The sequence below is a fragment of the Vibrio sp. D417a genome, from assembly GCF_030248595.1.
Lineage (GTDB): Bacteria > Pseudomonadota > Gammaproteobacteria > Enterobacterales > Vibrionaceae > Vibrio > Vibrio alginolyticus.
Window position 1 is genome coordinate 230,686 of record NZ_JAHGAM010000011.1, and the last position, 57,671, is coordinate 288,356.

Genomic DNA, 57,671 nt, shown 5'->3' on the forward strand with positions numbered 1-57,671 from the left:
CGCCTTGAACAAGTGCTATATAACCTGATTGGCAATGCGATTAAATACACCTCAGAAGGTAAAATTGTTATCTCCGCTAATGTGGTAGATGATCATGTACGCGTACAAGTCGTGGATACTGGACAAGGAATTCCCGCAGAACAACTTGAACATATTTTTGAACCACTCATCCAAGCAGGGCAAGACGCGAGCCGTTATCGTCAAGGTGCAGGACTTGGGCTCTCCATTAGCCGTCAATTGATCGAATTAATGGGAGGCTCGTTATACGTCAGTAGCCAACCAATGGTCGGAACTACCTTCAGTTTCACTTTACCGCTCGCCAGTGAAGAAGAAATCCAAGCAACCCAGACTCTAGCTGCGCACGGGCACTTCCAAATTCCTGAAGTTAATGTAGAGAACAGCGAAGACTTATCACTTCCAGAGAACCCAGACGGCCCGTTACTGTATGTTGCTGACGATGAACCAGTAAACTTACGCGTGCTTGAAAGCTTTTTACGTTTAGAGGGCTATCGTGTGCGTACCGTCTCCGATGGGCCAGAAACGTTAGCGCTCGTCGAGCAAGAGAAGCCGGAACTTCTGTTATTGGATATCATGATGCCAGGCATGAGCGGCTACCAAGTTTGTAGTGAACTACGTGAAACCTATGATCATGCCGAGTTGCCAATCATTATGCTCACCGCACTCAGTCAAACAGAAGATCGTGTAAGAGGTTTTGAAGCAGGAGCCAACGACTATTTATCGAAACCATTTAATAAACAAGAGTTGGCGGCACGTATCCAAGCGCATTTAACGGCAAGTAAAGCAGAAATGCGCCATATGGAAAACAAAGTGTTAGAGTCTGAACTTAGACAGCGAGCAGTCGTTGAAGCAAGCTTACTTGAGACTCAAGGTCGTTTGTTGGAACAGCTAGAATCGGCTCCTGAAGCAATCATCTGTCTACGTGAAGACAAGCGTATTCGCTTTGCTAACGAAGCTGCTTGTAAGCTATTCAAGCGCAGCTTAGAACAGCTAAAGCGCTCATCTGCTGATGAGCTGATTGCCCCTAAATATCTAACCGTCAAACAACCTCATTACTGTGGCAAGATTGATATCTATATTGAAGATATTCGTCAGAACATCGAAGCAGACATTCTTAAGCTCCCTGAAGGTTCAGGGTTAGATATCATGTACATCTTTAATGTCGGCGGTGGAGCCAGTGCCGCTCGCATACATAATCTAGAAACCGCCGTAGAAGTGCTTTCAAGTTATGCATTTGATGGTGACAAAGACCAATTGCAAAAGCTAAAAGAGCTTGGCGGAGAATTTACGCGCCTTGCAGACAAAGCACTCGGTAATAAAAAGGACAAGCAAGAACTTATGCGAGAAGTTCTAGTAGACGCAATGACACATGCTTTAGAGTATTGGGAATCTGTAACGGGTGAAAGTAAGTTCGCATTTGCAGAGCAAAGTGGCTTGTGGCGCGTTTATCTAGACCGTAGTACTTTGCAAACACGCACTTTAGATAAATACATGCGTATAGAAACATTACCCAAAACACCACGTTGGAGAACGGTGCTAAGCTCGATAGAGTTCATTCTCGAACACTGCAAAGAACAGAGCCCCGAGAGAGCATACATAGAAGCACAACGAGATAAACTACAGCGACTATTGACCAGCTAATATTTATCAAAAAACTAGCCCAGCGTGCATGCTGGGCTTTTTTGTTATTCGAGTATTCCCTTCCTAGAGATAAAAGAGACCGCCTCTTCCTACCCCGTTAACATATTTCCAATAACGAACATTCGGTTAGACAACGCTATCTATTGTTGGTATTCAAAACGTACGACCTTATCCATTTAACTTGTCTTAACTAGGTAAGTTCGAGCAACCGAAAAACTTCATTCATACAACAAAAAAAGGACAACAAACGGAAGAAAACTGTCGATAAAAAAGGCCATTTTTCAGATAACAAGCGGATTTTGACGAACTATTGATAGAGATTGCGAACTTAATCACAACAGAACGGCAGATTAATTTTTAGCTGATTAATTAACACCATTTCTGCATGTGAGCGAGATCTCCGAACCTAGAAACCAAGCAGGAAACGTATATTTAAAAAGGACCAACAGGTTAGTAATCACCAACACTCATTATTAACAAGGATATAAACTGCGACGCATATCAACGTTTATTTTTTGGCCCAATGCTGGTTAAAATTAGCCAAAATAACGTTTATAACGGAGAGCTCAGAGATTTTAACGTTTTTAACGGGAATCAAGTTTGATTATTTTATGGATAAGGTGTTTTCTTACTCCTGCCTAAGGCCTACAGGCCACTCTTGGCGAAACTCAATGTTGTAATGAGTAAGGCATGTACAAGAGGTAGGTCTTAGAGAGTGTTTATCAATTGATGACATTCAATTCCATTTAGTGAAATGAAAGCAAATAGTAAGGAACAGCTATGCTTGCCAATATTAAAAAAACAGCACTAGCAACAGCAATTATTGCAACGGCTACTACAGGTTTTGCATCGGTAGCTACTGCGGCTGAACGCAGTGAACTGACTATCCACCCTAAAGAGTTTACAACTTTCGTTCGTAACTTTAACCCTTTCTTGGGTGCAACTAACCTGCACACAACAACCGACTTTATTTACGAGCCGCTCGTTGTTTTTAACGAAATGCACGGTAACACGCCTGTATTTCGTCTAGCAGAAAACTTTACCATGGCTGATGACCTGATGAGCGTAACCTTCGATATCCGTAAGGGCGTAAAATGGTCTGATGGCAAAGCGTTTACCGCTGATGACGTTGTTTATTCTTTCAACCTAGTGAAAGAGAAGCCAGAGCTAGACCAGTCTGGTATCAACTCTTGGGTGACTGGCGTAGAAAAAGTTAACGACTACCAAGTTAAATTCCGTCTAAGCGAAGCAAACTCAAACGTTCCTTACGAAATTGCGAAAGTACCCGTCGTACCTAAGCACGTATGGAGCAAAGTAAAAGATCCAGCTACATTCACAAACGAAAATCCAGTAGGAAGTGGTCCATTTACTGAAATCGACACTTTCACACCGCAGCTATATATCCAGTGTGAGAACCCGAATTATTGGGATGCTGACAACCTAGATGTAGATTGTCTGCGTGTGCCACAAATCGCGAACAACGACCAATTCTTGGGCAAGATCGTTAACGGCGAAATGGACTGGACGTCTTCATTCGTACCAGACATCGACCGTACGTACGCTGCAGCAAGTCCGAATCACCACTACTGGTACCCACCAGCGGGTACTCAAGCATTTGTAGTGAACTTCAAAAACCCAGACGCTGCGAAAAACGAAGCGCTAACTAACGTTGACTTCCGTCGTGCGTTCTCTATGGCGCTAGACCGTCAAACTATCATTGATATCGCTTTCTACGGCGGCGGTACAGTGAACGACTTCGCATCTGGCCTTGGCTACGCATTCGAAGCTTGGTCTGATGAAGAGACACACAACAAGTACAAAGGCTACAACACATACAACGCGGAAGGTGCGAAAAAGCTTCTAGCTAAAGCTGGCTTCAAAGATGTAAACAAAGATGGCTTTGTGGATACACCATCTGGCAAGTCTTTCGAGCTTCTAATTCAATCACCAAACGGTTGGACTGACTTCAACAACACAGTACAACTAGCCGTTGAGCAACTAGCAGAAGTGGGCATTAAAGCTCGTGCTCGTACACCGGACTTCTCGGTATACAACCAAGCAATGCTAGAAGGTACTTACGACGTTGCTTACACCAACTACTTCCACGGTGCAGATCCACACTTGTACTGGGATAGTGGCTACAACTCGAAGCTACAAGCTGGTGACGGCATGCCTCGCTTTGCAATGCACTTCTACAAGAACGATAAGCTAGACGGTCTTCTTAACAGCTTCTACAAGACAGCAGATAAGCAAGAACAACTAGAGATCGCTCATGGCATTCAGAAGATCATTGCTCAGGACCAAGTAACTATTCCTGTGCTATCTGGCGCGTACATGTACCAATACAACACAACTCGCTTCACTGGTTGGTGGAACGAAGAAAACCCTAAGGGCCGTCCAAACATTTGGGCAGGTATCCCAGAGCGTCTACTTCACGTACTGGACCTAAAACCAGTTAAATAAGTAGAAGTTCATTTCAAGCGGCATACATCCCGTGTGCCGCCTATAAAAATCCCTTGTTAACGAAACCAATATGTGGCGCTCGTCGTCAGGGGATTTTTCGCTCTAAATTTCGCTAGGAGCGACCTGAAACCAGAGACAGGGAAAAAATCTGGGTGAGTAAGGTGTGAGTTATGGGTTATTTTTTAAGACGTTTGTCGTTCTATCTTGTCGCGCTCTTAGTTGCAGCGACGTTAAACTTTATTATTCCGCGAGCAATGCCTGGTGACCCAGTTACCATGATGTTTGCTAATGCTTCAGTACAGGTGACTCCAGAACGAATCGCAGCAATGAAAGAACTGCTCGGTTTCGTTGATGGGCCAATTTACATTCAGTACTTCTCGTACATTAAAAACATTCTAAGTTGGGAATTGGGCACCTCAATCCAGTTCTACCCACTTTCAGTTAATTCTTTACTAGGTAGTGCATTTGGCTGGTCACTATTTCTAGCTGGTACTGCGGTTGTACTTTCTTTCTCCATCGCTTCTGTCCTTGGTATTTTTGCCGCCTGGAAGCGCGGTAGTAAGTACGATGCATTCGTAACGCCTGGCACATTAATCATTCAAGCTATTCCACAAATGGTTATCGCAATGTTAGCGCTGTTTACCTTTGCGATTGGCCTGAAATGGTTCCCATCTGGCTATGCTTACACGCCAGGTACTATTCCTGATTGGACAAGCTGGGAGTTCATCAAGAACGTGGGTTACCACGCTGTACTACCTCTATTCTGTGCAACCATCGTTCAAATTGGTGGCTTCCTAGTTAACATGCGTAACAACATGATCAACCTTCTCGCCGAAGACTATATCACGATGGCTAAAGGTAAAGGGCTGAGTGAAAACCGCGTCGTCTTTAATTACGCTGCACGTAACGCACTACTTCCAAGTGTTACCGCACTGTCTATGTCTCTAGGTATGGCCATCGGTGGTCAATTAATCATCGAGATGATTTTCAACTACCCAGGCCTAGGTACTGTTCTATTGAACGCAATTCACGCTCGTGACTACCAAGTACTTCAAGGTCAGTTAATTATCATGACGATGTTCATGCTGTGCTTCAACTTAATGGCTGACATGCTGTACATGATTCTAGACCCTCGCCTACGTACGGGAGGCAAATAATCATGAAAGAACTATTCAAACTTATTTTAGGTAACGCATTCGCTCGCATTGGTCTTGGCATTGTTACGCTGTTCGTGTTCGTTGCGATTGCCGCTCCTTTACTTACAAAGCATGCGCCAGACAAGCGAACCGGTAACCCGCACGAATACCCAAGCTTTGTTGTAAAACAGGCACAAAACAATCCTGATGGTTGGGTCGCTAAAAACCTAGCAGACGATCGTCGTACGCTGATTATGTCTAAAAAGGCCGACCACGTATTAGGTACTAGCCGAATGGGTCGCGATATCTGGTCGCAGGTGGCTTACGGTGCACGAGTATCACTGGGTGTAGGCTTTGGTGCTGGCATCATCGTGTGTTTCTTAGCAACAGTCATTGGTATATCGGCAGGTTACTTCGGCGGTAAAGTGGATGACATATTGAGTGCCGCAATGAACATCATGTTAGTAATTCCGCAGTATCCATTGCTATTCGTGCTGGCGGCCTTTATCGGTGAAGCAGGCCCACTCACCATTGCCTTGATTATCGCTGGTACTTCTTGGGCATGGGGTGCACGTGTTGTCCGCTCTCAAACTATGGCACTACGCGAGAAAGAGTTCGTTAAAGCTGCCGAAGTATTGGGAGAGTCTTCATTCCGCATCATCTTCGTTGAGATTTTACCAAACCTTATCCCGATTGTCGGTGCGAGCTTCATTGGCTCAGTAATGCTGGCGATCAACACTGAAGCGGTCATTTCGTTCCTAGGTTTGGGTGATGCCAACACGATCAGTTGGGGCATCATGCTTTACAACGTGCAAACCTCATCAGCCATGCTGATTGGCGCATGGTGGGAAGTCCTAGCACCGTGTATTGCCCTAACACTACTGGTTACTGGTCTTGCTCTGTTGAACTTTGCCGTTGACGAAATTGCGAACCCTCAACTTCGTTCTCACAAAGGCATGAAACGCTGGAAAAAACTAGCAGCAAAAGACAAGAAAGAGCGTGAGCCTGAACTGGCACCACAAAATGCACTATGGAGCGGAGATAAATAATCATGACTGCACCACTAATTTCCATCCGTAACCTATGCGTAGACTACATCACAGACGCGGGCGATGTCCGCGCCTGTAACAACGTGAGCTTCGACATTGCACCAGGTGAAGTATTCGGTCTGGCTGGTGAATCTGGCTGTGGTAAGTCCACTGTTGCCTTCTCACTAATGCGCCTTCATAAGCCACCAGCGTTTATCACAGGTGGTGAGGTTATCTTCAACGGTGAAGATATCCTTCAGTACAGCGATGATCGCATGCAAGCGTTCCGCTGGAGTGAAATGTCGATGGTATTCCAGAGTGCGATGAACGCTTTGAACCCTGTTCTAACCATGGAAGAGCAGTTCTGTGACGTCATCATGCGTCATACTAATATGACTCGCGCTCAAGCAAAAACACGCGCTGAAGGTCTGCTGGAAATCGTTGATATCCACCCTAGCCGATTGAGTGATTACCCGCACCAGTTCTCTGGTGGTATGCGTCAACGTCTAGTAATCGCAATCGCTTTGGCTCTGAACCCAAAAATGATCATCATGGACGAACCGACTACCGCATTGGATGTAGTGGTTCAACGTGAAATTCTACAAAAAATTTACGCGCTTAAAGAAGAGTTTGGTTTCTCAATTCTGTTCATCACACATGACTTGTCATTGATGGTCGAGTTCTCGGATCGTATCGGCATCATGTACTCAGGTGAGTTGATTGAAGTCGCGCCTTCTAAGCAAATTCTGGAAAGTCCTTACCACCCTTACACCAAAGGTTTGGGTAGCTCTTTCCCTCCACTAACTGGACCAAAGACCAAATTGACTGGTATTCCAGGTAACCCGTTGAACTTGCTAGAAGTACCACGGGGCTGCCGCTTCCAAGCTCGTTGCGATCGCGTACATGAAGCATGTACACGTGTACCAACCCAATTACGTCAAATTGAACCAGGTCGCCTCTCAAATTGCCATTTGTACGGCGACACCATTGCTCAAGCTAAGGTTTAACAACAAAAAAACGCTAGCTAAGAACAAAAATTACACTGGAGAGAATTATGAGCAAACAATTCGGCGAACTGCTGATTGAGGGTAAAAATGTCGTTAAGGACTTCCCTTTAAACAGTAACTCAATCAAACAATCTAAGATGCGCGCAATCAACGACGTCTCTTTCAAAATGTACAAGAGCCGCGGCTTGTCAGTGGTAGGTGAATCTGGTTCAGGTAAGTCTACTACTGCAAAAATGATTGCAAAAATGTACGCACCAACCGATGGCATCATTGAATACAAAGGTCGTGATATCCAAGACATCACCTCTCGTCACGATTTAATGACCTACCGTGAAGGTGTACAAATGGTGTGGCAAGACCCGTTTGGCTCGCTAAACCCAACGCACAATATCTTCCACCATATTGCGCGCCCGCTGCTGATTCATAAGAAAGTAGCACCGGGCAACAAGAAAGAACTGGAAGAGCGTGTGTACGACCTACTTGAACAAGTTGGTCTTATTCCACCAAAAGAAACGGCGCAAAAGTTCCCGCACCAGCTATCTGGCGGTCAGCGTCAACGTGTAAACCTAGCTCGTAACATCGCAGTTGGTGCAGAAGTGGTATTGGCGGATGAGCCAACATCGATGCTCGATGTATCAATCCGTGCCGGTGTTCTGAACTTGATGGAAGAGATGAAGTTCGAGAAACAAATGTCTCTGCTTTACATCACTCACGACATCGCAACAGCGCGTTACATTGCTGAAGATCTCGCGGTCATGTACGTAGGTCACATGGTTGAATGGGGCGATACTGAAGAAATCATTCACGATCCTCAACACCCATATACGCAACTGTTGGTATCTGCGGTTCCAGATCCATCGAAGTCTATTCACGAGAAACTGAAAGGCAACAAAGGGGAAATCCCACTTTGGACACCAGAATCTGTCGGCTGTCCATTTGCTGGACGTTGTGTACACGCTACCGACAAATGTCGCGAACGACTACCGGGCGTCACTCAACTGTCCGACAACCACTTTGTCCGCTGTTACTTATTTGAAGATTAATCATAACGAGGGTCAGGTTCAGCCTGGCCCATTCCTGTTTTTATCGTTTCCCGGAGACATTGAATGCTGCTACTGACTAACCACATTGGTTATGAACGTCTGGGCCCAAAGAAAGCCATTATCCAGACCGAACAACCACACTTGTCTTCTTACACTGCTCAATTGATTTGTGCCACTAGCGAGCAAACCGTGGCAACTTTTGCGGTTGAAGAACAAGGTAAAGTGGCGAACTGGCATCAGGGCTATTTCTACCTCATCGACTTTTCCTCTTTCACAACGTCAGGTGACTATTTCTTGCAAGTAGAAGATACGCGCTCTTCCTCTTTCATCGTTGGCGAACACATTCTGTTGGATCAAACTTTGTCAGATGTGATCCACTACTTCAAATCGCAACGTTGCGGCGGGATCTTCGATCAACAAGATCGACAACTTCCAGTACTAAACTCCAATAAAAAGGTTGATGTACACGGCGGCTGGTACGACGCATCAGGAGACGTTAGCAAGTATTTAAGTCACCTTTCATACGCGAATTATTTGAATCCTCAACAAACCCCAATGGTGGTTTGGAACATCCTAAAAGGGGTTTCATTGCTTGAAGGAAGCGAAGACATTGCAGCTTTCACACGTACACGTCTGATTGAAGAAGCCCTGTTCGGTGCAGACTTTCTTGTGCGTATGCAAAACGAAAAAGGCTTTTTCTACATGACGGTCTTTGACAAGTGGAGCAAAGATACTGCGCAACGCGAGATTTGCGCGTACGAAACTCAACTTGGTCACAAATTTGACGACTATCAAGCAGGCTTTCGACAAGGTGGCGGTGTCGCCATTGCAGCGCTAGCGGCAGCGTCGCGTTTAAGTGTTCACGGTGAATACGATCAACAAAAATACCGCAACGCTGCCGAAAATGGTTACTGGCACTTAAAAGAGCACAATACGCAGTACCTCAATGATGGGGAAGAAAACATTATCGACGAATACTGTGCGCTACTGGCTTGTGTAGAACTGTTTAAAGCAACCAAAGAAACTCGCTACTTGGAAGAGAGCCGTTTCTGGGCGCAACGTTTAGTTGCACGCCAAATGAGCGACGAACAGATTCAACACTTTTGGTCAGCAAACCAAGACGGCAGCCGTCCATATTTTCACGCAGCCGAAGCTGGCCTACCAGTTATTGCCCTATGCGAATATCTATTAATTGAAGACGACTCAGCACGAGCGGAATCGGTAAAACGTATCGTCAACCTAGCGTGTGAGTTTGAGATCACAATATCGAATAAAGTGATCAACCCATTCGGTTACCCTCGCCAATATGTTAAAGGCGTAAATGAGTCAAAACGCGAGGCATTTTTTGTCGCACAAAACAATGAATCTGGCTATTGGTGGCAAGGCGAGAATGCTCGACTGGGCTCACTCGCGACCATGGCGTACCTTGCTCAACCGCATATAGCGTCGCAAGAAGTACAGCAACAACTTTCTGTGTTTGCTCAAGATGCATTGAACTGGGTTGTAGGCTTAAACCCATACGACATGTGCATGCTAGATGGCCATGGTCGTAACAACCCTGATTACCTCCCTCAATATGGTTTCTTCAACGCAAAAGGTGGCGTGTGTAACGGAATCACTGGCGGCTTTGAAGACGAGGAAGACATTGCATTTAACCCACCAGCACAAAAAGAAGACGTGTTACAAAACTGGCGCTGGGGCGAACAATGGATCCCGCATGGCGCTTGGTACTTACTCGCGATAATGAGTCAAGCTCAGCATGTTTCTCAGTTGGCGACCTCTAAAAATATGAAGGAAGAATAATCATGGGAATGTATTTTGTCGGTATCGATGGTGGCGGCACGTCATGTCGAGCCAGGATTAAAGATTCACAAGGTAATTTTCTTGGCGAGGCCAAAAGCGGCAGTGCCAACATCATGCTAGGTGCTGAAATAGCAATGGCTTCGATTCTTGAATCCATCACTTCGGCTACCGAGCAAGGCGGTCTGACACAACAAGATTTCGCGTCGATGCACGTCGGCTTAGCCCTTGCTGGCGCAGAGCACAAAGCATCTTGGCAAGCCTTCATGTCTCTTCCTCATCCATTTGCCAGTATGACTCTGAATACCGATGCTTACGGTGCGTGCGTTGGTGCGCACAATGGCGAAGATGGCGCAATCATGATTGCGGGAACCGGTTCTTGTGGCATCTACCTTAACGGATTGGAGCAACATGTTGTCGGTGGTCGTGAGTTCCCTATTTCGGATCAAGGTGGCGGCGCAGTGATGGGGCTACGCCTAGTTCAGCAAGTTTTGTTAGCTGAAGATGGCATCAGAGAAAAAACGCCCCTAGCACAACACGTTATGACGCATTTCGAAAATGAGGTCGACAACGTGGTGGCGTGGTCAAAACAGGCGCTTCCTCGTGATTATGGGCAGTTTTCTCCGGCTATTTTCCAACATGCGGAACAAGGCGATGCACTGGCCATTGAAATGCTGAAGCAAACCGCAGCGGATATAGAAATGTTTCTCGTGGCATTAAACAAGCGCGGCGCAACACGTATTTGTTTAATGGGCAGCATAGCTGAACGCATTGTACGTTGGCTTTCACCACCAGTTCAGCAATGGATTGTTGAGCCACAGTTTGACGCGATTGAAGGCGCAATTATGTTTGCTGGCAAACCAGAACATAACCTTTACTCGCTCAGTGCGGCGTAGGAGTAGATATGGAATATCGTGTTGATCTCGTAGTCCTTTCTGAGCAGAAACAAAACTGCCGCTTTGGCCTCACCTTTCATAACTTGAGCGACCAAGACCTAAACAGCTGGAGCTTAACTTTCGCTTTCGATCGTTACATTCTTCCAAACAGCGTTTCAAATGGTCAACTGACTCAAATTGGTAGTTTTTGCACACTTAAACCAGAAGGGGTGGTACTGGCTGCCAACCATCACTATTACTGTGAATTCAGTATTGGTTCGAACCCATTCCGTTATTACTCGGATGGCTTTAACGAAGCGATGATCAACTTTGTCGTTGATGGAAACCCACAGCGCGCACAAGTGGATGTCACGCCTATCGTATTAGCTTCACCATACCGTGAACGCAGTGAGATTCCGGCAAGTTTAACCCATGCACAGCCCTTGCTGCCAAAACCAAACCATATTGAGGTCAGCGATCACTATTTTAGCTTTGATCATCATGCTGGCGTCGCGGTTTATTCAAGCCTGGCCAATTCAGCTAAAGAATGGCTACTTGAAGAGCTTAAGCGCATTCACCAATTTGAGTTCGCATCAGACAATGGCAGTCAGATCATCTTCAAAGGCAACCCAACCTTGGATGAAGGCGCTTACAAACTGAAAGTAGCCGAAGAGTCAATCAAAATTGAAGCAGGATCTTCGTCTGGTTTTACCCATGCTTGTGCAACGTTGTTACAACTAATCAAAGTTGGCGATCAACCTAACTCAATGGAAGTAGTTTGCTGTTCAATCAAGGACAGGCCACGTTTTCGTTACCGCGGTATGATGCTGGATTGTGCTCGTCATTTTCACTCCGTTGAGCAAGTCAAACGCTTGATCAACCAACTGGCTCATTACAAGTTCAATACGTTCCATTGGCATCTTACCGACGATGAGGGTTGGCGAATTGAAATCAAATCACTGCCTCAACTGACCGATATTGGTGCTTGGCGCGGATTGGATGAGATCAATGAACCACAGTACACGCACTTTGATGAACGTTACGGCGGCTTCTACACACAAGAAGACATCAAAGACGTTATCGAATTTGCATCGCAACGCGGCATCACCATCATTCCTGAAATTGATGTACCTGGTCATTGCCGAGCCGCCATCAAGTCGTTACCACACCTATTGGTAGAAGCGGAAGATACCACCGAATACCGCAGTATTCAGCATTACAACGACAACGTCATTAACCCTGCTCTGCCGGGGAGTTATGAATTTATCGACAAAGTGCTAGAAGAAGTCTCTGCGCTTTTTCCTGCGCCTTACGTTCATATTGGTGCCGACGAAGTACCTAACGGCGTATGGTCAAAAAGCCCAGCATGCCAAGCACTAATGGAACAACTGGGTTACAGCGACTACAAAGATTTGCAAGGACACTTCTTGCGTTATGCCGAAGACAAACTTCGTAAATTGGGCAAACGCATGCTGGGCTGGGAAGAGGCTCAACACGGCGACAAAGTCAGTAAAGATACGGTGATCTACTCATGGCTAAGCGAAAAAGCGGCATTGAACTGTGCTCGCCAAGGCTTTGATGTGGTGCTGCAACCAGCACAAACCACTTACCTAGATATGACCCAAGACTACGCACCTGAAGAACCGGGCGTGGACTGGGCAAACCCACTGCCACTAGAAAAAGCTTACAACTACGAGCCGCTCGCTGAAGTGCCTGCTGACGACCCAATACGTAAGCGCATTTGGGGCATTCAAACAGCATTATGGTGCGAAATTATCAATAACCAACCTCGCATGGACTACATGATCTTCCCTCGTTTAACTGCAATGGCAGAAGCATGTTGGACAGACAAACAACACCGAGATTGGACCGACTATTTATCACGCTTGAAAGGCCATCTACCTCTGCTTGATTTGCAGGGAGTGAATTACCGTAAACCGTGGAAGTAATACAAAACTGATGTCGAAACATCACGCTTGAAGAGTTTTTAAATTTTGGCTGCTGATGCAGCTTCGTAAAAAGGAAAGACACAAATGAAATACGGCTATTTCGATAACGAGAATCGCGAATACGTCATCACTCGCCCTGACGTACCAGCACCATGGACCAACTACCTAGGTACTGAGAAGTTCTGTACGGTTATCTCGCACAACGCGGGTGGCTACTCGTTCTACAACTCTCCAGAATACAACCGTGTTACTAAATTTCGTCCAAATGCGACATTCGATCGCCCAGGACACTACGTTTACTTGCGTGATGATGAGACAGGTGATTACTGGTCAATCTCTTGGCAACCAGTTGCGAAGAGCCTAGACGAAGCAAACTACGAAGTTCGTCACGGCTTGTCTTACTCTAAGTTCAAATGTGAATACAGCGGTATTACCGCAACAAAAACTCTGTTCGTGCCAAAAGGCGAAGACGCTGAAATCTGGGATGTAGTGATTAAAAACACCTCTGACAAACCACGTACGATCAGTGCATTCTCATTTGTTGAGTTCTCATTCAGCCACATTCAATCTGATAACCAAAACCATCAGATGTCTCTGTACTCAGCAGGTACGGCTTACAATGAAGGCGTGATTGAGTACGACCTGTACTACAACACCAACGATTTCGAAGGTTTCTACTACCTAGCTTCAACATTTGATCCAGATTCATACGACGGTCAACGTGACAGCTTCCTTGGCCTATACCGTGACGAAGCAAACCCGCTAGCGGTAGAACAAGGTAAGTGTTTCAACACAGCACAAACGTGTTACAACCACTGTGGCTCTCTGCACAAGCAATTCACTATCCAGCCGGGTGAAGAAGTTCGCTTTGCTTACATTCTAGGTATCGGTAAAGGCAATGGTGACCGTCTACGTGCTAAGTACCAAGACCTTGCAGAAGTCGACAATGCATTTGCGGGTATCAAAGCACACTGGGATGAGCGTTGTGGCAAGTTCCAAGTGAAATCACCAAACGAAGGTCTAGATACCATGATCAACGCTTGGACGTTATACCAAGCGGAAACGTGTGTGGTGTGGTCTCGCTTTGCTTCATTCATCGAGGTGGGAGGCCGTACTGGTCTTGGTTACCGCGATACAGCGCAAGATGCAATCTCAGTTCCTCACGCTAACCCAGCAATGACGCGCAAACGTATCGTTGACCTACTGCGCGGCCAAGTAAAAGCGGGCTACGGTCTACACCTATTCGATCCAGATTGGTTTGATCCAGAAAAAGCGGATGTTAAACCATCGAAATCCCCAACCGTAGTTCCAACACCTTCTGATGAAGACAAGATTCACGGCATCGAAGACACTTGTTCCGATGACCATCTATGGCTAGTTCCAACCATCTGTAAGTACGTGATGGAAACCGGTGAGCACAGCTTCTTCGACGAAGTGATCCCTTACGCCGACGGTGGCGATGCAACGGTTTATGACCACATGAAAGCCGCGCTAGACTTCTCGGCGGAGTACGTAGGTCAAACCGGTATCTGTAAAGGTCTGCGTGCAGACTGGAACGACTGTCTGAACCTAGGTGGTGGCGAATCTTCAATGGTGTCGTTCCTACATTTCTGGGCACTGCAGGAGTTCATCGACCTAGCGAAATACCTAGGCAAAGAAGCCGACGTAGAGAAATACACGGAAATGGCAGCAAACGTGCGTGAAGCTTGTGAAACCCACCTTTGGGATGACGAAGGCGGTTGGTACATCCGTGGTCTGACGAAGAATGGCGACAAGATCGGTACTGCGCAACAAGCGGAAGGCCGAGTACACCTCGAGTCAAACACGCTTGCGGTACTTTCCGGAGCGGTATCTCAAGAGCGCGGCGAAAAAGCGATGGACGCTGTCGATGAGAACCTATTCTCTGAATACGGCCTCCACCTAAACTCACCATCTTTTGCAACACCGAATGATGATATCGGCTTCGTAACTCGTGTTTACCAAGGCGTAAAAGAGAACGGTGCGATCTTCTCGCATCCAAATCCATGGGCTTGGGTAGCTGAAGCGAAACTGGGTCGTGGTGATCGTGCAATGAAGTTCTACGATGCACTTAACCCATACAACCAGAACGACATCATCGAAAAACGTATTGCAGAACCTTACTCATACGTACAGTTCATCATGGGTCGTGACCACCAAGACCACGGTCGTGCAAACCACCCATGGTTAACAGGTACGTCAGGCTGGGCTTACTTCGCTGTTACCAACTTTATCCTTGGTGTGCGTACAGGCTTCGATGGCCTAACTATCGATCCATGTATCCCAACGAACTGGCCTGGTTTCGAAGTGACTCGTCAATGGCTAGGTGCAACGTACAACATCAAAGTAGTTAACCCAGACTCAGTAAGCAAAGGCGTTAAGTCGATTACTGTGAACGGTGAAGCAGTGAATGGTGCCTCTGTCCCAGTTCAAGCGGAAGGTTCAGTAAACGAAGTTATCGTTACTCTAGGTTAATCATCTTTTGGGGGAGTCCTTCTCCCCTTTTGATTTATCCGGTGCATTTATGTTTTACAAGTGCATCGGTTCGCTAGCAAAGATTTAAGACGCGGTGGGATGCCGCTCTTATCGAGGATCGAATCATGATCAAATTTGGTACAGGCGGTTGGCGTGCATTTATTGGTGAGGAGTTCACCAAAGATAACGTACGCTTGGTTGCCCAAGCAGTTGCAAACATCACGAATAACGAATCGGTTGCTGATCGCGGTTTTGTGATTGGCTATGACCGTCGTTTTCTTTCCGATAAAGCAGGTCGTTGGTTCGCTGAAGTTTTAGCAGCAAACGGCATTGTTGTCAGCTTTATCGACAAATTTGTCCCAACACCTATCGTAATGTTTAAAGCGAAAGAAATGGGCTGCGCATACTCGGCATGTATTACCGCATCACACAACCCTGCCGATTACAACGGCATTAAAGTCTTCATTGAAGGCGGTCGTGACGCAGATGAAATCATCACCCAAAAAATCGAATCACAAATAGACGCGCTCACTGCGCACGATGTAAAAAGCGTCGACTTTGAACAAGCGGTTGAAGATAAGCTGATTGAAATCATCAATCCGATGAACGAATTCGTTGACTCAATCATCGACTTTATCGACATCGAAGCGATCAAGAAGGCGAATTTACGTGTTTTGATCGACCCAATGTTTGGTGTCGCGAAAAACGCACTGCAAACCGTATTAATCAACGGCCGCTGTGACGTTGATGTGATTAACGATGGCAAAAACCCAGATTTCGGTGGGTTAATGCCTTCGCCAAGCGCTGCAACACTCTACCGTTTGATGCACCTAGTGAAAGAGCAAGGTTACGATATTGGCATCGGTACTGATGGCGATGCGGACCGTCTTGGTATTATCGACGAAAAAGGTAACTTCATTCATCCAAATGAAGTGCTACTGCTGCTTTACTACTACCTACTTGAATACAAAGGCTGGAAAGGCTCCGTGGTACGTAACATCGCAACCACCCACCTTCTCGATAAAGTCGCCGAAGATCATGGCGAGAAATGCTTTGAGGTTCCTGTAGGCTTTAAGCACATCAGCTCCCAAATGGAAGCGGATGACTCACTGATTGGCGGGGAAAGCTCTGGTGGCCTAACCATTCGCGGCCACATCAAAGGTAAAGACGGCGTATTCGCATCAAGCCTATTGGTAGAAATGATTTCAGTAACCGGCAAGAAGCTGTCTGAGTTGCTGGATGAAATCTACGGCAAGTACGGCTATGCCTACATGGCAGAAGGCGATTGCAAGTTCAAACCAGCGCAAAAAGACGTACTGTTCAACAAGATTTATGTTGAAAAGCAGTTGCCTGAGTTTGAGTTTGAAATCGAAAAAGTCAGCTATGAAGATGGTGCGAAAGTCTACTTCAAAAACAGCGGTTGGATAATCGCTCGCTTCTCTGGCACTGAGCCACTGCTACGAATTTTTGCAGAGATGCAAGATAAGGACACTGCGGAACGTGTTCTTCAACAGTTTAAAGACTTCTTGTCTTTATAACTGAACCTTGTGCCCGCTTCGAGCACTATGATGAGAGTCAACGCTGTCTGAAAAGGCGCTCATCAACAGGAGAAGAGCACTTGCCCGGCTCCACAGCCGGGCTTTTTTATTGTATGTTGGAAAGTCGTAAACGAGATAGCAAAGATACTCAGGAGCGTTAAGCAAATGCCAGGACGCCTTGCGTTTCAATTTTCACCGCGACGGACTCACCTATATTTAATGCTTGCGAAGCTGTAGCTAACAAACGGTCACCATTCGCGTTAATCACATAACGGCAGTGATCACCCATAAAATGCTGTTCCAATACGGTTACCGAACTATCTTCATCGGATTGAATTTGTACATGCTGCGGTCTTAGCAGTAAAGAGCACTCCGCCTGTACTGGAATATCTTGTTGAGCCGTGGCTTCAACCACGCCCAAGTGGGTTTCATATTCTGAATTCGAAACTCGTTTAGCAGCAAGGTAACTGCCACCACCTAAGAAATCAGCGACAAATTTACTTGAAGGTTGGTAGTAAAGCTCAGATGCTGTGCCATATTGCTCGATGACTCCATTGTTCATCACTGCCATTTTATCGGCGAAAGCAAAAGCCTCTTCACGGCTATGCGTAACAAAAATGGCAGTCACACCTTGGGCCTTAAAAATCTTACGGATCTCACTTATCAACTCATGGCGAACTTGCGTATCAATATTAGAAAACGGTTCATCCAGTAACAGTAAGTCTGGGCTGTAAGCTAATGAGCGAGCAATCGCAACACGCTGCTGCTGTCCACCAGACAATTGATGAGGATAACGATCGCCATAACCTTGAAGATGCACGAGTTCTAACATCTCTTGAACTTTGGCATTTTTCTCTTTTGTCGAGCACTGCTTTAAGCCAAAGGCAATGTTTTGCTCCACCGTCAAGTGAGGAAAAAGTGCGTAATCTTGGAAAATCATCCCTATATTACGCTGTTCTGGCGGCAACCAGTTTTCCCCATCATCAATTGTGACGCAATTTAGACTCATTTCGCCTGACGTTAACGGCAATAATCCCGCAACGGCCTTTAATAGTGTTGTTTTCCCACAGCCACTAGCTCCTAGCAAACAGACAATCTGCCCTTGTTCTACCTCAAGAGACAATGATTCGAGTACGGTTTGATCATCATATTGGCACGTTAGGTTTTTAATTGATAATGCACAGCTCATCAGTGATTTTGCTCCAGTGAACGGTTAACAACAACAAGCGGGATCAACCCAACAAGAACCAACAGGACCGCTGGTAAAGCGGCCAATTCTAAATGCTCATCCGAGGCGAAGTTATAAACGTATGTGGCTAGTGTTTCAAAGTTAAACGGACGAAGTAACAAAGCCGCATTGAGCTCTTTCATTGACTCGATAAACACTAATAAAGCCGCAATCAGTGCACCGCGCTTAACCAGCGGAAAGTGCACGCGCCACAGCATGGCATTGGGCTTACAACCCATAGTGCGCGATGCCATATCTAACGACGGAGAAATTTTATTTAAATTACTTTCGATACTACCAATCGCTACCGCGGAAAAGCGCACAACCATGGCAAATACTAGTGCGAACATGGAACCAGAAAAGATAAGTCCCGGCCTTCCCCACTCCATGGCTTTAGCAACGTCGTTGACACGATGATCCATAAACAGCACAGCGACCATCACACCGATGGCTAGTACCGTTCCTGGTACTGCATAGCCCATAGAAGAAAGACGCATAAATGCCAAGCTTTCTCGTTTACCATTGACTCGATGGGTAAAGTTAACGATCAGTGCGACAGCAACACCAATAATCGCAGCAATAACAGACACAACTAAGCTATTCCATGCGTATTCACGAAACTCTGAGGTCCAACTCTGTGCAAAATAAGTGATCGCATAATCAATCAGCTGTAGTAGCGGCAAAATAAACGCGACCGAAACCAAGCCCCAGCACCAAACTAGTGCGGTCCACTTTTTCCAGCCCGTCAACTCGTAACGAAAATCTTCGTGACTGTTAAATTGGCTTTGAAAAAGCTTTTGTTTACGGCGGCTGTATCGTTCTGCACTAAGAAGCAGTACTACAATGACGAGCATCATGGCAGAAATCTTGGCTGCCGCATTAAGATTAGAGTACCCCAACCAAGTATCGTAGACCGCTGTGGTTAACGTATTCACAGCGAAGTAACTTACCGTACCAAAGTCGCCAATGGTCTCCATTGCGACCAATGATAAACCCACTGCGATAGAGGGTCTTACTAACGGCATCGAGATGCGCCAAAAACTTTCCCATGGAGAGCACTTGAGCAAACGCGCGCTTTGCAATAAAGAGACATTTTGCTCCATAAACGCAGCCCGGCACAATAAATACACGTAAGGATACAACACCAAAGCCAACACAAAGGTCGCACCAGGCAACGTACGAATGTCAGGGAACCAATACTCGCCAGGTCCCCATCCGGTTACATCACGCAAAAAGATCTGAATCGGGCCTGCAAAATCAAACCAATCAGTAAAAATATAACCAATGATATAACCTGGCATTGCAAGAGGTAGTACCAATGCCCACTGCAACCATTTTTCGGTCGGCAGTTTACACATGGCCATTATCCAAGCGCTTGGAATACCAAGAATTAAGGACAGCACCATTACGCCAACAGTTAGCGCAACCGTGTTAAAAATATAAGTCGGCATGACCGTTGCCATTAAATGAGCAAACAAATCATCCGTTTCACCAATCGCGGTGTAGAAGATCGCTAAGATCGGCAAAACCAGTAGCAGAGTTATTACCCCACTACTGGTTTTCCATAAAGAGTGTTTATCTTTCATCGCCTAATTACTGCAAGGCTGTATGAAATACAAATGCTGTTGCAAATACATCTCATATCCTTTAATCAAATGGGGGTACTGTTATACCCCCACAAGGAATTAAAGGTCAAATTTCACTTCGTCTAATAGCTTAATTGCCGCTTCGTGGTTGGCTGCAATATCGTCTAGAGAAAGCTTGTCTGCTTTAAAGTCACCCCAAGATTCCACAAGCTCAGAACGCTTCACGCCTTCTTTAACTGGGTACTCATAGTTAACTTCTGCGTACATTTGCTGCGCTTTGTCACCCGTTAGGAATTCCATTAGCTTCACAGCATTGTCTTTGTTTGGAGAGTACTTCGCCATCGCCATACCAGAGATATTCACGTGAGTGCCTGTAGTCTCTTGGTTAGGGAAGTTGATGTAAACTGCATCAGCCCAAGCTTTTTGCTCTTTGTCGTTAACCATTTTACCTAGGTAGTAGCTGTTACCTAGAGAAACATCACATAGGCCTTCTTTGATCGCTTTAACTTGTGCACGGTCGTTGCCTTGTGGTTTGCGAGCAAGGTTTGCTTTCACGCCTTCCAACCACTCTTTGGTTTCTGCTTCGCCATTGTGAGCAATCATTGCTGAAACTAGAGAAACGTTGTACGGGTGCTTACCGCTACGAGTACAAATTTTACCTTTGAACTCTGGCTTAGCTAAGTCTGCGTAGTTGAAATCTGCGCCTAGTTTACCTACGCGATCACGTGATGAATAAACGCTACGAGAACGTAGAGTTAGAGCAAACCACTCATTCTCTTTATCTTGGTATTGAGCAGGTACGTTTTCTTCAATGATTTTGCTATCGACTTTCTGAACTAAACCTTTGTTTGTCAGTTCAGCTAGACGGCTGATGTCTGTCGTAAGAATAACGTCAGCAGGGCTGTACTCACCTTCTTGAGCTAGCTTTTCTGCTAAGCCTTTTTTAGCAAATTTTACGTTTACTTTGATGCCAGTTTCTTTAGTGAACTCATTGAACATAGGTTCAACTAGGAAAGGTTGACGGTAAGAGTAGACGTTCACTTCTTCAGCAGCCATTGCTGTTGGAGCTAGAGTAGCGCAAGTTAGTGCTGAAAGAGTTAGCAGTTTTTTCATTGTTTAATCCTTTACCATGCTAATGATAACGTTTATCAGTTGCGTTATTATATGTATGTTCAATAAGAAGACAATGACGAATATTAAAAAACCTGCTCATCGGAGCAGGTTTTATTGTGTTAAGTGTGTAACCATTTATTACAAGCTAATGATTATTTCACCGTAACAAACTCTGGGTAAGCACCAACACCACAATCATGCATGTCCATACCTTCCATTTCTTCATCTTCTGTAACGCGAATCCCAACGGTTGCTTTCAAGATTGCCCACACAACTAGGCTGGCACCAAATACCCAAGCAAAGATAACTACGGCACCTAAAAGCTGTGCACCAAACGTTGCATCACCGTTGCTCAGTGGCACTACCATTAGGCCGAAGAAACCACACACACCGTGAACTGAGATAGCACCTACTGGATCGTCAATTTTAAGTTTATCTAGAGCAATGATACTGAATACTACTAGTGCACCCGACACCGCGCCAATCGCAACCGCGTACAGTGGTGATGGCGATAGAGGGTCTGCAGTGATGGCAACCAAGCCAGCTAGCGCGCCATTGAGAATCATCGTTAAATCGGCTTTACCCCAAGTAGTTTTACAAACGAATAGCGCCGCAATTGCACCGGCAGCCGCTGCTGCGTTAGTGTTTAGAAAGATCTGACCTACCGCTGTAGCATTCTCAAAATCTGAAACCATCAACTGAGAGCCACCGTTAAATCCAAACCAGCCAAACCAAAGGATAAAAGTACCCAACGTTGCCAAAGGCATGTTAGAACCTGGAATCGGATAGATTTCACCATTTTTACCGTACTTACCCTTACGCGCGCCAAGCAGTAACACACCAGCAAGAGCAGCAGAAGCACCAGCCATATGTACGATACCAGAACCCGCAAAGTCACTAAATCCAGCTTCTGCTAGGAAGCCTCCACCCCATGTCCAGTAACCTTCCATTGGATAGATAAACGCAGTTAAAATCGCAGAGAAAATCAAGAAAGACCAAAGCTTCATGCGCTCAGCTACCGCACCAGAAACGACGGACATGGCAGTTGCAACGAAGACAACTTGGAAGAAGAAGTCAGACTCTAAAGAGTGGTCGGCCCCTTCACCTTGAGTACCAATTAGCGTACCAAATGAAGGTAACCAGCCTCCTTCTCCATTATCGACATACATGATGTTATAACCGACAATCAGAAACATCGTACATGCGATAGCGTACAAACAGATGTTCTTCGTAAGAATTTCTGTTGTGTTTTTAGAGCGCACAAGGCCAGCCTCTAGCATCGCAAAGCCTGCTGCCATCCACATTACCAACGCACCGGAAATGAGGAAGAAAAAGGTGTCAAGTGCGTAACGTAACTCGGTTACTGTTGTTGCTAATTCCATAATAAGTATCTCCAATCCTTTGAATTCTTAAAGTGCTTCTGCGTCCATTTCGCCAGTTCGGATACGCACCGCTTGGTTCAGATCGTAAACAAAAATTTTACCGTCGCCGATTTTTCCGGTTTGCGCAGCTTTTGTAATTGCTTCAACAACGCGATCTACATTGTCTGCGTGAGTCGCGATTTCAATTTTCACCTTTGGTAGAAAATCGACTTGATACTCTGCACCGCGATACAATTCCGTGTGACCTTTTTGACGACCGAACCCTTTAACTTCTGATACTGTCATCCCTTCGATACCGACATCAGCCAATGCTTCTCGTACATCGTCTAATTTAAACGGCTTAATAATGGCATTGATTATTTTCATTGAGTTATCTCCGAAGCTTTCATCCTGAAACACTTCTTATAATCCAATCTACGTGCCAAGTTTTTAAGTTATTGAATAATAAAAACTAACCTCAATTTACATATCTATAAACAAAAAGGGCGCACCATATCGGTGCGCCCTTTTCACAAATTTAAAGCAACGGCAGAGAAGTTACCCAAAACTGTGCATTAAATGTTCAAAAAGTCTTTCCACTGTTCGATAAGTGCCATGAAATCCTCTATCCCACAACTTGCTGTACTTTCTGCATTGTAGAAGTCGAACTCACTTTCCATCTCGACATCATATTCATGGGCTAATGCGTTTTCTTGTACAAGAACTTCGTCGCCCTGAATCATCAAGCTAATTTCCGTGCCTGTTAGGTTATGCTCCTGAGAAGGCGCTGAAAATGACCGCTCAATTAGCTTTTCAACCTGTGCAATCTTCATCGGATCTTTGCCAATTTCTTCTTGCAACCAGCGCCCTACAATCTCATGTCCCATGCTACATTTTACGTAGTACTCGCCCATCAACGTGTTACGAATGAATTCAAATTCCACCGAGATTGCCTATTTCGTATCAATTTGGTGCGAGTATAGCGAATTGCTCCCATAAAAAAAGCACCTCATATGAGGTGCTTTCGAATTGTGCATTTCTGATTATGCCGGTTCTTGGAAGATCACTTCGTCCGCTTTCTTGGTGTATTGATCCATTTTATGGAAGTTCAAGTAGCGGTATGTATCCGTTGCCGTAGCGTCGATTTGCTTCGCGTATTCTAGGTATTCTTCTTTGGTTGGAATCTTACCTAGAATTGCACCTACTGCAGCTAGCTCAGCTGACGACAGGTAAACATTCGCACCAGTACCCAGACGGTTCGGGAAGTTACGCGTTGAAGTCGACATTACTGTTGATTTATCTGCAACACGCGCTTGGTTACCCATACAAAGTGAACACCCTGGCGTTTCAATACGCACCCCTGCACGTCCGAAGATACCGTAGTAGCCTTCTTCAATCAGTTGGTCTTTATCCATCTTTGTTGGTGGCGCTACCCAAAGGCGCGTTGCTAACTGGCCATTGAACTTATCAAGCAATTTACCTGCTGCGCGGAAGTGACCGATGTTCGTCATACAAGAGCCGATGAACACTTCATCAATCGCTGTGCCTTGTACTTCAGACAACAAACGAGCGTCATCTGGGTCATTCGGTGCACATAGTACTGGCTCATTGATTTCAGCCATATCGATTTCAATCACATGTGCGTATTCAGCGTCTTTATCTGCTTGCATCAGCTCAGGGTTTGCTAGCCACTCTTGCATTGCAGTAATGCGGCGCTCGATAGTACGGCGATCACCGTAGCCTTCAGAGATCATCCACTTCAGCATCACGATGTTAGAGTTTAAGTACTCTTCGATCGACTCTTGAGACAATTTCACAGTACAACCTGCCGCAGAACGCTCTGCAGATGCATCAGAAAGCTCAAATGCTTGCTCAACCGTTAGCGTTTCTAAGCCTTCAATCTCAAGGATACGGCCAGAAAATTCGTTGATCTTGCCCGCTTTTTCTACCGTTAGTAGCCCTTGCTGAATCGCGTAGTAAGGGATGGCATGAACAAGATCACGCAGTGTAATACCCGGTTGCATTTCACCTTTAAAACGAACCAAGATTGACTCTGGCATGTCTAGCGGCATAACGCCTGTCGCAGCTGCAAAGGCAACCAAGCCCGAGCCAGCTGGGAATGAAATACCCAGAGGGAAACGAGTATGTGAGTCACCACCCGTACCAACAGTATCCGGCAGTAGCATACGGTTCAGCCATGAGTGGATAATACCGTCACCAGGACGAAGAGATACACCACCGCGGTTCATAATAAAGTCCGGAAGTGTATGGTGAGTGTTAACGTCTACTGGTTTTGGATAAGCCGATGTGTGACAGAAAGACTGCATGACAAGATCAGCAGAGAAGCCGAGACACGCCAAGTCTTTAAGTTCATCACGAGTCATAGGGCCAGTAGTATCTTGCGAACCTACTGTCGTCATTTTCGGCTCACAGTAGGTACCAGGGCGAATGCCTTCTACGCCACACGCTTTACCAACCATTTTCTGTGCAAGCGTGTAACCCTTGCCAGAATCTGCGATTTCACCAGGTTTACGGAATACGTCCGAAGGCTCAAGACCTAGAGACTGGCGCGCTTTGTCTGTCAAACCACGACCGATGATCAATGGGATACGACCACCAGCACGAACTTCATCAATCAGTACTTCTGTTTTTAGCGAGAACTCAGCTAGAACCTCACCAGTTTCGTGGTTGCAAACTTTACCTTCATATGGGTAAACATCGATAACATCGCCCATGTTGAGCTTAGTTACGTCAACTTCAATTGGTAGTGCGCCAGCATCTTCCATTGTGTTAAAGAAGATAGGGGCAATTTTGCCACCAAGCACATACCCACCAGCTCGTTTGTTTGGAACGTAAGGGATATCATCACCCATAAACCAAAGCACTGAGTTGGTTGCCGATTTACGTGAAGAGCCAGTACCAACAACATCACCAACGTAAACCAATTGATGACCTTTGTCTTTTAACTCTTCAATTTGCTTGATCGGGCCAATAGTACCCGGTTGATCAGGGTTTATTCCTTCACGCTCGTTTTTAAGCATCGCCAGTGCGTGTACTGGAATATCAGGGCGAGACCAAGCGTCAGGTGCAGGTGAAAGGTCATCCGTGTTCGTTTCACCTGTTACTTTAAATACGGTTAGAGTGACTTTTTCTTCAAGCTTAGGCTTAGAAAGGAACCACTCAGCATCAGCCCATGATTGAAGTACTTTCTGTGCATGCGCATTGCCTGCTTTTGCTTTCTCTTCTACGTCATAGAAAGCATCAAACATCAGCAGCGTATGAGACAGCGCTTTTACTGCGATCTCTGCCAGTGCTTCATCATCCAATAGCTCAACTAGTGGCTCGATGTTGTAACCACCTTGCATAGTGCCTAGCAGTTCAGCCGCTTTTTCACGACTCACTAATGGTGATTTAACTTCACCTTTTGCTACTGCTGTTAGGAAACCCGCTTTTACATAAGCAGCTTCATCAACACCTGGAGGGATACGGTTTTCAAGTAGGTCAAGAATGACTTCTTCTTCACCTTGCGGGGGATTTTTCAGAAGTTCTACAAGTCCAGCAACTTGTTCTGCGTCTAGCGGTTTAGGAACAACTCCTTCAGCAGCACGCTCTTCGACGTGTTTACGGTAGGCTTCAAGCACGACTTTTTCCTCTCATTGCGGTTCCTCCTCTATTATTACTATTGTTAAAGTAAAGGAGTGAACATCCTTGGAAACTTGGCTCTCCATTGCCCTTGTTTTCATTCAATTATGATTGAGAAACAGCGCCGTAGAGGCCAAACTGTGGGCAAAATAATAGCAAATTTAACCTTAAATTAAAATCTTATCATTTTGACCAACATAGCAACTTACGACTAAAGTTCTGCTAATTTTGACCAAATATGCCAAGTTTTTGCTTTCTCATACCCGGTTAATTAAACGATGTTCCTACGATCAAATACACAGCATCCAAATCTTGCTCAGTACGACCGTATGCCAACATTATTGGTCCTATTGGTGAGTCAACACCAAAGAAGATGGAGCCAGCATTGTAAAGCGGCGCTTCGTTTAGTTTCAGATCATTATCAGACCAAACACCGCCATATTCGACCGATGCGCCCAGGTAGACTGGAGCTTCAAACAATCCGAAATCATTATCAAACCACTTATATCGGTACACCAAACTGCTGAAAAATAAGTTCTGTCCGATCAGGCTATTTCTTGGGATTCCCGATAGGCTTAAGAAGCCGCCCAACTCTCTGGGATCAAGCGGTAAAGATGAGTTTTTACTCTCTACAAAACTATATTCAGCATGTCCGACTAAAGTATGACGCTGATGACTCACTGCACCTTTAAATCGTGCAGAGATTTCATAAACGGTATCTTCAATAATTTTGTCAGTCTCTAAAAGGCTAACGCCTTGAGGACTTTGATCATGAGACACTAAATATTCGAGATCGACTAACAGTCCACGAGTCGGAAATGCGAAATCATCAAGTGTATCCAGACGATAGTTGGCAAACAGGCCACGACGTTCAAAATCCAATTTACCAGCAGAAGCCAAAGTAGAAAGCTCAATATCTCCGGTTGAGTAGCGAGCGCCAAATCGAAGTTCTTGCCACAATGTGGGTTGGATACCTATCGCTAACTCTGTTGTAAAATCATCGTAAGTGACCGGAAAAAAGTCATTTACTGACTCTAAATCTGGTGCTTGAGGCTCTGTTAAAGGTAAGTTTCGGCTCTCACTGCCATAGGAAATACGCCCAGATACAAAAAGTTCTTGGCTAGATAAAACAGGGGAATACAACTCAGCTTCAATCAGCTTATCCGTGCCCATTTCTACGTTGAACGCCAACTCCGCGCCATGAGAGTTTAAATTGGTAAAGTTGGTCGATATTCCTATGCCGTACTGGCTATCTGTATCGAAGTCATCTTCAAGAAAAAATCGGAAGTTGAGATAATTAGGCCCCCACGACTTCTCGTTAACATCAAAAACCAACAATGTCTCACCATCCACCTCTTCAAAGTGATAAGTGATGAGCTCGAACCTATCTAACGCGTAGAGGTTTTCAACGGCTTTCTCAATTTCGGCCGTTGAAATACGACGTCCGGTTTCTAATTCAATACGATTCGTCAATAGCACATCGCTGTAGTGCGTGTTATTTACAATCACAATGTCATCAACCACACGCTGATCGCCATAAATCAAAGTTTTACGAACTTCTTGTTTGCGATCGATGTATTTTTGATAGTCCGCGTTGGACAAGCGTAACTCTTTCAGCTTATCTTTTAACTGCTTGGTAATATCGTACCCAGCTTGAAAAGCCCAAGGCATTTTGTCGAACTCGACGGTTTCCATGGTGCCCACATTGGGACGAATATAGATATCTTGAGGTTCAAGCTCGTCCACTTGCTGTTGTGTACTACGACGAACGAGATAGTTAGAGAGTTGATCCGCGACAGTAAACAGCCCCGTAAATTCATCTTCGGTTTTGTAATCGGTGCTAATATCGACGGCAATAACGACATCAGCTCCCATGGCGCGAGCCACATCGACAGGCATGTTATTGACGACGCCGCCATCGACAAGCATATGACCATTGAGCTTATAGGGAGGAAGTGCTCCTGGTACAGACATGCTAGCCATCATGGCATCAACAAGGTAACCATTACCCAGTACGACTTCTTCTAGGGCAAGAATATCAGTCGCAACAGAACGATAAGGAATGGCAAGCTCATCAAAAGAATCGAATCGCCCTAAGTTCCCTGTAGTCTCACGCAATACTCGCAACATGTTCTGGCCTTGCACCACACCCGTTGGTGCTCGTACCTCACCGAACCTTAAGCCGAGGTCGGTATTAATTTGATAGCGGTCTTCATACTCTTTGTCACGAACTCGACGTTGGCTACGGTCAACACGATCTCGATAACCGCTGCCCCAATCGACGGTGTAGATAAAACTCTCAATTTCATCAGCACTCATCCCCGTGGCATAGAGCCCACCCACATAGGCGCCCATACTGGTACCGGTCACAATATCGACAGGGATCTGCATTTCTTCCAATGCTTTTAAAACCCCAATGTGTGCCGCCCCTTTCGCTCCGCCACCAGCGAGCACAACCGCCACCTTTGGTCGAGGTTCCAAGTCATCCGTTTTTGTTAGAGAGTTTGCGAGGGAAACAGAAGGAGTGATCATCAAAAAGGTACTAACCCAAAGCGCAAAGTTGCGAACCGATGGGCTTGATAACAGCTTTTTGAACATTCACTTCTTCCTTTATTGAATATCTGATCAAGTAGGGCGTGCTAGCAGTACTGTACTAACACGCCCTAATATGTACTAAGAATTAATCAGATAAACAAGCTAATGTTGTTGATTTGGCGATGCTACCAATCAAATATGCTATTTAACCAGTTTGATTTCTTCTCACACTGTTGCTTTATCTGACCGGTTTTATCCCAAACCGGCAGTTTGTAATCACTACGGCAGTTCATTTCTAAACCTCCATCAGATGTAGGCTTGAACCCTAATGTGGTGATTTCTCTTGGCCATGGGAGCTCTAAGCGCTCAGGAATACGCTGCTTCAAGTACTCTGCGTACACTCGTAATGCACCACTCGACCCCGTTAGATTCACGGGTTTATTATCGTCGCGGCCTAGCCAAATTGTCGTCACCTCACGACCATCAACACCGACAAACCAACTATCGCGGTTGTCATTACTGGTACCCGTTTTTCCTGCCAATGCAGCCCAACCAAACTGGCTTTGTAAGAAGCGGCCAGTGCCTTGAGCAACCCCTTGTTTCATCGCGTAGGTCGTTAGCCATGCAGCTTGTTCATCCACGGCTCTTGATGAACGAGGCAAGGATTGATACAGCACATTACCTTCCATATCCATGACTGAGCGCAGAGCGGTCAGTTTTGCACGCTTACCTGAATTCGTCAGAGTCTGATACATCTGTGCGACTTCGAATGGCGTCAAAGAAAACGAACCCAAAAACATCGAAGGCACTGGGCGAATTTCGTCTTTGTTCACGCCCAAACGCTCTAAAGTATTGGACACTTCAGGAATGCCAAGTGCCATACCTAAGCGCACGGTTGGTACGTTAAGTGATTTCGCTAAAGCAATGTAAAGTGGCACATCACCACGATATTTTCTATCGTAGTTGCGCGGCGTCCACACGTTACCTTTACTGCTCTTCAGACTTAACGGCGTGTCGTGTAGCGTCGTGCCTAGGTTGTATTTATCCGGTTGTTCTAGAGCCGTTAAGTAAATCGCTGGTTTCACTAAAGAACCAATTGGACGACTGGCATTGAGCGCTCGGTTAAAGCCTTCATAACCGACACGTTTACCACCAACCATCGCACGGATTTCACCACTATGGCGATCAACGGCCACAGCAGCGGCTTCTAACTCTTTACCACCCCGTTTAGCTAGTTCTGGGATCTTTTTCGCGATAGCTTGTTCCATTTTGCTTTGCGATACTGGGTCCAGAGACGTAAACACGCGCAGTCCGGTCTCTGCTTTAAATCGCTCCCCAACTTTTTCTTTTAATTCAATGCTCAATTGTTGGAAATAAGCTGGCTGACGGCTCGCAATACGTGGCTTGCTTTGCGTATCGAGTGGACGACTTACAGCTTGTTCATACTGCTCTGAAGTCAACATGTTTTGCTGCATTAACAGGCGCAGAACGAGATCACGACGCTCTTTCGTTCTCTCAGGGTAACGAATTGGGTTGTAGTAAGACGGTCCTTTTACCATCCCAACTAACATCGCCAGCTGATCGATTCGCAACTCCTGAATTGGCTGCCCAAAATAGTAACGCGACGCCAAGCCAAACCCGTGGATCGCTTCACCTCCACTTTGACCTAGGTACACTTCGTTGAGGTAGGCTTCTAAGATACGATCTTTGCTGTAACGGTAATCCAAAATTAGCGCGATATACGCTTCTCGAACTTTACGCCACAGTGTTTTATCACGAGTCAAAAACAGGTTTTTTGCCAATTGCTGAGTCAGCGTACTACCACCTTGAACAGTACGACCGGCCTTAATGTTCGCAACCAATGCACGTGCAATCGCCAGCGGTGACACCCCGTCATGTTGATAAAAATCCCGGTCTTCGGTCGCAAGCAGTGCATCCACTAAAATTTCAGGGAACTGATCACGACGTAAGAAAAGACGCTGTTCATCACGGTCTTTCTCCAGCATGCCCAACATCTTCGGTTCTAGGCGCAAGTAACCAAGGTCTCCTCGAGATTCTAAAGACTGAATACGTTGCAAGCCGGAATCAGAGAAATGCAGCATAATGTGACGATCCGGCTCGGGACCATCGGCAAACTCGAATGGACGGCGAATCAATTCAATCCGAGTGGAAGAAGAGGAATATTCGCCTGGGTAACGAGGTTGACTCACTTTACGGTAATTCAACACATCTAGCTCGTTGCGCAGTTCTTGGATGGTGATATTCTCACCAGGGCTTAGATTCAAGATACGGGCATAAACTACCGTTGGCAGCTCAAACAGCTGGCCTTCAAAGCGTTCTTTCACCACACTATCTAAGTAAATCCCAACAAACAGCAAAACAGCGGCAAGTGCAACGCCAGCTTTCCAGCTAAACGACCACAGAACTTTCAACCACGAACGTTTCTCGTTAGTCGGTTTTTTACTCGGCGTACGTCGAGTCTGTTTTGCGGTTCCTTTATTGGTTGTACTTTTCTTCGCTGGCGCTTTTTTCGCGCTAGGCTTCTTGCTGTCAGTCATTATTCAATTGTCTTTTTGTTTTCGTTGTTGCTACATGATTGGCAGGATCATCTGGCCAAACGTGTTTTGGGTAGCGCCCTTTCATCTCTTTTTGAACGTCTTTGTAGCTTCCGTTCCAGAAAGCCGCCAAGTCCGACGTTACTTGCAATGGACGTTGTGCCGGTGAAAGCAGTTCAAGCACCAAACGCTTGCGGCCAAGAGCCACCGTTGGGGAACCACTCTCCCCAAATACTTCTTGCATACGCACCGATAATATCGGCTCATGGCCATATTGGTAACGGATACGCTTCTTTGAACCTGTGGGCAGTTGGTAATGCTCAGGTAACCATTCATCCAGTTGTTGATTGAGTGGCCAACCTAATCGAGCATTAAGTGCTTCGACCAAGTTTATCTTGCTCAGGTCTTTAACCGAACTGACAGACGTCATGTATGGTTCTAACCACTCCTCTAATGAATCCAGCAAACTGGCTTCATCAAACATTGGCCATGACTGCTCAGGTAACCATTCCACCGCACAACGAATCCGAGCCAACAAGCTCTCCGCTGCCGGTGTCCAGTTTAGACTCTGTAAGCCCTGGCGGCGGACATACGTGAGTAAAGCTTGTGTCATTTTTTCTTTGCCCGGGCTTGGCAACGGCTCGCGTTCAACGACCAGCAGACCGAGTTTTGTTTGTCGCTCAGCTATTAGACGGCCTCTTTTTTCATCCCAGTCCACTACTTCTTCAGACGAAAATAGCGTATCAAAGGTCGTTCGCAATATATTGACATCCAATTCACATGCCGAATGAATTTGACTTGAATTAGAATGAGAACGCATTAAGTCAACGGCAACCAAATACTCACAGCCACCTAGCATGTCTTCCTGACGACATTCTGCACCATGACCATTAGCCAAAGTAAATCGCCCAAATTGATTTGTGCGCTGCTGTGCAATGCGATCTGGAAATGCCAAACTTAACACCAGCGGTAATGCATCTTCATCCACGCCTTTCAGGTCAAATACCGTATCCAATTTGTACGCCAGAGATTGAGCACGCTTGAACAACATCGACTTTTTTGGATGAGTACCAACAAGCCAACGATGCAAGCTATAAGCGATATTGGTAACATTTCTCTCTGGCTCTTCAATCAGTGCGACCGCCGCCAAAGCAGCATTTAACATCTTATCACTGTAAGATTGCGCTTTAATTAGCATCGCAGCCGCACGAGGCTCAACGCCTAGTTCATGCGCCTGTTTTCCTTCGGACGTTAATTGCCCTTTTTCCGTCAGTAGTCCCAATGACACCAATAGCTGCTTCGCTTGTTCCAATGACGCATTAGCGGGAACATCAAGCCACTTTAGATCGTGGATATCACTCGCTCCCCAAAAGGCAAGCTCCATAACTGAACTAGCTAAATCGGAATGCAAAATTTCGGGTTGGGGAACCAGCGGTTGCTGCTTGAACTGGTTTTCAGAATAAAGACGAACACAAATGCCCTCTTCTATTCGTCCCGCTCGTCCTGTACGCTGAATCGCTGAAGACTGTGCAATGCGTGTTTGCTCTAAGCGTGTTAAACCGTTTTTCAAATCAAAGCGGGCAATACGCTCTAACCCAGAATCAACGACGAGGCGAATGCCTTCAATCGTTAGTGAAGTTTCTGCAATGTTGGTCGCTAGAACGACTTTACGCTTACCTTGTTCTGCTGGCGTAATCGCTTTTTGTTGATCTGCAAAGCTCAGTTGACCATAAAGTGGGCATACGTCGATATCATCCGCTAAATGAGACAACCGCTCTTCAACTTGTTTTATGGCACCAACACCCGGTAGGAAAGCTAACAAAGATCCAGACTCTTTGTTCATAAGACTTTCTATTGTTTTTGCCATACTCGTAGGTAAATGCTCGTTCACACCTAACGGCTGGTAGCGCATTGCCACATCAAAGCTGCGCCCTTCAGATTCAATGTAACTGGCTTCCGGCAACAACGATTGTAATGCTTGTTGGTCAAGCGTTGCCGACATTACCACCAGCTTGAGATCGTCTCGCAATGCCTCTTGAACTTCTAAACTGAATGCCAAAGCGGTATCGGCATGAATGCTGCGTTCATGAAACTCATCAAAGATCAGTAGATCAACCCCATCCAGTTCAGGGTCAGTTTGGATCATCCTGGTCATGATCCCTTCGGTCACGATCTCCAGCTGCGTTGCAGAACTTACCTTTGCCTCGCCACGAACTCGATAACCCACGCGTTGACCAACTTGTTCTCCCAATTGCTCAGCAAGATAACGGGCAATGTTACGCGCCGCGAGTCGTCTTGGCTCAAGCATGATGATTTTTCCAGCAACCGAATGATTTAAGAGTAACTGCAAAGGGAAGTAAGTCGACTTACCGGCACCAGGCGCCGCTTTTAAGATCACTTGATGTTGATTTTTGACCGCCGTCAGCAACTCAGGCATCACGGCTTCAATCGGCAATTGTGACAAAGGAAATACCTTATGGTGTAATGGTGGCAACATTGTACATAAAAAATTTTTTGTCTAAATAAGCAAATGCATTTCACACCCGCTTTAGAGTCCGCCACTCTACTCAAACGTTATAAACGCTTTCTTGCCGATATCGAGCTCGATACTGGTGAAATCCGTACAATCCACTGCGCAAATACAGGTGCAATGACGGGTTGTGCAACGCCCGGAAACAAAGTTTGGTTTTCTACTTCCGACAACCCGAAACGAAAATACCCCAATAGTTGGGAGTTGAGTGAGACCGAACAAGGCCACCGTATTTGTATCAACACCGCGCGTGCCAATCAATTAGCCGTAGAGGCTATTGAAAATAATGTCATTTCAGAGCTTTATGGTTATGACACACTTCAAACTGAGGTGAAATACGGCAATGAAAATAGCCGAATTGATATCTTGCTCAGCGCAGACGACAAGCCAAAGTGCTATATAGAAGTGAAAAGCGTCACTCTTCTTGATGAGACCGACTCTACTGGACAAGGATACTTCCCAGATGCGGTCACGACTCGGGGACAAAAACACCTGAGAGAGCTCACAGAAATGGCACAAAATGGAAGTAGAGCCATACTTTTATTCACTGTTTTACATTCAGGTATTGAAAAAGTATCCGCGGCGCACCATATAGACGCGAAATATTCACTATTACTCAAACAAGCACAAGACGCTGGAGTGGAAGTTCTCTGCTACAAAGCTGAACTGAGCGATACTGGAATGAAGCTGATTTCCGCTATTGATTTTATCAATTAAGAGAAAAAATGATGTCGTCTTCACATTGACGATAACTTTGCGATTCAGTATTTGCTTGCACCGCCTCTTTTTGCTATAGATACCCGCCTTAAATTGACTGCGTAGCAGTTGACTAGGTGTAAGTAGGAGATGCTGTATGCCAGAATCAAAGAAGAAAACGATAGGCATCCTAGCCATTGCCGGCGTGGAGCCATATCAGGAAAAACCTGGTGAAGAGTACATGTCACCAGAGCAGGTTGAACACTTTACGAAAATCTTAACAGCTTGGCGCGACCAGCTAAGAGCTGAAGTGGATCGTACTGTTCACCACATGCAGGACGAAGCAGCAAACTTCCCAGATCCAGTTGACCGCGCCTCTCAAGAGGAAGAGTTCAGCCTAGAACTGCGTAACCGTGACCGCGAACGCCGTTTGATCAAGAAGATTGAAAAGACTTTGGATAAAATCAAAGAAGACGATTTTGGCTTCTGTGAGTCTTGTGGCGTAGAGATTGGCGTTCGCCGTCTTGAAGCACGTCCAACCGCTGACCTTTGTATTGACTGTAAAACACTTGCAGAAATCAAAGAGAAGCAAATGCAAGGTTAATCACCCAGCATTATGATTGTTGAAGGGAGCTCAGGCTCCCTTTTTGTTTTGGCTATCTTCGCACCCTATTTGTTTACTAAATTCGAGATACACGCATGACACGCTATGTAGGTCGATTCGCCCCATCTCCTTCTGGTCCACTGCATTTTGGTTCACTGATTGCCGCTCTTGGCAGTTATTTTCAAGCGAAAGCACAAAACGGAGCTTGGTTAGTACGTATTGAGGACTTAGACCCACCAAGAGAAATGCCAGGTGCAGCGCAACTTATCCTAGAGGCACTCAAGGCCTATCAGCTGCATTGGGATGGAGAAGTGGTATACCAGAGCGAACGTCACGACCTTTACCAAGCTCAAATAAACAAATGGCTCGAAAATGGGGAAGCCTATTATTGCCAATGTACTCGTAAGCAAATTAAAGAGCATGGCGGTTTTTATCCTGGCACTTGCCGCGATAAAAACTTGAAAGACGGCGCGATTCGCCTAAAAATGACCAAGCCTGTCGCTCATTTCCTCGACCAAAAGCGGGGAACCATTACTATTCCAGAGCAACTCGTTAATGAAGATTTCATTATTAAACGTCGAGATGGATTATTTGCTTATAATCTTGCGGTAGTATTGGACGACATCGACCAAGGCGTCACAGAAGTCGTGCGAGGTGCAGACTTAATCGAGCCGACAGGGCGTCAAATTAGCCTGTACCAAATACTTGGTCAGCCTGAAGTTAGCTACTTGCATTTACCATTGGCGATGGACAACAACGGCAATAAATTGTCGAAACAAAATCACGCGACGGCTATTGATATAGATACACCAAAACCTACTCTATTGCGCGCCATGACATTTTTAGGTTTCGAGATACCTGAAACCGTCAGGGCGGCCAACATAGAAGATATTCTTCGTTGGGGCTGCGAAAACTGGCGCTTGGAACAGCTTCCAGCAGAGATCGAGATCACACCGTGATTCTCAAATGGCATTGTGTAGGCTATCATTAGCCGCAAATTAGGCCCTAGAGGCGTATAAAACTAACCAAAGCAAGATTGGATTAAACCCAGTTATTGCCAGATGCACATGAATACAAACGACTATACACCAAGCGAACCTGCCACAATTCCAGAGCTCGCTCTCAATGTAATAACTCGTGAAGAGCACAACATTTCGCGTAAGCAGATCAGTGATAATGCGCTGAAGGTACTGTACCGCCTAAATGGTGCTGGTTTCGATGCTTTTCTTGTGGGTGGCGGGGTTCGAGACTTACTGCTTGGACAAAAACCAAAAGATTTTGACATTGCGACCAACGCAACGCCGGAACAGATCAAACAGCTATTTCGTAACTGCCGTTTGATTGGTCGCCGCTTCCGCTTGGCTCATATTATGTTTGGCCGAGACATCATTGAGGTTGCGACATTCCGTGGTCACCACCAAGAGCAAAAGAATAAGAGCATTTCTCAGCAATCAAAAGAGGGTATGCTGCTGCGTGACAACGTCTACGGCACCATCGATGAAGATGCTGAGCGCCGTGATTTCACGATTAACTCGATGTACTACAACATCGCAGATTACTCGATTCACGACTACGCACGTGGTATTGAAGATTTAGAAGATCGCCTAATTCGACTGATTGGTGATCCAGAAACACGCTACCGTGAAGACCCTGTGCGCATGCTGCGTGCGGTTCGTTTCGCGGTAAAACTAGACTTTGATATTGAAGAAGACACCGCAGCGCCAATCGAACACATGGCACCGTTGCTCGGTGACATTCCGTCAGCGCGTCTTTTTGAAGAGTCACTCAAATTATTGCAATCCGGTCATGGCTTAGAAACCTACCACCTACTGCGTGAGTACAACCTATTCCAGCAACTATTCCCGACGATTGCAGCGCACTTTACAGAAGATTACTCCTCTCACACTGAGCAGATGTTGGATCTTGTCCTAGATTCTACCGACATGCGCATCGAAGATGGGAAACGCATCAATCCAGCATTTATGTTTGCTGCAATGCTGTGGTACCCACTGTGTGCGAAAGCCGATGAACTGATGGAAGAGCGCAACTTAGGCCATTACGACGCCATTATGGAAGCGAGCAACATCATTCTTGACGAGCAAGTTCGCACAATTGCCATTCCAAGACGCCACACCGCAACCATTCGCGAGATTTGGCAGTTACAGCTTCGTCTTCCACGACGTAACGGTAAACGTGCATTCCGTCTTATGGAGCTCAATAAATTTAGAGCTGGCTTTGATTTTCTTGAAATGCGCGGTGAAATTGAAGGTGGTGACACTCAGAAGCTTGCCAAGTGGTGGGAAACTTTTCAAAATGCAGGCCGAGAAATGCGTCAAGCAATGGCTGCCGACTTAGACGGTCAATCACCGAAAACAGGCCAACGCCGCCGTAAAACTTATCGCAAGAAAAAGAGTAAGCCCAAATCATGATTACAGCGTACATTGCGGTAGGCAGTAACTTGGCTGATCCTGTCAGCCAAGCGAAGCAAGCGATTGAAGCATTAAAAACGCTGCCTAAATCAGAGTTTGTTCAAGCTTCTTCGCTATACAGCAGCACGCCAATGGGGCCACAAAACCAACCGGATTACATCAATGCGGTTGTGTCTATTAACACCAGTTTGACGCCTATTGAATTGCTCAATTGCACACAAGCTATAGAGCAAGAACAAGGGCGTGTCCGTAAAGACGAACGCTGGGGACCAAGAACCTTGGACCTCGACATTGTGCTTTATGGCAATGAGGTGATTAATTCCGAGAGGCTGATCGTTCCTCATTATGGAATGAAAGAGCGTGAATTCGTACTCTACCCTCTTGCGGAAATTGCACCAAGTTTACAACTCCCTGATGGGACCGAGGTCTCTAAACTACTGGAACAAGTAGATAGAAACGGCCTCAGTATCTGGCAGTCATAGCCAACTCCTAGTAAGGATAAAACCATGAAAAAAATGACCATCAACGACCTAATCAAGTGGAAGCAAGAAGGTCGTAAATTTGCTACTTCAACCGCTTATGATGCGAGCTTTGCCCAACTGTTTGAAAGCCAAGAAATGCCAGTACTTCTTGTCGGTGATTCTCTAGGTATGGTTTTGCAAGGTCACAACGATACTCTGCCAGTAACGGTCGATGATATCGCTTACCATACTCGTTGCGTACGCGCTGGTAGCCCAAATTGTTTGTTGATGGCAGACATGCCATTCATGAGCTACACCACGCCAGAGCAAGCTTGCGAAAATGCGGCTAAACTGATGCGTGCTGGTGCCAATATGGTAAAAATTGAAGGTGGTGACTGGCTTGTCGACACGGTGAAAATGCTCACTGAACGATCAGTTCCAGTTTGTGCTCATCTTGGTTTAACTCCTCAAGCTGTTAATATTTTTGGTGGTTACAAAATCCAAGGTCGCGATCAAGAAAAAGCAGACCGCATGGTAAAAGACGCATTAGCGCTGCAAGAAGCAGGCGCTCAAATCGTCTTACTAGAATGCGTACCAGCTGAGCTTGCTGAACGTATTACGCAAGTGCTTGACGTTCCTGTTATCGGTATTGGTGCAGGTAACGTAACAGATGGTCAAATTCTCGTAATGCATGATATGTTTGGTATTTCTGCCAACTACATGCCGAAATTCTCCAAAAACTTTCTTGCTGAAACAGGTGATATGCGCAAAGCCGTTACTAAATACATTGAAGATGTAGCCAACGGTGTATTCCCAGACGACGCTCATACCATTGCCTAGAGGATAAATGCATGCAAACTTTTGCGGAAATCTCAGCAGTTCGTGAACACCTTAAAACCTTTAAACGTGAAGGTCGTAAAGTGGCGTTTGTCCCTACCATGGGCAACCTTCACGAAGGCCACTTAACTTTAGTGCGTAAAGCACGCGAATACGCTGATATCGTTGTCGTAAGCATCTTTGTTAATCCGATGCAGTTTGATCGTGCAGACGATTTAAATAATTACCCGCGTACGCTAGAGGAAGACTTAAGCAAGTTAACCTCTGAAGGGGTCGATGTGGTATTTACGCCAACACCAGAAGTTATCTACCCAGAAGGTCTGGATAAGCAAACCTTCGTTGATGTCCCTGGCCTATCAACAATTCTCGAAGGCGCGTCTCGACCAGGTCATTTCCGTGGCGTGACGACGATTGTGAATAAGCTGTTTAACATCGTACAACCGGATGTCGCGTGCTTCGGCGAGAAGGACTTCCAACAACTTGCTGTTATCCGCAAGATGGTTGATGACCTAGCAATGGACATTGAAATCATCGGAGTACCAACCGTACGTGAAATGGACGGTTTAGCAATGAGTTCACGCAATGGCTTGCTTACGCTGGACGAGCGTCAACGTGCTCCTGTACTTGCTCGTACAATGCGTTGGATCAGTAGTGCCATTCGCGGTGGCCGCGATGACTACGCATCGATCATCGAAGATGCAAGCGACCAACTTCGAGCTGCAGGTCTGCACCCTGATGAGATCTTCATTCGTGATGCTCGTACATTACAAGTGATCACACCAGAAACGACACAAGCTGTCATTCTGATGTCTGCGTTCCTAGGCAAAGCTCGTCTTATCGATAACCAAACGGTAGATATGGTTGTCGAAGCGAAGGAAGAAGCTGAATCTAACAATACAAACTCAGAGAGCGCAGAGTAAGCTCTGAGTCATAAAAGTAAAAAGGTCGACTCTTAGTCGACCTTTTTTATACTCTACGTATAGACGCAATCTAACCCTTCAGGGCGAGTTTTAAACCGCTTGTGCAGCCACATCCACGCTGGAATATCACGTTTTATCATTTTCTCAAGCTCTTGGTTCAAGATGCTTGCCGCTTTAACCGCATTACGTCTCTCGAAACGCTCGCTAATGTCTTTTCCAATGTACAGCGTGTAATGGTGATTTTTACTCACTGTAACGCCAGATATAACCGCGCACTTTGTTGCATCAATGAGAACACTAGACCCGACGGTACTCGCCGCTTGTTCAACAGCAAAAAACGGCGCAAAAACAGAATGGTTAACGCCATAATCATGGTCGGGCAAATACCAAAGTCGATGACCATTCTTCAGAACTTTGAGCATTGATTTCACGTCTTTTCGATCAATCATTTGATGTCCAAAACGAGTTCGACCTCGATGTTGAATAAACTCATAAGCAGGATTCGAATTTGGGCGATAAACGCCATAACCTTGGGCAAACTGGCTAAAAGTACGAGCGGTTATCTCCAAGTTTAAATGGTGACTGCACACCACCAACACACCACGTCCATTCTTTTCCTCAGCGAGTAAACGATCTTTTCCAACAATAGAGGTTATCCGACGTATCCGCCAATCTGGCCAAAACCAGGCGATACCGGTTTCGATGATCGCCATTCCAGTATATTGAAAGTTTTTTCGTACTACGTCCTTACATTGCCAATCCGTAAAATCAGGGAAACACAGCTGGAGATTACGCAGAGCGATCTTGTGTCGGCGCTTCATTACATGCATCGCAATACAGCCGATGCTTCTACCTAAGATTCGTAATACTACATATGGCAGTACATTAACAAGAATCGCTAAAGATCCAAATGCCAGCCATACAGACCAATATTTGGGCTTAAGTAATTGATAGGAGAAAGGCGGCGGCGGGACAATATTCATAGGATCACTCATTTATTACAAATGATTGAAACCTACCATGATAAAAACCGAAAAATTGTATGGGTATGTATTGTTATGCACGCGAAAGAGCAGCATGAATCGCTGCTCTTTGCTTTATGAGAATGGCTTAGCTTCTTAGGCCAATCCCTTTGGTTACTAGGTAATGCGCAATGGCATACAGTGCAACAACAAACACTGCAAGTACACTAAATGAAGTGACAATGCCCACATCCGAGACACCTAAAAAGCCGTAGCGGAACGCATTCACCATGTATACGATTGGGTTGATCTTAGAAACGCCTTGCCAAAATTCAGGCAGCAGACTGATCGAATAAAAGACACCTCCCAAGTAAGTTAGAGGAGTCAATACAAACGTAGGGATGATCGAAATATCGTCAAACGTTTTTGCGTAAACCGCATTGATCAAGCCACCGAGAGCAAATACCACCGACGTCATGAAGACAGTCGCGACAATAATGCCCCAGTGCTCCACTTGCAAATCAACGAACAAAAGTGACACACAAGTAACAATTGCACCGACCAACAAACCTCGAGTCACGCCGCCCATCACATAGCCAGCAATAATCACATAGTTTGGTACCGGTGCCACCAGCAGTTCTTCAATGTTCTTCTGTAGCTTTGCACTAAAGAATGACGACGCCACGTTCGAGTATGAGTTGGTGATCACCGACATCATGATCAAACCTGGAACAATGTACTCCATGTAACTAAAGCCGCTCATCTCACCAATTCGAGAGCCAATAAGATTGCCGAAAATGATGAAGTACAACGTCATCGTAATGGCTGGCGGCACTAAGGTTTGCACCCAAATACGTGTAAAACGAGTAACTTCTTTGCTCAGCAAGCTGCGAAATGCCGTCCAATATAAACCGTACATTTAATTACTCCCCTCTCTTACAATGCTGACAAACAACTCTTCAAGTCGGTTGGCTTTGTTACGCATTGAGAGAACTTTAATGCCATGCTCTGTTAACTGACTGAATACCGAATTCAATCCTTGGCTCTTATCTAGTTCTATCTCTAAAGAGCCATCAACAATACTTTGTCGATTAACACCTTCAAGCTCAGGCACCTCGACTTCTGACTCAATATCCAAGATAAATGTCTCGACGCTTAGCTTACCTAGTAACGCCTTCATGGTGGTATTTTCAATCAGCTCACCACGATTAATAATGCCGATATTTCGACACAGCATCTCCGCTTCTTCTAGGTAGTGTGTCGTTAAAATAATCGTAATTCCTTGCTCTTGGTTGATCTCTTTCAGAAACCCCCACATTGAGCGGCGTAGTTCAATATCCACTCCAGCCGTTGGTTCATCTAAAATGAGTAATTGCGGCTCGTGCATCAAAGCTCTTGCGATCATTAAACGACGCTTCATCCCACCGGATAGGTTACGAGCACGCTCTTGGCGTTTTTCCCATAAATCCAATTTTTTCAGGTATTTTTCTGCTCTTTCTTTGGCTAATACTTTAGACACACCGTAATAGCCAGCTTGCTGCATCACAATTTGCTCAACGGTTTCAAACTGGTTGAAGTTGAACTCTTGTGGCACCAAGCCTAAATTCTGCTTGGCCAATTCGAGGTCGGTATCAATGTCATAACCGAAAACTTTCGTCGTTCCGGAGGTTTTATTCACTAAGGAGGAAATGATGCCAATCGTGGTCGATTTTCCTGCACCATTGGGACCCAGAAGCGCGTAGAAGTCACCCTTTTTCACTTGGAGACTTATACCTTTTAACGCCTCAAAGCCACCTGCATACGTCTTGCGCAGTTGTTCAATTTCTAATGCGTACATAAGGTCTTGATTGCCGTTTGTTTGTGATTACTAATACCGACTCATATTTAGCAGCGGTTTACTACAAAATCGCCTTGGGTATCGTATTGGAGGTCCATCAGTTTATCGTTGAATAACGATGATTACAAATAAACCTTTCGATAATATTGGAAATATAACCCTTACCTCGTAAAGGTTATCTCTGAGTAAGACAAAATAGAGCATAAAAAAACGCAACAGGACACTGTTGCGTTTTTAACTGTCAGAATGATTACGCCGTTATGCGCTGATACTGGTCTGCCTCAACATGTCCCACCGCCGCATTCAATGCTTCGTAACGGAATTGGTACATATTTTCATCAGGCACAAGGTCAATCACATGGAATTTCTCTAGCTGTTCTCGTGTTCGCTCATTCGGGCATAATAAATACACGGCACAATTGGCATCGAGAGCATCCTTAATCGCATTCTCTAACGCCAAACCGACGGTCACATCAATCATTGGTACATCCGTAAGATCGAGAATCATCACGTCATAGTCCGAAATACTAGAGTGCTGACGTGAAATGGCTTTAGAAACACTAAAGATCATCGGACCGGAAAGATAAAAGAACAGCACTTTTCCATTCGCACGATCCAACAAACCACGCTCGCTGTCAGTCAACGGCACATCATCTTCATCCGCGTCGCTGATCGCTTTTACTTGTCGCGCCTGCTCTCGGCTCAAACGCTCGATGATGATAATGTTCGAGATAAAGACGCCTAAACCCACCGCAACGATAAGATCAACGAATACTGTAAGCAACATAACGCCATACATCACCGCCATTCCGGAAAAGCTTACCTTATGTGCCCTCTGAATAAAGCTCCAGTCTAGGATGTTAAAGCCAACATACACCGCAATGCCTGCTAACACAGCCATCGGGATTGGCTCTGTTAATCCGCCAGCAACCAGTACAACCAACGCCAACATTAGTGCACGAATCACACCAGATAATGGCGAACGAGCCCCAACTTGGATATTCGTTACCGTCCCCATGGTAGCCCCCGCCCCTGGCAGCGCACCAAACAAGCCTGAGATCATGTTAGCTAACCCTTGACCTCGCAGCTCTTTATCTGAGTCGTGTTCTTTACGAGTTAATGAGTCACCGATAACTGCCGTTAACAAAGTATCAATACAACCTAATGTGCCTAGCACTAATGCATCAATGACCATCTCGACAAACATATCTGTGTCAATATAAGGGGCGACGAGAGAAGGTAACCCAGCAGGAATTTCACCGATACGACGAATATCTTCTGTATCAAAGAGAATCACAGACAATAAAGTCACCGCGACCAATGCCACGAGCTGTGCAGGAACGTATTTACGATATTGCTTAGGGAAGAAAAAAAGAATCCCCAAAGTCAGTAGTCCCAAAAACAACTCACTGAACTTAAGGTTAGAAATGGTCTCCGGCAAAGCAGATAACGTTCCGAGTACTCCCCCTGAAGGCGCAGCATGCCCCATCAAAGGCGATAACTGCAGAATGATAAGAATCACACCTATGCCAGACATAAACCCAGAAATAACGCTGTAAGGCATCAAGGTAACGTATTTACCCAGTTTTAACGTCCCCAATAGGATTTGGAATGCGCCAGCCATCATGACAACCGTGAAAGTCATAGCCATGCCCGTTTCTGGGTATTTCGCCATCATACTGGTTAATACTGCGGTCATGATTACCGTCATTGGCCCTGTCGGTTCTGATATTAACGTATTAGAACCACCAAATAACGAGGCAAACAAACCGACCATTATTGCCCCCCAAAGGCCGGCCTCAGCACCGGCTCCGGATGCAACACCAAACGCTAACGCCAGAGGGAGAGAGATAATCGCCGTGGTTACCCCGCCAAATACATCCCCTTTGAAATTGATATCTTCAAAACGACTACCGAACACTGCTGATTTTCCCTGCATTCAATTTTAAAAAGTAAAATATCACTACTTTAACGAGCTAGGCGAAAATTTAAACCATAAATAGATTAAGGCTAAATTCACACCACAAATAGTTTCACCAGATTTTACTTTTTTCTTAATGAAAACTAGTCAGATGAGTCCTATCTGACGAATATTTAACGAGATCGAAATTGTAACATTGTGTATAGTTACAACACTGATCGCTTGCATGTGCACACAAACAGCGGCAGCGATTTTGTCTTTTAAGGGAAGTAGTTTGCAAAATGCCGGAAATAAAACAGTTATTTGAAAACAATTCGAAATGGTCTCAAGAGATCAAATCTGATCGACCTGAATACTTCGCAAAACTCGCTGAGGGTCAAAAGCCTGATTTTCTTTGGATTGGCTGCTCTGATAGCCGCGTTCCTGCCGAGCGACTAACCGGACTATACTCAGGTGAACTCTTTGTTCATCGGAATGTTGCAAACCAAGTTATCCATACTGATCTCAACTGTCTATCGGTCGTCCAGTACGCTGTAGACGTTCTTAAGGTTAAACACATCATTGTCTGTGGGCACTATGGATGTGGTGGTGTAAACGCAGCCATTGATAACCCTAAGCTAGGTCTTATTAATAATTGGCTGTTACATATCAGAGATATCTATTTCAAACACCGCACTTACCTAGATCAAATGCCGCAACAAGATCGAGCGGATAAACTAGGCGAGCTTAATGTTGCAGAGCAAGTGTACAACTTGGGTAACTCAACCATCCTGCAAAACGCTTGGGAGCGTGGGCAAGATGTTGAAATTCATGGTGTGGTATACGGAATTGAAGATGGTCGCTTAGAGTACTTAGGCATTCGTTCTAACTCTAAGGAAACCGTAGAAGCGTCTTACCAGAAAGCTCTTTCGACGATTCTAAATACAGATAACAAGCTGCTTTGTCGCTAAGTCATATCTAAAAGTTGAACAAAAAACGCCCATCTTAGATGGGCGTTTTTTTATATTTTTAATGCTGCTCTCAATGATTATTCTTGAGGTACAACTTTACCGATGTATGGTAAGTGGCGGTATTTCTGCGCGTAATCAATACCCACACCAACGACAAACTCATCTGGGATTTCGAAACCAATCCAATCCACAGGAACATTCACTTCACGACGAGATGGTTTATCTAGGAGCGTACAAATCGCGATAGACTTCGGCTCACGTAGCGAAAGAATCTCACGGATTTTATTTAGTGTGTTACCAGTGTCAATGATGTCTTCAACAAGCAGAATATCTTTACCTTTGATGTCATCATCCAAATCTTTCAAGATACGAACGTCACGTGAGCTTTCCATCGTATTGCCGTAGCTTGACGCAGTCATAAAATCAACTTGGTGAGTCAGTTCGATAGCACGTGCCAAGTCTGCCATAAATACAAATGAGCCACGCAATAAGCCTACCAACACAAGATCTTCACTACCTTGATAACGCTCTGTAATTTGTTTGCCTAATTCACGAACTCGCTCCTGAACTTCTTGCTCAGAAATCATGACTTCTATTGTATGTTTCATACTGTGCTCAATCTAAATTTGTGGGTTGAGGTAAGTCGCACGCAAACGATCACCTAATCTTACGGCGTGTAGTGTATCACCACGTTCATTGGGTTGAAAGTCACATCCTGTTGCCAAAAAATCTTGGAAGAAGGTCTTAGTTTTATAAAGTTCATAGCTAAATTTATCAATAATAATGACATTACTGTATATAAATTGTTCTACAGATGTTGACCTTGTGCATATGCACCATTACACTCATCACTGCTTTAAGCAACTATTAAAATAATCAATTAGGGGGTTACCCCCAATATCAACTCAAATGGCAAGGAAAATGGATATGGACTCAATTGCAAAGAGACCTAGAACTAGGCTTTCTCCAATTAAGCGTAAGCAACAGCTAATGGAAATCGCATTGGAAGTATTTGCGCGCCGCGGCATCGGTCGTGGTGGTCACGCAGATATCGCAGAAATTGCTCAAGTTTCTGTGGCGACTGTTTTTAACTACTTCCCTACACGCGAAGACTTGGTGGATGAAGTTCTCAATCACGTCGTACGTCAGTTTTCAAACTTCCTATCGGATAACATAGACCTAGACTTACATGCACGTGAAAACATCGCCAATATTACGAATGCGATGATCGAGCTTGTCAGCCAAGACTGTCACTGGCTAAAAGTATGGTTCGAGTGGAGTGCGTCAACACGTGACGAAGTATGGCCATTGTTTGTTTCAACTAACCGTACTAACCAGTTGCTGGTACAAAACATGTTCATTAAAGCAATTGAACGTGGCGAAGTGTGTGACCAGCACGATTCAGAACACTTGGCAAACCTGTTCCACGGTATTTGTTACTCACTGTTTGTCCAAGCGAACCGCGCTAAAGGTGAAGCGGAGCTGAAACACCTAGTGAATTCATACTTAGATATGCTTTGCATTTACAACCGTGAACACTAAAGCTTAGCTCGTAATATATGTCAGCCCACCGTTTGGTGGGCTTTTTATTGTCTGCTAAGCACACATTTATATTCCTATATAACAAGCATAAAAAAACCGCTGCAATGCAGCGGCTTCTATCATTCAGTCAGAAAAAGCTTACTTCTTCTTAACTGCTTTTTTGTTTGGCAGGTCAGTGATTGAACCTTCAAATACTTCAGCAGCTAGACCTACAGACTCGTGTAGAGTTGGGTGAGCGTGGATAGTCAGAGCGATATCTTCTGCATCACAGCCCATCTCAATTGCAAGGCCGATTTCACCAAGTAGTTCACCACCGTTAGTACCAACGATAGCACCACCGATTACGCGGTGAGTTTCTTTGTCGAAGATTAGCTTAGTCATACCGTCTGCACAGTCAGATGCGATTGCACGACCTGATGCTGCCCATGGGAATGTTGCTACTTCGTACTTGATGCCTTCTTCTTTCGCTTCTTTTTCAGTCTTACCAACCCAAGCTACTTCTGGCTCAGTGTACGCAATTGAAGGGATAACTTTAGGGTCGAAGTAGTGCTTCTTACCAGAGATAACTTCAGCAGCTACGTGACCTTCATGCACACCTTTGTGAGCAAGCATTGGTTGACCAACGATATCACCGATCGCGAAGATGTGAGGAACGTTAGTACGCATTTGCTTATCAACGTTGATGAAGCCACGCTCGTCAATTTCTAGACCCGCTTTTTCACCGTCGATTAGCTTACCATTTGGTACACGACCGATAGCAACTAGAACCGCATCGTAACGCTCAGCTTCAGCTGGCGCTTTCTTGCCTTCCATTGAAACGTAGATACCGTCTTCTTTTGCTTCAACTGCTGTTACTTTCGTTTCTAGCATTAGCTTGAACTTGTCTTTGATACGCTTAGTAAATACTTTCACGATATCTTTGTCTGCTGCAGGAATTACCTGGTCAAACATTTCAACAACTTCAACTTTAGAACCTAGAGAGTGGTAAACCGTACCCATTTCTAGACCGATGATACCACCGCCCATGATAAGCAGTTTTTCTGGCACTTCTTTTAGTTCTAGAGCGTCAGTAGAGTCCCAAATACGTGGGTCTTCATGCGGGATAAATGGCAGTTTGATTGGACGAGAACCAGCCGCAACGATTGCGTTGTCAAAGTTAACAACTGTTGGCTCACCTTCGCCTTCTACAAGGATAGAGTTAGGGCCAGTGAACTTACCGTAACCGTTAACTACTGTTACGTTACGCATCTTAGCCATACCGCTTAGGCCGCCAGTTAGTTGGTTAACAACTTTTTCTTTCCAGATGCGGATTTTGCTGATGTCTGTTTGAGGCTCACCGAACACAACGCCGTGGTCAGCCATCGCTTTCGCTTCTTCAATTACTTTAGAAACGTGAAGCAGTGCTTTAGATGGGATACAACCCACGTTCAGACATACACCGCCAAGCGTGCTGTAACGTTCAACTAGTACAGTTTCAAGACCTAAGTCCGCACAACGGAATGCAGCGGAGTAACCAGCAGGACCAGAACCAAGTACAACAACTTGGGCTTTAATTTCTTTGCTCATTTTGACCTCTTGTAGTCATTATCCCTAACAGGCTGAGTGGGTATCGATTTTTTATGTTTAAGAGAGATTTGTTTTAAACAGTTATTTTCAGACCGCTAACAGTTTACAGAGATGTTAATGGTGTGAAAAGTAAATCAATTTAGCCTGTGAGCTAGACAACAATTCGATTGTGAAAACCCTGAACGAAGCAAGGCTGATAACCAAATTGTCGGTAATTATGATTAGCAGAGGCGGCTAAGTTGCCGCCTCTCATTCATCTAATTTCTATTACAGAACTAGACGACGAATGTCAGATAGACATGAGTTTAGGTAAGTGATGAAGCGCGCACCTTCAGCACCATCGATCACACGGTGGTCGTATGATAGAGACAGTGGAAGTTGTAGACGCGGTTCGAACTCTTTACCGTTCCATACCGGTTTCATTTCTGACTTAGACACACCTAGGATACCAACTTCTGGTGCGTTTACGATTGGAGTAAACGCTGTACCGCCGATACCGCCTAGGCTAGAGATAGTGAAACAGCCACCTTGCATGTCAGCCGCAGTTAGCTTACCAGCACGTGCTTTCTTAGAAACCGCCATTAGCTCTTCAGATAGCTCGTAGATGCCTTTCTTGTTCACGTCTTTAAATACAGGAACAACTAGACCGTTTGGTGTATCTACCGCGATACCAACATTCACGTATTTCTTCAGAATTAGGCTCTCACCGTCTTCTGATAGAGAAGAGTTGAACGCTGGGAACGCTTCAAGCGCTTTAGCTACCGCTTTCATGATGAACACAAGTGGTGTGATCTTCATGCCAGTGTCTTTCTTCGCTTCAATCGCGTTTTGCTCTTTACGGAATGCTTCAAGAGCCGTGATGTCTGCGTTATCCCACTGTGTAACGTGCGGGATCATTACCCAGTTACGGTGTAGGTTTGCGCCAGAGATCTTCTTAATGCGAGATAGCGGTTGAACTTCTGTCTCACCAAACTTGCTGAAGTCCACTTTTGGCCATGGTAGTAGACCAAGAGCCGCGCCGTCGCCTTTGCCAGATGCTGCTGCACCTGCGCCAGACTCAAGACGCTTAAGTGCATCTTTCACGTAAGCTTGAACGTCTTCTTTTAGGATACGGCTCTTACGACCAGAACCTTTAACCTTAGAAAGATTAACGCCAAATTCACGCGCTAGACGACGAACAACTGGAGACGCGTGAGCGTACTCATCGTTTTCTTTGAAATCGCCAGTCGCTGCTGGAGCTGCTGCCGCTGGAGCTTCTGCTTTAGGAGCTGGAGCTGCAGGTGCTGCCGCTTGAGCTGGAGCTGGAGCTGCTGCAGGAGCAGGTGCTGCGCCCGCCACTTCGAATACCATGATTAGTGAGCCAGTAGACACTTTGTCGCCAGCTGCAATCTTGATTTCTTTAACTGTGCCAGCGAATGGTGCAGGAACTTCCATAGAAGCTTTGTCACCTTCAACAGTGATTAGAGATTGCTCTTCTTCCACTGTGTCGCCAACCGCAACCATGATCTCAGTAACTTCAACTTCGTCGCCGCCGATATCTGGTACGTTCACTTCTTTTGCCGCAGACGCTGCTGGAGCTGCTGCCGCAGGAGCTTCAGCTGCCGCTGGTGCTGCTGGAGCGCCTGAACCTGCGGTTTCGAATACCATGATAAGTGAGCCAGTCGATACTTTATCGCCTGCTGCAACTTTGATCTCTTTTAGAGTACCTGCGAATGGCGCTGGAACTTCCATAGAAGCTTTGTCGCCTTCAACAGTTAGAAGAGATTGCTCTTCTTCGATGCTGTCGCCAACGGCAACCATGATTTCAGTAACTTCTACTTCATCACCACCGATGTCTGGTACGTGAACTTCTTTTAGTTCTGCCGCTGCTGCTGGAGCTGGAGCTGCTGCTGGAGCTGCTTCTGCCGCAGGAGCAGGTGCAGCGTCAGCTGCACCCTCGGCTTCGAAAATCATGATTAGAGAACCAGTAGAAACCTTGTCGCCTTCTGCAACTTTGATTTCTTTAACGATACCCGCTTGAGAAGCAGGAACTTCCATAGAAGCTTTATCGCCTTCAACTGTGATCAGAGACTGCTCTTCTTCAACCTTGTCGCCAACGCTTACAAGAATCTCAGTAACTTCAACCTCATCCGCACCGATGTCTGGTACATTAATTTCGATTGCCATTTCTTATCTACCTTCTTAATTAAGCGTATAGCGGGTTTGTTTTCTCTGTGTCGATGTCGAATTTCTTAATTGCTTCTGCAACTACAGATTTCTCAACTTCGCCACGTTTCGCTAGTTCAGTTAGCGCTGCTACTACTACGTAACCTGCGTTCACTTCGAAGTGACGACGTAGGTTTTCACGGCTGTCTGAACGACCGAAGCCATCAGTACCAAGAACTTTGAAAGACTCAGCAGGAATGTATGCACGAACCTGCTCTGCGTAGTTCTTCATGTAGTCAGTTGCTGCGATAGCAGGTTCAGTACCCATTACTGTTTGGATGTAAGGTACTTTCGCTTCCGCTTCTGGGTGAAGCATGTTGAAACGCTCTGCATCTTGGCCATCGCGAGTTAGTTCGTTGAATGACGTTACAGAGTAAACATCAGAAGCAACACCGTAATCTTCGCTTAGGATTTGAGCTGCTTTACGTACTTCATTCATGATAGTACCAGAGCTCATTAGCTGAACTTTCGCTTTGTCGCCCGTGTAAGTTTCTAGCTTGTAGATACCTTTACGGATGCCTTCTTCAGCGCCTTCTGGCATTGCTGGCATTGCGTAGTTTTCGTTCATTAGCGTTAGGTAGTAGAACACGTTTTCTTGTTCTGGACCGTACATGCGACGGATACCGTCTTGCATGATTACTGCTACTTCGTACGCGAATGTTGGGTCGTAAGAAATACAGTTAGGAACCGTACCCGCCAAAATGTGCGAGTGGCCGTCTTCGTGCTGTAGACCCTCACCGTTCAACGTTGTACGACCCGCAGTTGCACCTAGTAGGAAACCACGTGCTTGTTGGTCACCAGCCATCCACGCCATGTCGCCAACACGTTGGAAGCCGAACATTGAGTAGTAGATGTAGAACGGGATCATTGGTAGGTCGTTTGTCGAGTATGAAGTCGCAGCAGCAACCCATGAAGACATAGCACCTAGCTCGTTGATACCTTCTTGTAGAACCTGACCTGAAGTCGCTTCTTTGTAGTAAGAAACAACGCCACGGTCTTCTGGTGTGTAAGTTTGGCCGTGCGGGTTGTAGATACCGATTTGACGGAACAGACCTTCCATACCGAATGTACGTGCTTCGTCAGCAATGATAGGAACGATGTTCTTACCAATGTTCTTGTTCTTAAGTAGAACGTTTAGCGCACGTACGAATGCCATAGTAGAAGAGATATCACGCTTCTGTTCTTCTAGTAGTGGCTTGAATTCTTCTAGCTCAGGAACGATGAATTCTTGAGTGAATTTTGGTAGACGCTGTGGCGTGTAGCCGTGTAGCGCTTTACGACGAGCGTGTAGGTATTCGTACTCTTTTGAACCTTCTTCAAGTTTCAGGTACGGAAGTTCTTTCACTGCTTCGTCAGTTAGGATGTCTTGAAGGCCTAGACGATCACGTAGGTGTAGTACGTGAGTCATATCCATCTTCTTAACTTGGTGCGCGATGTTCTTACCTTCAGCCGCTTCACCCATGCCGTAACCTTTAACAGTCTTAGCTAGGATTACTGTTGGACGACCTTTAGTTTCTGCCGCGTTTTTGTATGCCGCGTATAGCTTAGAAGACTCGTGACCACCACGCTTAAGTGCGAAGATTTCGTCATCAGTCATGTCAGCAACAAGTGCAGCTGTCTCTGGGTACTTACCAAAGAAGTGCTCACGTACGTACGCGCCATCTTTTGATTTGAATGTTTGGTAGTCGCCGTCGATCGTTTCATTCATAAGCTGTAGAAGCTTACCAGTCGTATCTTTAGCTAGTAGTGAATCCCAGTTGTTACCCCAGATTACCTTCACTACGTTCCAACCAGCACCTTTGAACAGACCTTCAAGTTCTTGAATGATCTTACCGTTACCCATTACAGGGCCATCTAGACGCTGTAGGTTACAGTTGATTAGGAAGCATAGGTTGTCTAGTTTCTCACGCGCAGCGAAAGAGATAGCACCACGTGATTCTGGCTCATCCATCTCACCGTCACCTAGGAACGCGTAAACGCGCTGTTCTGAAGTATCTTTAAGACCACGGCCTTCTAGGTACTTAAGGAAACGAGCTTGGTAGATAGAAGCGATTGGACCTAGGCCCATCGATACTGTCGGGAACTGCCAGAATTCAGGCATCAGTTTAGGGTGCGGGTATGAAGGAATACCTTTGCCGTCTACTTCTTGACGGAAGTTGTCTAGCTGCTCTTCAGTTAGACGACCTTCAACGAATGCACGTGAGTAGATACCTGGTGAAATGTGACCTTGGTAGTAAACTAGGTCGCCACCATCCTTCTCGTTTGGTGCACGGAAGAAGTGGTTGAAACATGTCTCGTAGAACGCAGCAGAAGACTGGAAAGACGCCATGTGGCCGCCTAGCTCTAGGTCTTTCTTAGATGCACGTAGAACGATCATGATAGCGTTCCAACGAATAATTGAGCGAATACGACGCTCAAGTGTTGTGTCACCTGGGTATGCTGGTTCTTGGTCTGCAGGAATCGTGTTGATGTAGTTAGTTGTGATACCTGTTGGCATATCAACACCGTCTAGACGTGCTTTATCTAGAACTTGCTCTAATAGGAATTGAGCACGCTCTAGACCTTCTTCACGTACAACTGACTCAAGCGCTTGTAGCCATTCTTGAGTTTCCAGTGCATCTACGTCATGCTTCATATCAGACATGGCGATCTATCCTTCTGTTGGTTGGATCTACTTATTTAAGTAACGCTCTTACGAGTCATTACCCTGCTGAATTCGACGTAGAGAACGCTCTCGTCGAGACTCTTCTCGAGTCAAATCCAACAATGTTTCTTCGATGTAAGCCAAGTGCGAGTGGGACATTTCTCGCGCCTTTTCAGGCTGACCAGAAACAATCGCATCCACGATATTGGCTCGGTGTTTACTGACTTTCTCGACCGCTTCTGGGCGGCGACGTAGTAATTTAAAATTTTGTAGAATATTTTGCTCAAGCAAAGGTGCTAAGCTTCGAACAATGTGCAACAAAACCACGTTGTGCGCGGCCTCTGTCAAAGCGATCAAAAATTGCATTACTTCCGCAGATTCAGCTTCGATATCGTTGTTTGCTTGCTCTTGACTAATGCGCTCAAGGCAACCTTGAATACGCGCAAAATCTTCTTCGGTACCACGTAAAGCTGCAAAGTAGGCTGAAATTCCTTCCATCGCATGACGAGACTCAAGCACATCAAGCTGGGTTTCAGAATGACTAGACAACAAATTCAACAAGGGATCTGAAAAGCTCTTCCAGATATTCTCACTTACGAATGTTCCGCCACCTTGGCGACGAGTCAACAAACGCTTCGCTTCCAAACGTTGAATGGCTTCTCGGACTGAAGGACGAGACACATCGAACTGTTTTGCCAGTTCACGCTCTGGAGGCAGTTGTTGCCCCGGAGACAATGTTCCTTCCACTATCAACCTTTCTAACTCTTGTTCTATAACATCAGAGAGTTTTGGCTGACGAATCCTTTGATAAGCCATAATTTATTGTTCTTCTACTCTTGCAGGTAATTGGTAATACCAATTTTAAGTTGGTGCAGAAATTAACATAATTAAAACGCCACTGTCCAGCCGAAAATTGACCTAAATCATAGAACGAGCTTACTTCCAACACTCTGATAACAATCGACTGTTAAAACAGCAATAGAATTGGTATGACCAATTACATAAAGCATACAAATGGGAAGTCGACGTGCTAGCAGTTTTGGAAAAGAAATACAGAAAATGACAAAATTATCAGTCTATTTATTCACCAAAACGGCATGTGCGAGCGTAAAAATGTAGTTAACTTTTAACAATCATTAATATTTCTGGTATCAAAAAAAGGCATACCTGATCGTATGCCTTATTTATTTCGCTTTTTTGAATTTACACTTTCGCTACAAATCAACGCTGTATAAGCAGTCTATATTTCACCCAATCAAAGCTTAGACCAGGATCGCTTTTTCTCAAGGGCGCAATATATTGATGACCGGTAATTCGTGGCGGGGTGATTTGAGGATAAGACTGCATAATCACCTCAGTGATCTCTGCAAGTGATTGATATTGCGCTTCTGTGTAGGCAGTAAATTCTGTCCCTTCAAGCTCGATACCAATGGAATAGTCATTACAACGCTCCCTGCCCGCGAAACTGGATTGACCGGCATGCCATGCTCTATCGAGAAAAGAAACAAATTGAACAACCTCGCCGTTTCTTTTAATCAAGCAATGTGCAGAAACGCCCATTTTGTGAATAACTTCAAAAAATGGATGTGCATTTGGGTCTAGCTTGCCAGTGAAGAAGTCCTCAATATACGGTCCACCAAACTGCCCAGGAGGCAAACTGATGTTGTGTACCACCAGCAGAGAGATGTCGTTTGTATCAGAGCGAGCATCAAAAAATGGTGACGGAACATGCTTTGCCTGTGTCAGCCAGCCATTCTCGATAATTGGGCGCATATCAACCTCTCTACTTTGCAAATTAACTGCTGAAATTATTGACACCGGAGAGTATCATTCGTTGCCATCTCCCTTTCAAGACAAGATTTGCGATGAAGAACACACACAACATTCAAGAACGCCTAGAATACCTTAAACAACAACTCCCTTTAGAGATCACTCGCTCTGTCGCTGATACCTTAAAAGAAGATCTAGGTGGCAGTGTCGACGCAGATAACGACATTACTGCATCTTTGATCCCTGCCGATGCGGTTAATACCGCAACGATTATTACTCGTGAGCATGGTGTGTTCTGTGGTCAAGCATGGGCTGATGAAGTTTTTAAACAGCTCGGTGGCAAGGTCAGCATTGAATGGCACGTAAAGGACGGCGATAAAGTCAAACCTAACCAAACCCTTTGCACGCTGACAGGCCCTGCTCGTGACCTGTTGACTGGTGAGCGTAACGCAATGAATTTCATCCAAACGCTGTCTGGCTGCGCAACAGTTACCGCAGAGTACGCTGAAAAAATCGCGCATACTGAGTGCCGTCTACTAGACACACGCAAAACCATTCCTGGTCTGCGTAGCGCACTAAAATACGCCGTGACGTGTGGTGGTGGCTTTAACCATCGCATCGGCGTGTTCGACGCTTACCTCATTAAAGAAAACCACATTATTGCTTGTGGTGGCATCACTCAAGCCATCCAAAAAGCGAAAGAGCTTAACCCAGGCAAACCGGTAGAAGTAGAAACGGAAAGCTTAGAAGAGTTGAAACAAGCGATAGAGGCTGGTGCCGACATCATCATGCTCGATAACTTCACAAAAGAAATGATGCGTGAAGCCGTAGCGATTAACGCAGGTCGTGCCGCTTTAGAGAACTCCGGCAACATTACGCTAGAGACCATCGCAGAATACGCAGAAACCGGTGTCGATTACATTTCGGTAGGCGCGTTGACTAAGCATTTAAAAGCGATGGATCTTTCGATGCGCTTCAAATAATAAAAGCAACAAATCTCAAATTACTTCAACTAACTCAGTGGTTTGTGAGTAATTCATCATTTAAAAGGGCCAATTGGCCCTTTCTTTTTATCCACTAAAAAATAGTACTACTCGCAAAACTCTGCATGCTATATGCAACTTTTCACCAAAGAGTTTTATCTCACTCGAGAGCCCACCCCTTCCCCATTTTCAACCCACCTTAACTCTCCATAATCTTTCGCTAATGCAAGAGCATTATTAATTTTTAGGAAAGGGTTAAAAATGAAAAACAGTAAACAAAAAAAACAACAGGGTTTTACTCTGATTGAATTAATGATTGTGGTGGCGATTATTGGGATTTTGGCGGCGTTTGCTGTGCCTGCTTATCAAGACTACACCAAGAAAGCGACTTTATCAGAATTTCCTAAGGCCGCAGCTGCTGTAAAAATGGCAGTAGAACTTTGTGCACATGAGAATGCTTCAGATCAAACATCTTTTTCCAAAAATTGTATATCTGACAAAAATGGAATTCCCAAAGTAGTGAACCTTAATAATATCAAGATAACTGCAGAAGCAGCATCTGCAGGTGTAAAAGTAATAGCAGAAGCTTCGACAGACAAAGGGCCAATTGAGGCAAAAGAAAAATATGTGATGACAGCAGCATACTCTGGCGACGGACTAACATGGACGAATACTTGTTTAGATTCAGCTGACAAAAATCAAACTACATATTGTCCATAATGCTAACCAACCTATCCACGGCTCTTCGCCAAAAAAGGTTACTGACGTTTTCCCAAGAAGAATCGTTAATAGAGCAAGTCAAAGCTTCTGGCATTTCGATGCCAGAGGCTTTACTCAGTTCTGGATTATTTACATCAAGCGAACTCGCTGAGCACTTAAGTTCTCTCTTTGGTTTAAATCAGCCCGAGTTATCTCAGTACGAGTATGCTTCGCTTTGTCAGCAACTTGGCCTTAGGGAATTAATCACGCGGCATAACGCACTCCCACTCCAGCGTACGTCTTCAACGTTATTACTCGCCGTTGCCGACCCCACCAACCAACAAGCAGAAGATGATTTTCGCTTTGCCACTGGTTTACAGGTTGAATTGGTCTTGGGGGATTTTAGTCAACTCAGCGCGGCAATTCGACGCTTGTATGGTCGTTCATTGAGTCATGAGAAGTCCGGGTTAAAAGAGATCAACCAAGAAGAGTTAGCCAATCTGGTTGACGTGGGCGCAGATGAAATCGACAACATTGAAGACTTGAGCCAAGATGAGTCTCCTGTTAGCCGTTACATCAACCAAATTCTATTGGACGCTGTGCGCAAAGGCGCATCCGATATCCACTTTGAGCCCTATGAAAAGATGTACCGTGTTCGCCTACGCTGTGATGGCATCTTAATCGAAACACAGCAGCCACCAAGCCACTTAAGTCGCCGCTTATCCGCTCGTATCAAAATCCTCTCTAAGCTTGATATTGCAGAGCGACGTTTACCACAAGATGGGCGTATTAAGCTCAAGTTGAATCAAGACACCGCAATTGATATGCGTGTATCCACGCTGCCTACTCTATTTGGAGAGAAAATTGTACTACGACTGCTCGACAGCAGCTCTGCGTCATTGGATATCGACAAGCTTGGTTATAGCGAACAACAAAAACAATTGTACTTGGATGCGCTGCGTCGCCCACAAGGCATGATTCTGATGACAGGTCCAACCGGGAGCGGAAAAACCGTTTCTTTGTACACCGGGCTGAGTATCCTCAATAAACCAGAAATCAACATTTCTACGGCAGAAGACCCAGTAGAAATTAACTTATCGGGCA

43 protein-coding genes (2 of these 43 only partly in view) are annotated in these 57,671 nt (G+C 45.4%); 23 read left to right on the top strand and 20 right to left on the bottom strand.

Annotation, left to right across the window (positions count from 1 at the left end):
- From KI742_RS12855 to KI742_RS12905, 11 genes are all read left to right on the top strand, one after another.
- Nucleotides 1-1,659: the 3' end of a response regulator gene (locus tag KI742_RS12855; protein WP_167415426.1), read on the top strand. The gene continues 1,728 nt to the left of window position 1, outside the view; the window shows 1,659 of its 3,387 coding nt (coding positions 1,729-3,387); the start codon falls outside the window, past its left edge; the stop codon is at nucleotides 1,657-1,659.
- A 780-nt stretch (nucleotides 1,660-2,439) separates the two neighbouring features.
- Nucleotides 2,440-4,122 (top strand): ABC transporter substrate-binding protein, encoded by a 1,683-nt coding sequence (locus KI742_RS12860; protein ID WP_005380037.1) that lies wholly within the window; start codon nucleotides 2,440-2,442, stop codon nucleotides 4,120-4,122.
- Nucleotides 4,123-4,292: 170 nt separating this feature from the next.
- Nucleotides 4,293-5,279, top strand: a complete 987-nt coding sequence (locus tag KI742_RS12865) for an ABC transporter permease (protein ID WP_005380038.1) — start codon at nucleotides 4,293-4,295, stop codon at nucleotides 5,277-5,279.
- 2 nt (nucleotides 5,280-5,281) lie between these two features.
- Complete coding sequence (locus KI742_RS12870) at nucleotides 5,282-6,307, top strand: ABC transporter permease (protein WP_054579088.1); 1,026 nt, start codon at nucleotides 5,282-5,284, stop codon at nucleotides 6,305-6,307.
- Between the two features lie 2 nt (nucleotides 6,308-6,309).
- Entirely contained in the window at nucleotides 6,310-7,293 is a 984-nt protein-coding gene (locus KI742_RS12875) for an ABC transporter ATP-binding protein (RefSeq protein WP_005380040.1), read from the top strand.
- 47 nt (nucleotides 7,294-7,340) lie between these two features.
- Nucleotides 7,341-8,336 carry an ABC transporter ATP-binding protein gene (locus tag KI742_RS12880; RefSeq protein WP_005380041.1) on the top strand — a complete coding sequence of 332 codons (996 nt, stop codon included), beginning with the start codon at nucleotides 7,341-7,343 and terminating at the stop codon, nucleotides 8,334-8,336.
- Nucleotides 8,337-8,399: 63 nt separating this feature from the next.
- Complete coding sequence (locus tag KI742_RS12885; RefSeq protein ID WP_238843853.1) at nucleotides 8,400-10,139, top strand: glycoside hydrolase family 9 protein; 1,740 nt, start codon at nucleotides 8,400-8,402, stop codon at nucleotides 10,137-10,139.
- A 2-nt stretch (nucleotides 10,140-10,141) separates the two neighbouring features.
- Complete coding sequence (locus KI742_RS12890) at nucleotides 10,142-11,032, top strand: N-acetylglucosamine kinase (RefSeq protein WP_005380046.1); 891 nt, start codon at nucleotides 10,142-10,144, stop codon at nucleotides 11,030-11,032.
- Nucleotides 11,033-11,040: 8 nt separating this feature from the next.
- Nucleotides 11,041-12,960, top strand: coding sequence for a beta-N-acetylhexosaminidase (locus KI742_RS12895; RefSeq protein WP_285385479.1), 1,920 nt, complete (start codon nucleotides 11,041-11,043; stop codon nucleotides 12,958-12,960).
- Between the two features lie 84 nt (nucleotides 12,961-13,044).
- Complete coding sequence (locus KI742_RS12900; RefSeq protein ID WP_017820407.1) at nucleotides 13,045-15,453, top strand: GH36-type glycosyl hydrolase domain-containing protein; 2,409 nt, start codon at nucleotides 13,045-13,047, stop codon at nucleotides 15,451-15,453.
- A gap of 125 nt (nucleotides 15,454-15,578) precedes the next feature.
- Nucleotides 15,579-16,991 carry a phosphoglucomutase/phosphomannomutase family protein gene (locus KI742_RS12905; RefSeq protein WP_167415431.1) on the top strand — a complete coding sequence of 471 codons (1,413 nt, stop codon included), beginning with the start codon at nucleotides 15,579-15,581 and terminating at the stop codon, nucleotides 16,989-16,991.
- A gap of 157 nt (nucleotides 16,992-17,148) precedes the next feature.
- Here the strand turns inward: KI742_RS12905 and KI742_RS12910 are convergent, their stop codons facing one another.
- The 10 genes from KI742_RS12910 to hrpB form a co-directional block, all read right to left on the bottom strand.
- Complete coding sequence (locus tag KI742_RS12910) at nucleotides 17,149-18,180, bottom strand: ABC transporter ATP-binding protein (protein WP_005380055.1); 1,032 nt, start codon at nucleotides 18,178-18,180, stop codon at nucleotides 17,149-17,151.
- Complete coding sequence (locus tag KI742_RS12915; protein ID WP_005386564.1) at nucleotides 18,180-19,805, bottom strand: iron ABC transporter permease; 1,626 nt, start codon at nucleotides 19,803-19,805, stop codon at nucleotides 18,180-18,182. Before KI742_RS12915 ends, KI742_RS12910 begins: the two co-directional genes overlap by 1 nt.
- A 99-nt stretch (nucleotides 19,806-19,904) precedes the next feature.
- The gene (locus KI742_RS12920; RefSeq protein ID WP_005386566.1) at nucleotides 19,905-20,918 is read right to left on the bottom strand and encodes a Fe(3+) ABC transporter substrate-binding protein; all 1,014 of its coding nucleotides are present in this window, start codon (nucleotides 20,916-20,918) and stop codon (nucleotides 19,905-19,907) included.
- Nucleotides 20,919-21,070: 152 nt separating this feature from the next.
- Nucleotides 21,071-22,300, bottom strand: coding sequence for an ammonium transporter (locus tag KI742_RS12925; protein ID WP_047102648.1), 1,230 nt, complete (start codon nucleotides 22,298-22,300; stop codon nucleotides 21,071-21,073).
- Nucleotides 22,301-22,327: 27 nt separating this feature from the next.
- Nucleotides 22,328-22,666 (bottom strand): P-II family nitrogen regulator, encoded by a 339-nt coding sequence (locus tag KI742_RS12930; RefSeq protein WP_005386570.1) that lies wholly within the window; start codon nucleotides 22,664-22,666, stop codon nucleotides 22,328-22,330.
- A 188-nt stretch (nucleotides 22,667-22,854) separates the two neighbouring features.
- On the bottom strand, nucleotides 22,855-23,223 hold the full coding sequence (locus KI742_RS12935) for a YacL family protein (RefSeq protein ID WP_017635908.1): 369 nt from the start codon (nucleotides 23,221-23,223) through the stop codon (nucleotides 22,855-22,857).
- Nucleotides 23,224-23,322: 99 nt separating this feature from the next.
- Nucleotides 23,323-25,920 carry a bifunctional aconitate hydratase 2/2-methylisocitrate dehydratase gene (gene acnB / locus KI742_RS12940; protein WP_005380009.1) on the bottom strand — a complete coding sequence of 866 codons (2,598 nt, stop codon included), beginning with the start codon at nucleotides 25,918-25,920 and terminating at the stop codon, nucleotides 23,323-23,325.
- 268 nt (nucleotides 25,921-26,188) lie between these two features.
- Entirely contained in the window at nucleotides 26,189-28,519 is a 2,331-nt protein-coding gene (locus KI742_RS12945) for a patatin-like phospholipase family protein (protein ID WP_033905586.1), read from the bottom strand.
- Between the two features lie 122 nt (nucleotides 28,520-28,641).
- Nucleotides 28,642-31,014, bottom strand: a complete 2,373-nt coding sequence (gene mrcB, locus KI742_RS12950; RefSeq protein WP_005380020.1) for a penicillin-binding protein 1B — start codon at nucleotides 31,012-31,014, stop codon at nucleotides 28,642-28,644.
- Nucleotides 31,007-33,475 (bottom strand): ATP-dependent helicase HrpB, encoded by a 2,469-nt coding sequence (gene hrpB / locus KI742_RS12955; RefSeq protein ID WP_167415433.1) that lies wholly within the window; start codon nucleotides 33,473-33,475, stop codon nucleotides 31,007-31,009. The genes mrcB and hrpB overlap by 8 nt, the downstream gene beginning before the upstream one ends.
- A 66-nt stretch (nucleotides 33,476-33,541) precedes the next feature.
- On the opposite strand from hrpB, the gene sfsA reads away from it, so the two are divergent.
- The 7 genes from sfsA to panC all read left to right on the top strand — a co-directional run bounded on the left by sfsA (nucleotide 33,542) and on the right by panC (nucleotide 39,488).
- Nucleotides 33,542-34,258, top strand: coding sequence for a DNA/RNA nuclease SfsA (gene sfsA / locus KI742_RS12960; RefSeq protein WP_005380023.1), 717 nt, complete (start codon nucleotides 33,542-33,544; stop codon nucleotides 34,256-34,258).
- A gap of 136 nt (nucleotides 34,259-34,394) precedes the next feature.
- Entirely contained in the window at nucleotides 34,395-34,841 is a 447-nt protein-coding gene (dksA, locus tag KI742_RS12965) for an RNA polymerase-binding protein DksA (protein WP_005386584.1), read from the top strand.
- Nucleotides 34,842-34,936: 95 nt separating this feature from the next.
- Entirely contained in the window at nucleotides 34,937-35,800 is an 864-nt protein-coding gene (gluQRS, locus tag KI742_RS12970) for a tRNA glutamyl-Q(34) synthetase GluQRS (RefSeq protein WP_005386586.1), read from the top strand.
- A gap of 102 nt (nucleotides 35,801-35,902) precedes the next feature.
- Nucleotides 35,903-37,270, top strand: a complete 1,368-nt coding sequence (pcnB, locus tag KI742_RS12975) for a polynucleotide adenylyltransferase PcnB (RefSeq protein ID WP_005386589.1) — start codon at nucleotides 35,903-35,905, stop codon at nucleotides 37,268-37,270.
- Nucleotides 37,267-37,752: a 2-amino-4-hydroxy-6-hydroxymethyldihydropteridine diphosphokinase gene (gene folK / locus KI742_RS12980; protein ID WP_005380007.1), complete on the top strand. Its 486-nt coding sequence runs from the start codon at nucleotides 37,267-37,269 to the stop codon at nucleotides 37,750-37,752. Before pcnB ends, folK begins: the two co-directional genes overlap by 4 nt.
- A gap of 24 nt (nucleotides 37,753-37,776) precedes the next feature.
- The gene (gene panB, locus KI742_RS12985) at nucleotides 37,777-38,571 is read left to right on the top strand and encodes a 3-methyl-2-oxobutanoate hydroxymethyltransferase (protein ID WP_005386592.1); all 795 of its coding nucleotides are present in this window, start codon (nucleotides 37,777-37,779) and stop codon (nucleotides 38,569-38,571) included.
- A gap of 11 nt (nucleotides 38,572-38,582) precedes the next feature.
- Complete coding sequence (gene panC, locus KI742_RS12990) at nucleotides 38,583-39,488, top strand: pantoate--beta-alanine ligase (RefSeq protein ID WP_005380005.1); 906 nt, start codon at nucleotides 38,583-38,585, stop codon at nucleotides 39,486-39,488.
- Nucleotides 39,489-39,541: 53 nt separating this feature from the next.
- On the opposite strand, the gene KI742_RS12995 is transcribed toward panC, so the two are convergent.
- The 4 genes from KI742_RS12995 to KI742_RS13010 all read right to left on the bottom strand — a co-directional run bounded on the left by KI742_RS12995 (nucleotide 39,542) and on the right by KI742_RS13010 (nucleotide 44,208).
- Entirely contained in the window at nucleotides 39,542-40,471 is a 930-nt protein-coding gene (locus tag KI742_RS12995; protein WP_167415434.1) for a Kdo(2)-lipid IV(A) acyltransferase, read from the bottom strand.
- Nucleotides 40,472-40,598: 127 nt separating this feature from the next.
- Complete coding sequence (locus KI742_RS13000; RefSeq protein ID WP_005386598.1) at nucleotides 40,599-41,369, bottom strand: ABC transporter permease; 771 nt, start codon at nucleotides 41,367-41,369, stop codon at nucleotides 40,599-40,601.
- The gene (locus tag KI742_RS13005) at nucleotides 41,370-42,287 is read right to left on the bottom strand and encodes an ABC transporter ATP-binding protein (protein WP_005380000.1); all 918 of its coding nucleotides are present in this window, start codon (nucleotides 42,285-42,287) and stop codon (nucleotides 41,370-41,372) included.
- A gap of 250 nt (nucleotides 42,288-42,537) precedes the next feature.
- On the bottom strand, nucleotides 42,538-44,208 hold the full coding sequence (locus KI742_RS13010; RefSeq protein WP_167415435.1) for a SulP family inorganic anion transporter: 1,671 nt from the start codon (nucleotides 44,206-44,208) through the stop codon (nucleotides 42,538-42,540).
- Between the two features lie 281 nt (nucleotides 44,209-44,489).
- Between KI742_RS13010 and can the strand changes: the two genes are divergently transcribed.
- Nucleotides 44,490-45,158 (top strand): carbonate dehydratase, encoded by a 669-nt coding sequence (can, locus tag KI742_RS13015; RefSeq protein ID WP_005379996.1) that lies wholly within the window; start codon nucleotides 44,490-44,492, stop codon nucleotides 45,156-45,158.
- A 77-nt stretch (nucleotides 45,159-45,235) separates the two neighbouring features.
- Here can and hpt read toward each other — a convergent pair whose 3' ends face one another.
- Complete coding sequence (hpt, locus tag KI742_RS13020; RefSeq protein WP_005379995.1) at nucleotides 45,236-45,766, bottom strand: hypoxanthine phosphoribosyltransferase; 531 nt, start codon at nucleotides 45,764-45,766, stop codon at nucleotides 45,236-45,238.
- Nucleotides 45,767-46,085: 319 nt separating this feature from the next.
- Between hpt and opaR the strand changes: the two genes are divergently transcribed.
- The gene (gene opaR / locus KI742_RS13025) at nucleotides 46,086-46,700 is read left to right on the top strand and encodes a transcriptional regulator OpaR (protein ID WP_005379994.1); all 615 of its coding nucleotides are present in this window, start codon (nucleotides 46,086-46,088) and stop codon (nucleotides 46,698-46,700) included.
- A 138-nt stretch (nucleotides 46,701-46,838) separates the two neighbouring features.
- Here the strand turns inward: opaR and lpdA are convergent, their stop codons facing one another.
- From lpdA to ampD, 5 genes are all read right to left on the bottom strand, one after another.
- On the bottom strand, nucleotides 46,839-48,266 hold the full coding sequence (gene lpdA / locus KI742_RS13030) for a dihydrolipoyl dehydrogenase (protein WP_005379993.1): 1,428 nt from the start codon (nucleotides 48,264-48,266) through the stop codon (nucleotides 46,839-46,841).
- Between the two features lie 267 nt (nucleotides 48,267-48,533).
- A complete protein-coding gene (gene aceF / locus KI742_RS13035) occupies nucleotides 48,534-50,432 on the bottom strand; it encodes a pyruvate dehydrogenase complex dihydrolipoyllysine-residue acetyltransferase (RefSeq protein ID WP_005386611.1) in 1,899 nt (632 codons plus the stop codon).
- 19 nt (nucleotides 50,433-50,451) lie between these two features.
- Nucleotides 50,452-53,115 carry a pyruvate dehydrogenase (acetyl-transferring), homodimeric type gene (aceE, locus tag KI742_RS13040; protein WP_005386612.1) on the bottom strand — a complete coding sequence of 888 codons (2,664 nt, stop codon included), beginning with the start codon at nucleotides 53,113-53,115 and terminating at the stop codon, nucleotides 50,452-50,454.
- Nucleotides 53,116-53,163: 48 nt separating this feature from the next.
- Nucleotides 53,164-53,931, bottom strand: coding sequence for a pyruvate dehydrogenase complex transcriptional repressor PdhR (pdhR, locus tag KI742_RS13045; protein ID WP_005379989.1), 768 nt, complete (start codon nucleotides 53,929-53,931; stop codon nucleotides 53,164-53,166).
- 405 nt (nucleotides 53,932-54,336) lie between these two features.
- Nucleotides 54,337-54,888, bottom strand: a complete 552-nt coding sequence (gene ampD, locus KI742_RS13050; protein ID WP_167415436.1) for a 1,6-anhydro-N-acetylmuramyl-L-alanine amidase AmpD — start codon at nucleotides 54,886-54,888, stop codon at nucleotides 54,337-54,339.
- A 92-nt stretch (nucleotides 54,889-54,980) separates the two neighbouring features.
- Between ampD and nadC the strand changes: the two genes are divergently transcribed.
- The 3 genes from nadC to pilB all read left to right on the top strand — a co-directional run.
- Nucleotides 54,981-55,868 (top strand): carboxylating nicotinate-nucleotide diphosphorylase, encoded by an 888-nt coding sequence (nadC, locus tag KI742_RS13055; protein WP_017820396.1) that lies wholly within the window; start codon nucleotides 54,981-54,983, stop codon nucleotides 55,866-55,868.
- Between the two features lie 261 nt (nucleotides 55,869-56,129).
- A complete protein-coding gene (locus tag KI742_RS13060) occupies nucleotides 56,130-56,588 on the top strand; it encodes a prepilin-type N-terminal cleavage/methylation domain-containing protein (RefSeq protein WP_167415437.1) in 459 nt (152 codons plus the stop codon).
- Nucleotides 56,588-57,671: the 5' portion of a type IV-A pilus assembly ATPase PilB gene (pilB, locus tag KI742_RS13065; RefSeq protein ID WP_167415438.1), read on the top strand. The gene runs 602 nt beyond the window's last position; only the first 1,084 of its 1,686 coding nucleotides appear in the window; it begins with the start codon at nucleotides 56,588-56,590; its stop codon lies off the right edge, out of view. Before KI742_RS13060 ends, pilB begins: the two co-directional genes overlap by 1 nt.

Bases quoted from the DNA above. Each gene is read 5' to 3' on its own strand.
- KI742_RS12860 (WP_005380037.1), top strand. From the start codon at position 2,440: ATGCTTGCCAATATTAAAAAAACAGCACTAGCAACAGCAATTATTGCA.
- KI742_RS12865 (WP_005380038.1), top strand. From the start codon at position 4,293: ATGGGTTATTTTTTAAGACGTTTGTCGTTCTATCTTGTCGCGCTCTTA.
- KI742_RS12870 (WP_054579088.1), top strand. From the start codon at position 5,282: ATGAAAGAACTATTCAAACTTATTTTAGGTAACGCATTCGCTCGCATT.
- KI742_RS12875 (WP_005380040.1), top strand. From the start codon at position 6,310: ATGACTGCACCACTAATTTCCATCCGTAACCTATGCGTAGACTACATC.
- KI742_RS12880 (WP_005380041.1), top strand. From the start codon at position 7,341: ATGAGCAAACAATTCGGCGAACTGCTGATTGAGGGTAAAAATGTCGTT.
- KI742_RS12885 (WP_238843853.1), top strand. From the start codon at position 8,400: ATGCTGCTACTGACTAACCACATTGGTTATGAACGTCTGGGCCCAAAG.
- KI742_RS12890 (WP_005380046.1), top strand. From the start codon at position 10,142: ATGGGAATGTATTTTGTCGGTATCGATGGTGGCGGCACGTCATGTCGA.
- KI742_RS12895 (WP_285385479.1), top strand. From the start codon at position 11,041: ATGGAATATCGTGTTGATCTCGTAGTCCTTTCTGAGCAGAAACAAAAC.
- KI742_RS12900 (WP_017820407.1), top strand. From the start codon at position 13,045: ATGAAATACGGCTATTTCGATAACGAGAATCGCGAATACGTCATCACT.
- KI742_RS12905 (WP_167415431.1), top strand. From the start codon at position 15,579: ATGATCAAATTTGGTACAGGCGGTTGGCGTGCATTTATTGGTGAGGAG.
- KI742_RS12910 (WP_005380055.1), bottom strand. From the start codon at position 18,180: ATGAGCTGTGCATTATCAATTAAAAACCTAACGTGCCAATATGATGAT.
- KI742_RS12915 (WP_005386564.1), bottom strand. From the start codon at position 19,805: ATGAAAGATAAACACTCTTTATGGAAAACCAGTAGTGGGGTAATAACT.
- KI742_RS12920 (WP_005386566.1), bottom strand. From the start codon at position 20,918: ATGAAAAAACTGCTAACTCTTTCAGCACTAACTTGCGCTACTCTAGCT.
- KI742_RS12925 (WP_047102648.1), bottom strand. From the start codon at position 22,300: ATGGAATTAGCAACAACAGTAACCGAGTTACGTTACGCACTTGACACC.
- KI742_RS12930 (WP_005386570.1), bottom strand. From the start codon at position 22,666: ATGAAAATAATCAATGCCATTATTAAGCCGTTTAAATTAGACGATGTA.
- KI742_RS12945 (WP_033905586.1), bottom strand. From the start codon at position 28,519: ATGTTCAAAAAGCTGTTATCAAGCCCATCGGTTCGCAACTTTGCGCTT.
- mrcB (WP_005380020.1), bottom strand. From the start codon at position 31,014: ATGACTGACAGCAAGAAGCCTAGCGCGAAAAAAGCGCCAGCGAAGAAA.
- sfsA (WP_005380023.1), top strand. From the start codon at position 33,542: ATGCATTTCACACCCGCTTTAGAGTCCGCCACTCTACTCAAACGTTAT.
- dksA (WP_005386584.1), top strand. From the start codon at position 34,395: ATGCCAGAATCAAAGAAGAAAACGATAGGCATCCTAGCCATTGCCGGC.
- gluQRS (WP_005386586.1), top strand. From the start codon at position 34,937: ATGACACGCTATGTAGGTCGATTCGCCCCATCTCCTTCTGGTCCACTG.
- pcnB (WP_005386589.1), top strand. From the start codon at position 35,903: ATGCACATGAATACAAACGACTATACACCAAGCGAACCTGCCACAATT.
- folK (WP_005380007.1), top strand. From the start codon at position 37,267: ATGATTACAGCGTACATTGCGGTAGGCAGTAACTTGGCTGATCCTGTC.
- panB (WP_005386592.1), top strand. From the start codon at position 37,777: ATGAAAAAAATGACCATCAACGACCTAATCAAGTGGAAGCAAGAAGGT.
- panC (WP_005380005.1), top strand. From the start codon at position 38,583: ATGCAAACTTTTGCGGAAATCTCAGCAGTTCGTGAACACCTTAAAACC.
- KI742_RS12995 (WP_167415434.1), bottom strand. From the start codon at position 40,471: ATGAATATTGTCCCGCCGCCGCCTTTCTCCTATCAATTACTTAAGCCC.
- KI742_RS13000 (WP_005386598.1), bottom strand. From the start codon at position 41,369: ATGTACGGTTTATATTGGACGGCATTTCGCAGCTTGCTGAGCAAAGAA.
- KI742_RS13005 (WP_005380000.1), bottom strand. From the start codon at position 42,287: ATGTACGCATTAGAAATTGAACAACTGCGCAAGACGTATGCAGGTGGC.
- can (WP_005379996.1), top strand. From the start codon at position 44,490: ATGCCGGAAATAAAACAGTTATTTGAAAACAATTCGAAATGGTCTCAA.
- hpt (WP_005379995.1), bottom strand. From the start codon at position 45,766: ATGAAACATACAATAGAAGTCATGATTTCTGAGCAAGAAGTTCAGGAG.
- opaR (WP_005379994.1), top strand. From the start codon at position 46,086: ATGGACTCAATTGCAAAGAGACCTAGAACTAGGCTTTCTCCAATTAAG.
- lpdA (WP_005379993.1), bottom strand. From the start codon at position 48,266: ATGAGCAAAGAAATTAAAGCCCAAGTTGTTGTACTTGGTTCTGGTCCT.
- aceF (WP_005386611.1), bottom strand. From the start codon at position 50,432: ATGGCAATCGAAATTAATGTACCAGACATCGGTGCGGATGAGGTTGAA.
- aceE (WP_005386612.1), bottom strand. From the start codon at position 53,115: ATGTCTGATATGAAGCATGACGTAGATGCACTGGAAACTCAAGAATGG.
- pdhR (WP_005379989.1), bottom strand. From the start codon at position 53,931: ATGGCTTATCAAAGGATTCGTCAGCCAAAACTCTCTGATGTTATAGAA.
- ampD (WP_167415436.1), bottom strand. From the start codon at position 54,888: ATGCGCCCAATTATCGAGAATGGCTGGCTGACACAGGCAAAGCATGTT.
- nadC (WP_017820396.1), top strand. From the start codon at position 54,981: ATGAAGAACACACACAACATTCAAGAACGCCTAGAATACCTTAAACAA.
- KI742_RS13060 (WP_167415437.1), top strand. From the start codon at position 56,130: ATGAAAAACAGTAAACAAAAAAAACAACAGGGTTTTACTCTGATTGAA.